This window comes from Betaproteobacteria bacterium, assembly GCA_016720925.1.
Classification (GTDB): domain Bacteria; phylum Pseudomonadota; class Gammaproteobacteria; order Burkholderiales; family Usitatibacteraceae; genus UKL13-2.
The window spans coordinates 57,672-115,342 of record JADKJR010000012.1; the positions used below are offsets into that span (position 1 = coordinate 57,672).

49 protein-coding genes, 1 tRNA gene and 1 pseudogene (2 of these 51 cut by a window edge) are annotated in these 57,671 nt (G+C 56.7%); 23 read left to right on the plus strand and 28 right to left on the minus strand.

The window, feature by feature from the left end; translation table 11 throughout:
• The 5 genes from IPP88_16180 to IPP88_16200 form a co-directional block, all read right to left on the minus strand.
• A protein-coding gene (locus tag IPP88_16180; GenBank protein MBL0124187.1) for an alpha/beta hydrolase crosses the window boundary here: on the minus strand, window positions 1-747 show its 5' portion. Its footprint begins 153 nt before the window's first position; the window shows 747 of its 900 coding nt (coding positions 1-747); its start codon is at window positions 745-747; its stop codon lies off the left edge, out of view.
• Window positions 748-842: 95 nt separating this feature from the next.
• Complete coding sequence (locus IPP88_16185) at window positions 843-1,526, minus strand: TetR/AcrR family transcriptional regulator (protein MBL0124188.1); 684 nt, start codon at window positions 1,524-1,526, stop codon at window positions 843-845.
• Between the two features lie 164 nt (window positions 1,527-1,690).
• Complete coding sequence (locus tag IPP88_16190) at window positions 1,691-2,923, minus strand: EAL domain-containing protein (protein MBL0124189.1); 1,233 nt, start codon at window positions 2,921-2,923, stop codon at window positions 1,691-1,693.
• Window positions 2,924-3,021: 98 nt separating this feature from the next.
• Complete coding sequence (locus IPP88_16195) at window positions 3,022-4,248, minus strand: HD-GYP domain-containing protein (GenBank protein MBL0124190.1); 1,227 nt, start codon at window positions 4,246-4,248, stop codon at window positions 3,022-3,024.
• On the minus strand, window positions 4,232-4,639 hold the full coding sequence (locus IPP88_16200) for a DUF3391 domain-containing protein (GenBank protein ID MBL0124191.1): 408 nt from the start codon (window positions 4,637-4,639) through the stop codon (window positions 4,232-4,234). The genes IPP88_16195 and IPP88_16200 overlap by 17 nt, the downstream gene beginning before the upstream one ends.
• 258 nt (window positions 4,640-4,897) lie before the next feature.
• On the opposite strand from IPP88_16200, the gene tgt reads away from it, so the two are divergent.
• From tgt to IPP88_16225, 5 genes and pseudogenes are all read left to right on the plus strand, one after another.
• Window positions 4,898-6,010, plus strand: a complete 1,113-nt coding sequence (tgt, locus tag IPP88_16205) for a tRNA guanosine(34) transglycosylase Tgt (GenBank protein MBL0124192.1) — start codon at window positions 4,898-4,900, stop codon at window positions 6,008-6,010.
• A gap of 127 nt (window positions 6,011-6,137) precedes the next feature.
• Entirely contained in the window at window positions 6,138-6,464 is a 327-nt protein-coding gene (gene yajC, locus IPP88_16210; GenBank protein ID MBL0124193.1) for a preprotein translocase subunit YajC, read from the plus strand.
• Between the two features lie 101 nt (window positions 6,465-6,565).
• A complete protein-coding gene (gene secD, locus IPP88_16215; GenBank protein ID MBL0124194.1) occupies window positions 6,566-8,434 on the plus strand; it encodes a protein translocase subunit SecD in 1,869 nt (622 codons plus the stop codon).
• A 41-nt stretch (window positions 8,435-8,475) separates the two neighbouring features.
• Complete coding sequence (secF, locus tag IPP88_16220; GenBank protein ID MBL0124195.1) at window positions 8,476-9,468, plus strand: protein translocase subunit SecF; 993 nt, start codon at window positions 8,476-8,478, stop codon at window positions 9,466-9,468.
• Between the two features lie 57 nt (window positions 9,469-9,525).
• Window positions 9,526-10,192: pseudogene (locus IPP88_16225) on the plus strand (DedA family protein).
• On the opposite strand, the gene IPP88_16230 reads toward IPP88_16225, so the two are convergent.
• On the minus strand, window positions 10,143-10,538 hold the full coding sequence (locus tag IPP88_16230; protein ID MBL0124196.1) for a DUF2069 domain-containing protein: 396 nt from the start codon (window positions 10,536-10,538) through the stop codon (window positions 10,143-10,145). The pseudogene IPP88_16225 and the gene IPP88_16230 sit on opposite strands and share 50 nt — an antisense overlap.
• Before the next feature lie 2 nt (window positions 10,539-10,540).
• A complete protein-coding gene (gene wrbA, locus IPP88_16235; protein ID MBL0124197.1) occupies window positions 10,541-11,134 on the minus strand; it encodes an NAD(P)H:quinone oxidoreductase in 594 nt (197 codons plus the stop codon).
• 204 nt (window positions 11,135-11,338) lie between these two features.
• On the opposite strand from wrbA, the gene IPP88_16240 reads away from it, so the two are divergent.
• Window positions 11,339-12,469: a YihY family inner membrane protein gene (locus IPP88_16240; GenBank protein MBL0124198.1), complete on the plus strand. Its 1,131-nt coding sequence runs from the start codon at window positions 11,339-11,341 to the stop codon at window positions 12,467-12,469.
• On the opposite strand, the gene IPP88_16245 is transcribed toward IPP88_16240, so the two are convergent.
• Both IPP88_16245 and IPP88_16250 read right to left on the minus strand, forming a co-directional pair.
• Window positions 12,451-13,719 (minus strand): hypothetical protein, encoded by a 1,269-nt coding sequence (locus tag IPP88_16245; protein ID MBL0124199.1) that lies wholly within the window; start codon window positions 13,717-13,719, stop codon window positions 12,451-12,453. The two genes, IPP88_16240 and IPP88_16245, sit on opposite strands and share 19 nt — an antisense overlap.
• Before the next feature lie 13 nt (window positions 13,720-13,732).
• A complete protein-coding gene (locus IPP88_16250; GenBank protein ID MBL0124200.1) occupies window positions 13,733-14,029 on the minus strand; it encodes a hypothetical protein in 297 nt (98 codons plus the stop codon).
• A gap of 97 nt (window positions 14,030-14,126) precedes the next feature.
• On the opposite strand from IPP88_16250, the gene IPP88_16255 reads away from it, so the two are divergent.
• On the plus strand, window positions 14,127-14,606 hold the full coding sequence (locus tag IPP88_16255) for a TlpA family protein disulfide reductase (GenBank protein ID MBL0124201.1): 480 nt from the start codon (window positions 14,127-14,129) through the stop codon (window positions 14,604-14,606).
• A gap of 96 nt (window positions 14,607-14,702) precedes the next feature.
• On the opposite strand, the gene IPP88_16260 is transcribed toward IPP88_16255, so the two are convergent.
• Window positions 14,703-16,457 carry a proline--tRNA ligase gene (locus tag IPP88_16260; protein MBL0124202.1) on the minus strand — a complete coding sequence of 585 codons (1,755 nt, stop codon included), beginning with the start codon at window positions 16,455-16,457 and terminating at the stop codon, window positions 14,703-14,705.
• A gap of 136 nt (window positions 16,458-16,593) precedes the next feature.
• Between IPP88_16260 and IPP88_16265 the strand changes: the two genes are divergently transcribed.
• Entirely contained in the window at window positions 16,594-17,196 is a 603-nt protein-coding gene (locus IPP88_16265; GenBank protein MBL0124203.1) for an RNA pyrophosphohydrolase, read from the plus strand.
• A gap of 23 nt (window positions 17,197-17,219) precedes the next feature.
• Here IPP88_16265 and IPP88_16270 read toward each other — a convergent pair whose 3' ends face one another.
• The 4 genes from IPP88_16270 to rplU all read right to left on the minus strand — a co-directional run bounded on the left by IPP88_16270 (window position 17,220) and on the right by rplU (window position 20,091).
• Window positions 17,220-18,326 carry a glutamate 5-kinase gene (locus IPP88_16270; GenBank protein MBL0124204.1) on the minus strand — a complete coding sequence of 369 codons (1,107 nt, stop codon included), beginning with the start codon at window positions 18,324-18,326 and terminating at the stop codon, window positions 17,220-17,222.
• Between the two features lie 5 nt (window positions 18,327-18,331).
• Window positions 18,332-19,381, minus strand: a complete 1,050-nt coding sequence (gene obgE, locus IPP88_16275) for a GTPase ObgE (GenBank protein ID MBL0124205.1) — start codon at window positions 19,379-19,381, stop codon at window positions 18,332-18,334.
• 114 nt (window positions 19,382-19,495) lie between these two features.
• The gene (gene rpmA, locus IPP88_16280) at window positions 19,496-19,753 is read right to left on the minus strand and encodes a 50S ribosomal protein L27 (protein ID MBL0124206.1); all 258 of its coding nucleotides are present in this window, start codon (window positions 19,751-19,753) and stop codon (window positions 19,496-19,498) included.
• A gap of 23 nt (window positions 19,754-19,776) precedes the next feature.
• Window positions 19,777-20,091, minus strand: a complete 315-nt coding sequence (rplU, locus tag IPP88_16285) for a 50S ribosomal protein L21 (GenBank protein MBL0124207.1) — start codon at window positions 20,089-20,091, stop codon at window positions 19,777-19,779.
• Window positions 20,092-20,249: 158 nt separating this feature from the next.
• Here rplU and IPP88_16290 point away from each other — a divergent pair, with 158 nt between their 5' ends.
• The 4 genes from IPP88_16290 (at window position 20,250) to IPP88_16305 (ending at window position 25,013) form a co-directional block, all read left to right on the plus strand.
• Window positions 20,250-21,239 (plus strand): polyprenyl synthetase family protein, encoded by a 990-nt coding sequence (locus IPP88_16290; GenBank protein MBL0124208.1) that lies wholly within the window; start codon window positions 20,250-20,252, stop codon window positions 21,237-21,239.
• 15 nt (window positions 21,240-21,254) lie between these two features.
• Window positions 21,255-21,331 (plus strand) — tRNA-Pro (locus tag IPP88_16295).
• A gap of 611 nt (window positions 21,332-21,942) precedes the next feature.
• Window positions 21,943-23,571 (plus strand): sensor histidine kinase, encoded by a 1,629-nt coding sequence (locus IPP88_16300; protein ID MBL0124209.1) that lies wholly within the window; start codon window positions 21,943-21,945, stop codon window positions 23,569-23,571.
• Window positions 23,568-25,013 carry a sigma-54-dependent Fis family transcriptional regulator gene (locus IPP88_16305; protein MBL0124210.1) on the plus strand — a complete coding sequence of 482 codons (1,446 nt, stop codon included), beginning with the start codon at window positions 23,568-23,570 and terminating at the stop codon, window positions 25,011-25,013. The genes IPP88_16300 and IPP88_16305 overlap by 4 nt, the downstream gene beginning before the upstream one ends.
• A 172-nt stretch (window positions 25,014-25,185) precedes the next feature.
• Here IPP88_16305 and IPP88_16310 read toward each other — a convergent pair whose 3' ends face one another.
• A complete protein-coding gene (locus IPP88_16310) occupies window positions 25,186-27,312 on the minus strand; it encodes a hypothetical protein (GenBank protein MBL0124211.1) in 2,127 nt (708 codons plus the stop codon).
• A gap of 107 nt (window positions 27,313-27,419) precedes the next feature.
• Here IPP88_16310 and IPP88_16315 point away from each other — a divergent pair, with 107 nt between their 5' ends.
• The 6 genes from IPP88_16315 to IPP88_16340 all read left to right on the plus strand — a co-directional run bounded on the left by IPP88_16315 (window position 27,420) and on the right by IPP88_16340 (window position 34,740).
• The gene (locus IPP88_16315) at window positions 27,420-27,611 is read left to right on the plus strand and encodes a hypothetical protein (GenBank protein ID MBL0124212.1); all 192 of its coding nucleotides are present in this window, start codon (window positions 27,420-27,422) and stop codon (window positions 27,609-27,611) included.
• 309 nt (window positions 27,612-27,920) lie between these two features.
• The gene (gene hutH / locus IPP88_16320) at window positions 27,921-29,459 is read left to right on the plus strand and encodes a histidine ammonia-lyase (GenBank protein ID MBL0124213.1); all 1,539 of its coding nucleotides are present in this window, start codon (window positions 27,921-27,923) and stop codon (window positions 29,457-29,459) included.
• 2 nt (window positions 29,460-29,461) lie between these two features.
• Window positions 29,462-30,835, plus strand: a complete 1,374-nt coding sequence (locus tag IPP88_16325; protein ID MBL0124214.1) for a formimidoylglutamate deiminase — start codon at window positions 29,462-29,464, stop codon at window positions 30,833-30,835.
• 7 nt (window positions 30,836-30,842) lie between these two features.
• Window positions 30,843-32,066, plus strand: a complete 1,224-nt coding sequence (locus IPP88_16330) for an imidazolonepropionase (protein MBL0124215.1) — start codon at window positions 30,843-30,845, stop codon at window positions 32,064-32,066.
• Window positions 32,059-32,874: an N-formylglutamate deformylase gene (hutG, locus tag IPP88_16335; GenBank protein MBL0124216.1), complete on the plus strand. Its 816-nt coding sequence runs from the start codon at window positions 32,059-32,061 to the stop codon at window positions 32,872-32,874. Before IPP88_16330 ends, hutG begins: the two co-directional genes overlap by 8 nt.
• A 12-nt stretch (window positions 32,875-32,886) precedes the next feature.
• A complete protein-coding gene (locus tag IPP88_16340; GenBank protein MBL0124217.1) occupies window positions 32,887-34,740 on the plus strand; it encodes a type II/IV secretion system protein in 1,854 nt (617 codons plus the stop codon).
• Between the two features lie 88 nt (window positions 34,741-34,828).
• Here IPP88_16340 and folA read toward each other — a convergent pair whose 3' ends face one another.
• From folA to IPP88_16380, 8 genes are all read right to left on the minus strand, one after another.
• Window positions 34,829-35,326: a type 3 dihydrofolate reductase gene (gene folA, locus IPP88_16345; GenBank protein ID MBL0124218.1), complete on the minus strand. Its 498-nt coding sequence runs from the start codon at window positions 35,324-35,326 to the stop codon at window positions 34,829-34,831.
• The gene (locus IPP88_16350; GenBank protein MBL0124219.1) at window positions 35,326-36,153 is read right to left on the minus strand and encodes a thymidylate synthase; all 828 of its coding nucleotides are present in this window, start codon (window positions 36,151-36,153) and stop codon (window positions 35,326-35,328) included. Before IPP88_16350 ends, folA begins: the two co-directional genes overlap by 1 nt.
• A gap of 328 nt (window positions 36,154-36,481) precedes the next feature.
• The gene (locus tag IPP88_16355) at window positions 36,482-37,468 is read right to left on the minus strand and encodes a DHH family phosphoesterase (GenBank protein MBL0124220.1); all 987 of its coding nucleotides are present in this window, start codon (window positions 37,466-37,468) and stop codon (window positions 36,482-36,484) included.
• Between the two features lie 212 nt (window positions 37,469-37,680).
• Entirely contained in the window at window positions 37,681-38,931 is a 1,251-nt protein-coding gene (locus tag IPP88_16360; GenBank protein ID MBL0124221.1) for a hypothetical protein, read from the minus strand.
• 61 nt (window positions 38,932-38,992) lie between these two features.
• Complete coding sequence (locus IPP88_16365) at window positions 38,993-39,424, minus strand: biopolymer transporter ExbD (GenBank protein ID MBL0124222.1); 432 nt, start codon at window positions 39,422-39,424, stop codon at window positions 38,993-38,995.
• Between the two features lie 30 nt (window positions 39,425-39,454).
• On the minus strand, window positions 39,455-39,892 hold the full coding sequence (locus IPP88_16370) for a biopolymer transporter ExbD (protein ID MBL0124223.1): 438 nt from the start codon (window positions 39,890-39,892) through the stop codon (window positions 39,455-39,457).
• Between the two features lie 39 nt (window positions 39,893-39,931).
• Window positions 39,932-40,804, minus strand: coding sequence for a MotA/TolQ/ExbB proton channel family protein (locus IPP88_16375; protein MBL0124224.1), 873 nt, complete (start codon window positions 40,802-40,804; stop codon window positions 39,932-39,934).
• Between the two features lie 100 nt (window positions 40,805-40,904).
• Entirely contained in the window at window positions 40,905-41,540 is a 636-nt protein-coding gene (locus IPP88_16380; protein ID MBL0124225.1) for a TonB family protein, read from the minus strand.
• 542 nt (window positions 41,541-42,082) lie between these two features.
• On the opposite strand from IPP88_16380, the gene IPP88_16385 reads away from it, so the two are divergent.
• Window positions 42,083-43,378, plus strand: a complete 1,296-nt coding sequence (locus tag IPP88_16385; GenBank protein MBL0124226.1) for an aspartyl/asparaginyl beta-hydroxylase domain-containing protein — start codon at window positions 42,083-42,085, stop codon at window positions 43,376-43,378.
• Between the two features lie 225 nt (window positions 43,379-43,603).
• Here the strand turns inward: IPP88_16385 and IPP88_16390 are convergent, their stop codons facing one another.
• The 5 genes from IPP88_16390 to IPP88_16410 all read right to left on the minus strand — a co-directional run bounded on the left by IPP88_16390 (window position 43,604) and on the right by IPP88_16410 (window position 52,100).
• On the minus strand, window positions 43,604-46,540 hold the full coding sequence (locus IPP88_16390; GenBank protein MBL0124227.1) for a TonB-dependent receptor: 2,937 nt from the start codon (window positions 46,538-46,540) through the stop codon (window positions 43,604-43,606).
• Window positions 46,541-47,224: 684 nt separating this feature from the next.
• The gene (locus IPP88_16395) at window positions 47,225-47,497 is read right to left on the minus strand and encodes a prolyl oligopeptidase family serine peptidase (protein MBL0124228.1); all 273 of its coding nucleotides are present in this window, start codon (window positions 47,495-47,497) and stop codon (window positions 47,225-47,227) included.
• Window positions 47,406-48,131, minus strand: coding sequence for a S9 family peptidase (locus tag IPP88_16400; protein MBL0124229.1), 726 nt, complete (start codon window positions 48,129-48,131; stop codon window positions 47,406-47,408). The genes IPP88_16395 and IPP88_16400 overlap by 92 nt, the downstream gene beginning before the upstream one ends.
• A 150-nt stretch (window positions 48,132-48,281) precedes the next feature.
• Entirely contained in the window at window positions 48,282-49,229 is a 948-nt protein-coding gene (locus IPP88_16405; GenBank protein MBL0124230.1) for a hypothetical protein, read from the minus strand.
• A gap of 228 nt (window positions 49,230-49,457) precedes the next feature.
• Entirely contained in the window at window positions 49,458-52,100 is a 2,643-nt protein-coding gene (locus IPP88_16410; GenBank protein ID MBL0124231.1) for a TonB-dependent receptor, read from the minus strand.
• Window positions 52,101-52,641: 541 nt separating this feature from the next.
• On the opposite strand from IPP88_16410, the gene rimP reads away from it, so the two are divergent.
• From rimP to rbfA, 4 genes are all read left to right on the plus strand, one after another.
• Entirely contained in the window at window positions 52,642-53,175 is a 534-nt protein-coding gene (rimP, locus tag IPP88_16415) for a ribosome maturation factor RimP (GenBank protein MBL0124232.1), read from the plus strand.
• A 67-nt stretch (window positions 53,176-53,242) separates the two neighbouring features.
• Window positions 53,243-54,742 (plus strand): transcription termination/antitermination protein NusA, encoded by a 1,500-nt coding sequence (gene nusA / locus IPP88_16420; GenBank protein MBL0124233.1) that lies wholly within the window; start codon window positions 53,243-53,245, stop codon window positions 54,740-54,742.
• An 82-nt stretch (window positions 54,743-54,824) separates the two neighbouring features.
• A complete protein-coding gene (gene infB, locus IPP88_16425) occupies window positions 54,825-57,509 on the plus strand; it encodes a translation initiation factor IF-2 (GenBank protein MBL0124234.1) in 2,685 nt (894 codons plus the stop codon).
• Between the two features lie 11 nt (window positions 57,510-57,520).
• Window positions 57,521-57,671 carry the 5' end (the start) of a 30S ribosome-binding factor RbfA gene (gene rbfA / locus IPP88_16430; GenBank protein MBL0124235.1) on the plus strand. The gene runs 221 nt beyond the window's last position, so the window shows 151 of its 372 coding nt (coding positions 1-151); the start codon lies at window positions 57,521-57,523; the stop codon falls past the right edge of the window.

Sequence of the window (57,671 nt, forward strand, 5' to 3'; positions counted from 1 at the left end):
AAAAGTGCGTTTGAAGCGGGCATCGGGCCATGCGCGGGCGACGGCGAGTCCGCTTTCGATACGAACATCGCGATCGTGCTGGTCGTGAATAATCAGCGCCTTTGCCTTTATCGACGCGGCGGCACGAGGCATTTCAAACTCAGACCATGCCATGCCGATTTTCTGCTCAAGACGCCATTGCATGGCCGCGCGAATACGTTCGGATAGTCCCAGCGTTCGCGCAAAGAATCGCGAATAGCGAATGAGAGAAGCCGGCGGCGCGATCTGCACCACGCGGATATTTTGCAAATGTGTGAGGTCATGCCTGAGTGCGATGCCGATTCCGGCGCAGCCGAGCGAGTGCCCGACGAATCCGGCGATGGTCACGCCCTGTTTTTCGAGATACGTGACTGCTGCCACAACACCCTTGGCGAAATAGGTGATGGGCGCTTCCCTGCCGTCAGAATAGCCATGGCTGACATGATCAAACAGCAACACTTGATATCCGGCACTTGTCAATGCGGGCACGAATTCGCGGAACTGGGCGCCGCGCCCACCCGAGCCATGGCTGGCGACAATTGCCGGATGCGCCGCGTCGCCATAACGCCATGCCGCAAGCTTGCCTATTGGTGTGGCTATGCTGGCGCGAATGCCATGCGTCAGCGTCTGCAATTCGGGTGGGGTGTGCCGAATGCGTGGCGGCGTGATGAACCATTGTGTTGCTCTTCGTGCGGTCCAGGCGGGCGCAATGACCGCAGCCAGTGACATGCCAGCACGGGTAAAAAATTGCGATAAATTAAGACGAACGATCGTGCTATTAAATGGTATTGAAAGTGCATGAGCCATGTTGAACTCCTTGATCTTTACTGGCGGGTGGAAGAGGCTGCGTTGGGTTGGCTGCCGGGCGCTTGGAGAGGTGTTAGCTTTGTTGACACCAGCGCTGATGCAAATAGGCGATCGAATGCTTTTTTGGCGCGCGCATTTGCTTGATCGTCGCGGAACAGATTGCGTGAGCGGTAACAGGAAGCGATGACGCCAAAAAACTCGAAGGCCATTTGTTCAGGATCGGTATCGGCGGCAAATTCACCGGTGTCGATCGTCATCTGAATGGACTTCACGAGGCTCTCTTGCATGTGTTGCATGTGTTGCACCAGGGCGTCGCGTACGGCGCCCGGCTTGTCGTCGAATTCGGTAATGGCGGTCATCATTGGGCAGCCGGCCAGATCGCAACGCGCCGTCCAGGTTAGCCAGTTATCACACATTGCGGTCAGCCGTTGCAGGCCGCGCGGTGCACTCAACGCGGGCAGTGTTGTCACTTCGTTGAAGCGTCGAATGGCTTCATCGAGCGTGGCAATCTGCAGTTCTTCCTTCGATCCGAAATGCGCGAATAGTCCGCTCTTCGACATGCCGGTTTTTTCGGCCAACGAGCCGATTGTGATGGCTTCAAAGCCCTCGGCGCTCGCATGCTTGAGCGCCGCTTTCAGGATCGCAGTTCGGGTTTCCTCACCCTTTGAAGGGCGGACCGGGAAATTTGTTGCGGAATTCATACCCAAATAATAGAACGATCGTTCGTTTTATGTCAACGACTTCATGAGAGTTTCACCGCAGGCAGAAACCCTAGCAAGGACGAGCTTTGCAGGCTATTTTCTGCTGGTAAGCCGCGCCAGTGCTAGAGTTCGTCGATCCACGGACAATCGAATGCGGCGATGACCTAACGCCGCTGCTTCAGCCATTCGAGCAACTTCAGCGAAGAAAGGGCCGGACTCATGAGGTAACCTTGGGCAACATCGCAACCCATTTTCTTCAGATCTTTGAATGTCGCCTCGTCCTCGACTCCCTCGGCGACGACCGAGAGCTCGAAGTTATGCGCGAGATCGATCACGGAGCGCACGATTTGCTGATCGCCTTTGGATTCGCGCATGTGCTGTACGAACGATTTATCAATCTTGATTTCGTCGAGCGGGAACTTCTTCACGTACGAAAGTGAAGAATAGCCGGTCCCGAAATCGTCCACCGACAAGCGCACGCCCAATTGCTTGAGACGTTTCATTACGGCGAGTGATTGTTCGGCATCGTCAATGGTCGCGCTTTCCGTGATTTCAAGCGTAACTTTTGACGGGTCCGATCCCCACGTACCAATGGTCTGCGAGATGATGTCCGGCAGGTCGGAGTCGATCAACGTGACCGTCGATAGATTGATGGCGACCCCAAGATCCACCCCGAGATGTTTCCATTCCGACTGGTGACGCAATACCGTGCCCAACACCCAGGTGGTGAGGCCGCCGATCATGCGATTGGCTTCGGCAACACGGATGATGGTAGGGGGCGAAATTGGCCCACGATCGGGCAATGTCCAGCGCAGCAAGCCTTCAACCGAATGGCAAACACCGGTTTTGATGTTGACCTTCGGTTGATAGTGCACTTCCAACTGATTGGTTCGAATAGCCTCGCGTAACGGCTCTTCAAGGCCGAGGTAGGCATCGGTATCACGCCGGTCCTCGCGCTGAAACACATGCTGCGCGACATCGCGGGTGCGGGCGATGCGTTTGGCAATATCAGCGTGCACGACCAGCTCTTCCGCATCCTCGGCGTGGTCGGGAAAATACGCAATGCCAACGACCGGCCTGACGCTGGTTGGCAAGCCATCGAAATCAAACGGTGACTCGAGCACCTGCTGCAATTTTCCTGCCGCCAGCCAGGCTTGCGCGCCGGTTTTGATGTTGGGCAGGATCACGCACAATTTTTCGTCCGACAGTTGAACGAATCGATCCGCCGGTCGAAGCGCATCGGGCAGGCGCTTCAACGCCTGCCGCATGATTTCACTCGTCGGCACACCAAACAGCGCGTCGAGCCGGTCACCACGGGCGAGCGACACGATCAGCACGGCAACCGTGCGCTGCGAAATGCGCGCGTGGTCAATGGCGTTGGCAAGGGTGGATCGCAAACTGCCTCGGGGTAGTTCCCGGTTGATTGCGTCGCGGGTGACCGGTATTGATGTAGAAGATCGAGATGATGGCGGGAAGCCTTGCGAAGTCATGGCATTCAGGCCAGATAGAATTCGCTGGGGTCGAGCCCGTATGAATTGCTCGGCAGCCCTCTGCGGATGTATGCAGGATTCTCGGAAACATCGTAGAGCAGATCGCGCATGCCGGGATGCTTGCAGTGCGTCTTGTCGGCCTCGGCAACCACCAGTACTTTCGGACGCAGCCGCTTCAGTTTGCTGTGCGTCACGACAACCGCGACTTCACCGGTGGAAAGTTCCACCAGGCTGCCCACGGGGAACACGCCGATCGACTGGATGAACTGCTCGACCATGTCCGCATGGAACTGCGTGCCGCTCCAGTTGGAGAGCATTTGCAGGGCCTCGTGGGGCGAAATGGCTTCGGAATAGGGGCGGTGTTTGGTGACCGCCGCGTAGGTATCGGCAATGGCGCTCATGCGGCCAAAAATGCTGATCGCGTCACCCGGCAAGTTCTTCGGATAACCCGTGCCGTTCATGCGTTCGTGATGTTGCGCGATCCCTTCCAGCACGTCGGGATGGAGATTGGGGGTCTGACTGAGGATCTCGAGACCCAGGTCAACGTGGTCCTTGATCAACTCGAACTCATCTGAACTGAGTCGCGCATCTTTGTCGAGGATCTCCTTCGGCAGTTTGATTTTGCCAATATCCAGCAGCAATCCCAACATTCCCAAATGTGAAAGCTGATCCTTTGGATAACCCAAGTGCCGCCCGAAGGCAACCAGGTTGACCGCCACCGACAGGCCGTGGTCATAGACCGTCAAATCCTTTTCGCGCATACGCGCCACCCACATCAACGCATCGGGGTTGCGCACCATGCTTTCGACCATGTCGTTGACGACCTCTTCGACCGTCTCGATTTGCAGACCGCCGCCGGCACGAATGTCCTCGACCACCCGCTGCAATAGCTGTGTGCTACGTTCAAATGCGACGGTCGCGCGGCCAATCTCTTCCTCGACCGGCTGCGAGTCCTCATAAATGGTAAGTTGTACCGATTCCGGGATGAATGCGGCACGCACGTGAACCGGCTGTTCAGGGACGAATTCCGGCACGTCATCGTCGGCCATCTCGTCCGGGTTTTTCGAAAACAATCCGGACACACCCTCACGCAGTTTCCCCCATAGGCCGCGCACGCTCGGGCCAGGTTCGGCACTCTCACCCCCGGCGCCGCGCCGTGACGGGGCGGCAGGCTCCAACTGGTGCCGGAACGAGGAATTGCCTGCATTGTTGCGGCTATCCTTGATCGGCATGGCGAATTCCCGGGAACTGGCCTGGCCAGCATCGGGTTTGAGCGGTTTTGCCGGCAGTGGCGCGCCCGCGGGCGGGCGCCCCGGCAACCGTTGACTTTCCGGAAGTCACGGTTGTTACGGGCGTTGTTGTTCGATTGACAGATACGCGCGGATCGGAGCCGAGGTCGCGGCGCGGAATCGGCACTTTCTTGACAGGGGCGCTATATTCAGGACCCACTGAGCGTTGCGGATCAATCAATACCCACTTGCAAAGATCGCGCAATTGCCGAATCTGTCCTTCGTCTTCAATCAGGAATCCCTGCAAGAGGAATGGCGTGTCGATCCACGGGCGGTCCAGATCGGCAATGAACATGCCGAGCTTGATATCTGGTGCATTCACCTTTTGAGTCATGGGTGCGCTGGCTACAATAACAATGAGTTGGTAAACAGTGGGAAAACAGTTGGAAAACGGTAACAAGACTGCGGTGCAACAGTTTACGTCGATACATGTGCCGGCGGGACCATCCAGGCGAAAGTTTATTTGGATTGAACGGATCCGGCAAAGTTGCGAAAAAGTGATCAGATTTTCTTGCGGTTTGGCAATTGCAAGGAATCCGATTATCCTCGCGCATCCGTTATTTGCAAAATTGCCTCGAAAGTACTTTTCACAGTGAATTTTATACTGCTTGCGACCAGTGGCGGCGCCCGTCGCGGAAGACTCACGCTCGCCCACGGCGTCGTCGAAACGCCGGTCTTCATGCCGGTTGGCACCTATGGTTCGGTAAAGGGCATGAGCCCAGCCGAATTGACGGAAATCGGTGCGCAAATCGTGCTGGGTAATACCTTTCATTTGTGGCTGCGCCCGGGAACGGATGTCATCAGCAAGTATCAAGGGCTGCACAAGTTCATGGCCTGGAACAAGCCGATCCTGACTGATTCCGGCGGATTTCAGGTTTGGAGCCTGGGAGAGTTGCGAAAGATTTCCGAGCAGGGTGTTGCGTTTCAGTCACCGGTGAATGGGGACAAGTGCTTCCTGTCGCCGGAAGTATCGATGCAGATTCAACGAGCGCTGAACTCGGACATTGTCATGATCTTCGATGAATGCACCGCCCACCCGGCCACGCCGGAGGAGGCGGCGGCGTCGATGCGATTGTCGCTGCGATGGGCGCAACGCTGCAAGGACGAATTTGTGCGCCTCGAAAATCCAAACGCGTTGTTCGGCATTGTGCAAGGCGGTATGTACGAGACCTTGCGCGATGAATCGCTCGCGGAATTGCGGGACGTCGGTTTTGACGGATATGCCATCGGTGGCTTGTCGGTGGGGGAACCGAAGGAAGATATGCGCCGCGTGCTGGCACATACGGCGCCGCAGTTGCCGGTCGACAAGCCTCGCTACCTGATGGGCGTCGGCACGCCGGAGGATCTGGTGGAATCGGTTGCCGAAGGCGTGGACATGTTTGATTGCGTCATGCCGACCCGCAACGCCCGAAATGGCTGGTTGTTTACCCGGTTGGGCGACATCAAGATACGCAACGCCCGTTACAAGGACGATACTCGTCCGCTTGACGAGGCCTGCAATTGCTACACGTGCCGGAATTTCAGCCGCGGGTATCTGCATCACCTGCAGCGCATCAATGAAATGCTTGGTGCGCGACTGAATACCATTCATAACCTGCATTACTATCAGGAATTGATGCGGGAAATGCGCGATGCCATCGAGAGTGATTGCTTCGCGGAATTCGCCAAGCGCTTTCATGCCGACAGGCAGAGTGGCCCCGCATGAACTGATATAATTTCAAGTTAACTTTTTGAGTTGGCGGCACAGTGACCGTTTTCAAGGATCTTGAAAGCGTATTCAATCGTCTCCAGCTTGATTTATCTCGAATTATTCCTGTTTTCGGAGACCTTTCATGATCAGTAACGCCTACGCTCAAGCTGCATCACCCGCCACGCAGGGTGATCCGCTACCGAGCATTTTTATCATCATCGGCATGTTTGTGCTGATGTATTTCCTGATGATTCGCCCGCAGCAAAAGAAGGCCAAGGAACACAAGCTCATGGTTGATGGACTTCAGAAGGGCGACGAAGTGATTGCAATGGGCATCATCGGCAAGATCACCAAAATCAGCGATGGCTACATTGGCCTGGAAGTATCGGCCAACAATGTGCTGAACATTCAGAAGCAGGCAGTGACGACGTTGCTGCCAAAAGGAACATATAACGACATCACAAAGTGACGCGATGATCGGCAAAGCCGATAACCGGGTCATCCTGAGCTGGCCGCGGCGCAGGATCTCGTCGCCGTGTAGCAACATCCGCAGAAGTTCTTGAGGTTCAAATGAACAAATATCCTGTCTGGAAGTACATCGTTATCTCGGTCGCCCTGGTGGTTGCCTTTCTCTACGCATTGCCGAACTTCTACGCTACGGTACCAGCGGTTCAGGTCGCCGGGCTTCGAGCGGTAAAAGCTGACGCCACCACCTTGAAGGCGGTCGAGGCGGCACTAAAAGAGTCGAATATCGAGGCGACCAGTTTGCAACTCGACGGCGAGGTACTGAAAGTCAAGTTCAAGGACTCAGGCACGCAGTTGCAGGCACGCGAAGCCATCCAGAAAAAAGTCGGCTCGAGCTATGTGGTCGCACTCAATCTCATGTCCAATTCGCCCGTGTGGCTTTCCGCCATCAACGCGCTGCCGATGTACCTGGGGCTTGATTTGCAGGGTGGTGTCCATTTCCTTATGCAGGTAGATATGAAGGCGGCGGTCGACAAGGCGGTTGACCGTTACACCGGCGATATCAGGACCCTGCTTCGCGACAAGAAAGTGTTCTACGGCGGCATCGCCCGTGAAGGCGAGCGGGTGGTGGTTCGCTTCAAGGAAAAGGCAGAATTATTGCGTGGCCAAAAGGAAATCAATACGCAGTTACCAGAATTGCAACTTCGCGAAACCGAGGTTGGTGGCGAATTTGTGCTGACGGCACTGATGAAGCCGGAAACGCTGAAAGCGCTGCAGGACACCGCACTACAGCAAAATATTACGGCCTTGCGCAAACGGGTCAATGAACTTGGCGTCTCGGAACCAATTGTTCAGCAGCAGGGCGCGGATCGCATACTCGTCCAGCTGGCGGGAGTACAGGACCCGGGGCGCGCGAAAGATGTTATCGGACGTACCGCAACACTGGAATTGCGGCTTGTCGCCGAAGATCAGATGAGCGGCGGCACGTTTGAACGTTTCCGCACCGAGCCGGCACCGTTCAACACCGAAAAAATGATTGGCGCGCAGGGCGAAATTGTTCTGGTGAAGAAGCAGCTCGTCATCACCGGCGACAAGGTAACCGACGCGCAGCCCGGCTTCGATCAGCAGACCAGTCGCCCGGTGGTAAATGTGCGGCTGGATGCTGCCGGCGGGCGCGTCATGCTGCAAACGACCCGCGAAAACGTTGGCAAGCGCATGGCAATGATCTTGATCGAAAAGGGAAAACCAGAAGTGCTGACATGGCCGGTGATCAATGGTGAATTCGGCCCGCAATTCCAGATTACCGGCGGCTTCACCACGCCGGAAGCCAAGAATCTGGCGTTGCTGCTGCGCGCGGGTGCGCTGGCCGCGCCGATGGAAATCATCGAGGAGCGTACCATCGGGCCCAGCTTGGGCGCGGACAACATCGAGAAAGGCAAGAACTCGCTCCTGCTCGGTTTTGCGCTGATTACAGTCTTCATGATCGTGTACTACATGTTGTTCGGCGTCGTGTCGGTAACGGCGCTGGCGTGTAACCTGTTCTTTCTGGTTGCATTGTTGTCGATGCTGCAGGCAACACTGACGCTACCAGGTATTGCCGCCATCGCGCTGGCACTCGGCATGGCGATCGATGCAAACGTGCTGATCAACGAACGTATCCGCGAGGAGCTTCGCAACGGCATGTCACCGCAAATGGCGATTCAGGCGGGATACGATCGTGCCTTGGATACCATTATCGATTCGAACATCACCACCTTGATTGTCGGGTTCGCGCTGCTAATCTGGGGTTCCGGCCCGGTGAGGGGTTTTGCCGTGGTGCACTGTCTTGGCATTCTCACATCGATGTTTAGTGCGGTGATGGTTTCGCGCGGGCTGGTGAACCTTATCTACGGGGGCAAAAAGAAAGTGGCAAAACTGTCAATTGGCAATGTGGTCTGGCATAAAGATGCCGGCCAGTCGCCCGCCAAAGCGTAGTTCAATCCTGCGTGGATAACCCGGAATAGATAGGAAGCAACATGGAGTTTTTCAGAATCAAGAAATCGATCCCGTTCATGCGCCACGCGCTGGTGTTCAACGCGATCTCGTTTATCACCTTCCTGCTGGCGGTGCTTTTTCTGGCCACCAAGGGCCTGCACTATTCCATCGAATTTACCGGCGGTACGGTGATTGAGGCGCCCTTCAAGCAAGCCGCGGATCTTGAGAAAATTCGCACGGACCTGACGCAAAAGGGTTTTCTCGACGTCACCGTGCAGAATTTCGGTTCCGCCAAGGACGTACTGATTCGCCTGCCGTTGCGAACCAGCACCGGCAACCAGAATGAGGCGATGGAGAAGCAGAAGAACACCATTATCGAGACGCTGATCCCGCTAGGTCTGGATTACGACCTGGAATTGGCCAAGACCGATCCCAAGGCGAACAAACTGCGCGTGGAGTTTGTTGGCGGGCAGGTCGGCAAGGAACTGGCGTACGACGGCAGTATCGCGTTGCTGGCGGTATGTATCGGCATCATGGCCTATCTGGCGATCCGGTTTGAGTGGCGGTTTGCGGTTGCCACGATCATTGCCAACTTGCACGATGTGGTCATCATTCTTGGATTCTTTGCGTTCTTTCAATGGGAGTTTTCGTTGCCGGTATTGGCGGCAGTACTTGCCATTCTTGGTTATTCCGTAAACGAGTCGGTTGTGGTATTTGATCGCGCACGTGAAAATTTCCGCAAAATGCGCAAGGCGACTACATCAGAGATTCTCGATGCGGCAATTACCGGAACGATTTCCCGCACCATCATCACCCACGGGCTCACGCAGCTAATGGTCCTGGCGATGCTCTTTGTCGGCGGACAAAGCCTGCATTACTTCGCGTTGGCCCTGACAATCGGTATTTGCTTCGGTATTTATTCTTCGGTGCTTGTCGCCTGCCCTATCGCCAAGTACCTAGGCGTTTCGCGCGAGGATTTTGTGAAGCCGGTAAAGAAGGAAGGCGAACCCGAAGTGATTTCGGCGCAACCATAGAAAACCTTAACGAGCTTTAACGCCAAACCGAACGCCGAAGTTATTGAAGGGCCAAGTATGGAATGGCTGCTGTCAGCGATCGATGTGGTATTGCACCTTAGCCGCTACCTCGCCGAATGGACCGTGCTTTACGGGCCGTGGATCTACGGCATTCTGTTTTTGGTCATCTTTGCAGAAACCGGATTTGTAGTCACGCCGTTTCTGCCGGGCGACTCACTCCTGTTTATTGCGGGGTCGTTGGCAGCGCTGGGCAGCATGAATGTTCATCTGCTGGTGCTGCTCTTGTTCAGCGCAGCCGCGCTGAGCAATATCGTTAACTATGAAGTAGGGCGCATCCTCGGCATGAAGTTCTTTGCCGACGAGAAATCGCGCTGGCTTAATCCGCATTACATCGAGCGTACCCATGCGTTTTTCGAGCGCTGGGGCGGGCTGGCGGTGGTGCTGGCGCGCTTTGTGCCATTTTTTGCGAACCTATGTGCCGTTTGTGGCCGGTTTGGGTGCGATGTCGCGCGTGACATATGTCAGTTATACGTTGATCGGCGCGGCGCTTTGGGTAGGTTCGCTAACCTACCTGGGCTATTTTTTCGGCAACATTCCGTGGGTCAAGTCAAACCAGGGGCTATTGGTAATCGCGATCGTGATTGTCAGCGTGCTGCCGGTAATCGCTGGCTTGGTCAAGGCGCGGCTGACTTCCGCGCCGGCGAAATCACGCTCGGTGCGGTGAGATTCGCATACGCAATTGCCGCAAAGTAGAACGCACATGAAAGTGCAATTTCGATGCTTGCCAGTGTCGATGAAGGTGGCTTGTCCGACCAAGCACGCACCACGCCTTCGATGAAGTACAGCAGGATAAGCATTGAAGACCACTGAAAGGTGTAGCGCTTGCCGCGTAGTATGCCGAACAGTGGCAACAACAATGGCAACACCTTCAGCATCAGCCATGAACCACTTGGCCTGATGGGCGCCAGAAAGGTTTCCCACGTGATGCACAAGGCGATCAGCGCAATGAGTGTGATAATCGCGATGCCATGGCAAAGCCTAGCCATGGATGGGTTCGCCTGCATTGGCATGCCTATGCCGCCAATTTCAATGCGGTGACGGCGAGCCTTTTTCCCAGCGCAAAGGCTATGCCCTTTTCTGCCTCCGAAACCGGTTGATCATTGCCGTCACCGGCGACATGGCTGGCGCCGTACGGCGTGCCACCTTCTTGCGTGCTGGTAAGCAGGGGTTCGGTAAACGGCACCCCGACCAACACCATGCCATGGTGCAACAGAGGCAGCATCATCGACAGCAAAGTCGACTCGTTTCCGCCATGCTGCGTGGCGCTGGCCGTGAACACCGAGGCAGGTTTACCGGCGAGTGTGCCGCGCATCCATTCGCCCGCTGTTCCGTCCAGAAAATATTTCATTGGTGCAGCCATGTTGCCGAAACGGGTCGGCGAGCCAAGCGCCAGACCAATGCACTCGGCAAGATCGGTAGCAGTAACGTAGGGCGAGCCTTCAGGCGGCACCTCCGGCTCCGTGAGCTTCGTGACCGGTGCGACCTTTGGTACGGTGCGAATCCGCGCCGACATACCGGCGACGCTTTCAACCCCACGTGCAATGTGGCGCGCCAGTTCACGCACTGAGCCCGAGTGTGAGTAGTAGAGAATCAGAATATCAGCCATGTTCGTGGAAACCTCCGCGAGTAAGAGTAAATTCGGCTGTCAGCAGAATGGCAGGCAAATGCGAAAAAGTTGAGGCAGCTGGCCTCCATGCTTGATATCGTGGTTGACCGGTGATTTCAAGATCGTAACCCGCAGGATTGTTCGACATCGACTGCTGCCGGTATTATACGAATCGCGAACTGGCCTCAATGGAAAAATCTCAGGATGAAGTTTCTCGATCAGTTGTGGGCTTACATTCGCTTTGTGGCGAATCGCTTCGTGAAGGATCGCTGCCTGATGGTGGCGGGAAGTCTTACCTATACATCTTTGTTGGCGATTGTGCCAACGTTTACAGTCACGCTTGTTCTGACTTCGCATGTCGCCGTCATTCGGAATCTTATTTTGCAGGTGAAGACCTTCGCATTGGAGAATCTGTTGCCTGATGTCGGCGCGAGAGCGGTAACGGTTTACATGGAGCAGTTCTCGCAGAACGCCGCAAAGCTGACAATCATCGGTCTGGTGATCATCGTGGCTACGGCGGTGGCATTGATGTTCACGATCGACACGGAGTTCAATTACATCTGGCGCGCAAGGCGCCGCCGCACGTGGTGGAAACGACTGGCCGCATATCTTGCTGTACTTGCCGTCGGGCCCCTGTTGATCGGCGCAAGCCTGACGCTCACATCCTATTTCGTGCATTGGTCGCGAAAACTGGGTGGCGTTCTGCCGTCCCTTGATGACTGGCTGCTGCAGTTGATTCCATTCCTGCTTTCCACGCTCGCGCTGGCAATCGCATACTGCGTCATGCCGGCGCGCCATGTGCCGATACGGCATGCAGTCGCCGGCGGCGTTATTGCGGGCCTGCTGTTTGAGATCGTCAAGCATTTGTTTGTCGTGTACATCATGCGCGTGGCCACCTATAGCGTCGTGTACGGTGCGTTCGCGAGTGTGCCGATCTTTCTCCTTTGGCTATTTTGTTGCTGGATAGTAGTACTGATTGGCGCCGAATTGACGGCGACATTTTCGTATTTCGGACATGTCAATGCGAAGGCGATACAACCAGACCCGAGCGTGCAATCCTGCGTCGATGCGGGCAGGCTGCTCGATGCGCTGGCAGAGAGCGAGGCAGGGCAGGGCTTGGCGGCGTTACGCGCCAGGGCGCCCATGCCAATCGATGTCGCCGAGGACCTGCTGCGCGCCATGTGCGATGCAAGTTTGGTGGAGGTTGACAAGCGCGGCCGCTACCGACTTGTTCATCCGCGCGAGTCGATTCGGGACGACGATGCGCGGCGCGCGATTCTGAATCTGTGTCAAGCCCGTGACAATGTCGCGGCGGCTCAGGAAGCCTGGAACTGAAACATTTCGAACCGGCTGGTACGTTCTATCAGGGTGGTCGCCCGCACGCGGACCAGCTTGCCTTGGGCATCAAGCTCGAATTCTCGCAGGTCGGAAAATGTTTCGGCGGTGGTGAGTACGGTGTCACTTTGCGCGTCCGGCATCAGCGGGAATAGCATTAATGCGGGCGCTGGCTTTCCGGAGGATCCAATGGTCGGTTCGATCGTGATGCTGATCGCCGATGGCGCAACGAGCTCAACGCCGAACTCAAGCGCGTCACCTTCAAGCAGGGTGAGCCAGCGAACGATGCCAATATTCCACGTGCGCCCGCCCATAAAACGTACGCCGATCACTTCGCCAACCGTGATGCTGACGTTGCCGACCGATTCGCGATGCATACGCAAGCCATTGGCGCTTTGATTCAACACGTGCCATCGCTCGATCCCGATCGATTGCGACGTCGAATCCTGAGGAATTTTCAATAGTGGGATCGTATCCCCGTCGCGGATCGCCTGCGCGTCGGCTTCCGGATCCTCATGCGAGGCAAGATCGGTGAAGTGGCAGATTGCCTTGATGCCGCTGCACAGCGCCACAGCCGAATCAGCGGGATTGCGACGGAATTGCCGCTTCGGTGGGTCGCCCCACAAACGAATCAGGCGCATGGTGAGGTCGGTCAGGTCATGCGTGGCGCGGCTTTTTGCGGAGGACGCGCCGGCTCCGGATTGGGCGCGATGGCGCTGCTGGATTTTTTCCACCAGCCGGCTCGGGTCAACCACGCGTAACACTTGACCCGCGGGAGGCCGTCCACCCTGAATCAGAACCTTTGGCGCTTGGTCGCTATCCAGCGCAACCACAAACAGGCGTAGTGGATTGAGTCCTTCCGCATCGGTCCGCATATCCATCAGGCCGCGATTCTGCTTCAGGATGTCGAGAACACGATCCAATTCCTGATGCATCAGCCGATACGGGTCAGTGAGCGAGGTCATCATCACATCGACATAGATGTCGAAAATCGTCGATGTCGATTCCGCGTCGGCTGTTTCGCTTAGCAACCCTTGCTCATCGGCATGGAAGTAAAGCGAGTGCATTTCTTGCCAGGCACCGACCGGCACGGGGCAATACGTCTTGTAGCTTTGCAGCATTAATTCGCGGAGGTAGTACATGGCCCTGAACAACGGCAAGGGCAGAATTTTCCTGGCGTTGAAAAAAAGTGACTTCCCGGATTTTTCCGACACCATCATCTTGTAGGCATAACCGCACTGCACCAGCAATTGGCTGGCGAGGTCAAAAGCCTCCCTTTGCTTCGGGTGGCAACGGCAGGCTGCTGGAGGAATAGACGGCCTCCAGTTCATCCAGCAGCACGGCGATGGTTGGACGGTAGATCTCCAGAAGTGCGACGCGATCCTCGCACGGCATCTTGGCGTGGTTGAGTGCCTCAAGGTTTTCGGTCAATGCGCGTGTCGACTCAATCATCTTGGTTAGAGGAAGCGACTCAACCCACGCCTTGGCCTTTTTGGGATTGACATCCACGTCGCTGGGCAAATTGCGAATCGTGGTAGGTACGGTAAGACTTAGCGCCATGAATTCCCCAGGAATTGTTGCGTTTTTTCACCACATGTGTGTCGTTACCGCAGCCGAATCGAGAATGCTATGATGATTTTTTGGCCATCACAAAGTCATGACCGTGCATATTCCAGCACTTTACCGCGTTGCCTTGAAACTTGCTTTGGTTATGCTGTGCGCCGTAGCGCTCACTGCGCGCGGTTTTGAACTCAAGGACACCGCAGGTGTTCCGCAGCGCCTCGCTGATTTGAAAGGCAAGTGGGTGGTGGTGAACTTCTGGGCAACATGGTGCGCGCCATGTGTGAAAGAAATACCCGAAATCGCAGTGTTTGCCAAAGAACAGGGAGACCGGACGCGAGTTCTGGGCATCGCCCTGGATTGGGACGACGAAAAACAGGTGACGGCCTTTGCACGCAAGATTGGTCACACCTACCCGCTGGTGTTGGGAACGGATGCGAGTGAAAGGGCATTTGGCCGAATGAAGGGCCTGCCGACAACGATTGTCTACGATCCCAATGGACAGGTGGCCTACCGAAAGACCGGGACGGTCACGCGGGAACTGCTTTCGCGAATCGTCAAGGGCGAGAAGATCTAACTCGCGAAAAATAGAAAACTCCAGCACTGGTGAGGCTCTCAAGGCTTTTTTCTCTCAATCGCCGCGCCAGTGCTTGAGTTTCAATGTTTCGTCGAGTCAGCGGATCGCGAGCTTCTCCATGAGGAGGGACACGACGTTGGTCAATGGCACGACAGTGGCTTTGTCGTGGCGCCGATGCTGGTATTCGACGTTTCCTTCCTTCAAACCGCGATCACCAATTGTCACGCGATGCGGGACGCCAATCAGCTCCCAATCCGCGAACATCACACCTGGCCGTTCACCGCGATCGTCGAGCACCACATCGACGCCTGAAGCAACCAGCTCTGCATAAAGTTGCTCGGTGGCTGATTTCACCGCTTCATTGCGGTCGTATCCCAACGGACAAATCACTACCGTGAATGGCGCAATCGCATCCGGCCAGATGATGCCTTTTTCATCGTGATTCTGCTCGATCGCCGCACCCAGAAGTCGTGTCACGCCGATGCCATAGCAACCCATTTCCATCAGTTGCGGCTTGCCGTTTTCGTCGAGGAAAGTGGCCTTCATCGGCCCGGAGTAGACAGTGCCCAGATAAAACACGTGGCCGACTTCGATGCCGCGCTGAATGGCGAGTATTCCTTGACCGTCCGGCGACGGATTGCCCGCCACAACGTTGCGTATATCGGCAATTTGCTCCGCCGTGGGCGCGGGCAAATCGCGACCCCAGTTGATGCCCGTGAAATGGAAGTCTTCTTCGTTGGCGCCGGAGACAAAATCGCTCATGTTGGCAACCGTGCGGTCAACCACCAAGCGGACTGGTTTTTTCAAACCAATCGGGCCGAGGTAGCCGGGCTTACAGCCAAAGTGCTCGACGATTTCGCCCTCTGTCGCGAAGCGAAAGCCTTTGTCGAGACCGGATACTTTGCTTGCCTTGATTTCGTTCAGCTCGTGGTCGCCGCGCAGCAGTAGCAGCCAAACATCTGCGGGGATCGGAATGCCTTTGTCGTCGATCTTGTCACAGGCCAGGACAATCGATTTCACCGTCTGCGCCAAGGGCAGTTTGAGAAACTCGGCGACATCTTCGCATTTGGCCTTGCCCGGTGTCGGCACCTTTGCCATTGACTGCGTTGGCGCTGCCCGCGAAGTAATCAAGGGCAGGGCTTCGGCCAGTTCGATGTTTGCGGCGTAATCGGACTGCGGACAATAGGCAATCGCGTCCTCACCGGTATCGGCAATGACCTGGAACTCGTGCGAACGTGAGCCGCCGATTGCGCCAGTGTCGGCCTTGACCGCCCGGAAAGTCAGCCCCATGCGCGTAAAGATGCGCTGGTAGGCAGCGTACATCGTGTCGTAGCTATTGCCAGCGCTTGCGGCGTCGCGATCGAACGAGTATGCGTCCTTCATGGTGAATTCGCGCCCACGCATCACGCCGAAACGCGGACGGCGCTCGTCGCGAAATTTTGTCTGGATATGATAAAAATTGACCGGTAGCTGGCGATAACTCTTGATCTCATTGCGCGCGATGTCGGTTATCGCTTCTTCCGAGGTCGGCTGCACGATGAAATCGCGCCCGTGGCGGTCTTTGACGCGCATCAACTCGGGGCCGTATTTTTGCCAGCGATTGGTTTCCATCCACAGCTCAGCGGGTTGAATGACAGGCATCAGCAATTCCACCGCGCCCGCGGCATTCATTTCCTCACGGATGATGTTTTCGATCTTTCGGATCGATCGAAGGCCCATTGGCATGTAGGTATAGATGCCGGCGGCGAGCTTCTTGATCATGCCGGCACGCAACATCAATTGCTGCGATGCCACATCGGCATCTGCCGGGGCTTCACGCAAGGTCGAAAGGAAGAAATTTGATAAGCGCATGATTTATTGTGACTTTTCAAGTATATGCTGACCAGCAAAAGCTGTCATTTTACACGCCGGTGGAACTCTTGACCCTGTTCACCTCTCTCAAATTGTGAAAGAATCGCCTTAACTATAGATTTGAAAGGGCACGGCCATGATTGACCGAGATGGTTATCGCCCGAACGTCGCTATCGTGCTTTGCAATGCAAAGAACGAGGTGTTTTGGGGAAAGCGCATCAAGGAGCACGCGTGGCAGTTTCCGCAAGGTGGCATCAAGATGGGGGAAAGCCCGGAAGACGCCATGTTTCGGGAACTGGAGGAAGAAACCGGATTGCGTCGTGAGCACGTCAGAATTCTGGGCCGAACCAGAAGCTGGCTTCACTACAGTGTGCCGACACACTGGGTGAAACGTGAGTGGCGCGGAACATACAAGGGCCAGAAGCAAATCTGGTACCTGCTGAAACTGGTCGGGCGTGATCATGATATCCGCCTGCGCGCGAGTTCACATCCGGAGTTTGACGCTTGGCGGTGGCACGATTACTGGGTACCGCTCGACAACGTAATTGAATTCAAACGCGATGTGTATAAAGAGGCGCTGCATCAGCTGGTGCGCTACCTTGAGCCTCTGCCGCGCCATGGCACACAGTCCATGCGACATACCCGGCACCGCCCAAACGAGACCGAAATTCATGTCGAGTCTGTTTCCCTGTCGGTGGAAATATTGCACCGTAGTTCGCACGCAGCGGAGTCTGACTAGATCGCGCTACCGAACGGCGGCGGCTAAAGCAGCACCAGGTTGTCGCGGTGAATCAATTCCGGCTCGGCGATATAGCCGAGCAACGTTTCGATTTCTGATGTCGGCTTGCGCACGAGTTTCTGCGCTTCGGCAGAGGAATAATTCACCAGCCCACGTGCGATTTCGCGCCTTGCGGTATCCAGGCAACTGACGACCTCGCCGCGTTCAAAGACCCCTTCAACTGCGGTGACGCCGATGGGTAACAAGCTCTTTCCACTTTGTAACAGCGCCCGCCCGGCCCCAGCATCGAGATGCAATTTGCCGCTGGTTTTGACATGCCCGGCAAGCCAAGTTTTCCTTGCCTGTAGACCGCTTGTCTCCGAAAACAGGCGCGTGCCGATGCGTTCTCCCTGCTGCAAGCGCAGCAACACATCTAGCTCTCGTCCGTAGGCGATGATAGTGTGGCTACCCGACAGTGCGGCTTTCTTGGCCGCAAGAACTTTGGTCAGCATCCCGCCACGACCCAGCAAGGACCCGCTTCCACCCGCCATCGCTTCCAATGAGGCGTCGGTCGCTTTTGCCTCGTGCAGCAGCCGAGCGTTCGGTTCACGGCGCGGATCCGCTGTATAAAGCCCCTGCTGATCGGTAAGAATCACCAGATGATCGGCGTCGATGAGGTTCGCCACCAGCGCTGCCAGCGTGTCGTTGTCGCCAAACTTGATTTCATCGGTGACGACAGTGTCGTTTTCATTGATGACCGGTACCACATGCAGCGATAGCAAAGTGGTGAGCGTCGAGCGTGCATTCAGGTAACGCTTGCGGTCGGCCAGGTCATCGTGAGTCAGCAGGATCTGGGCTGTGGCGACACCATGTTGGCGAAACGCAGACTCGTATACCTGCACCAGTCCCATTTGTCCGACCGCGGCAGCGGCCTGCAGCTGATTAACCTCATGTGGACGCGCTTTCCAGCCGAGGCGTTGCATACCTTCGGCGATAGCCCCGGACGACACCAGCACGACTTCCACGCCGCGCGCGCGCAAGGTCGTAATCTGTGAGACCCATTGCTTGATCAATTCGTGGTCGACGCCCACGCCGTTGTTCGTGATGAGCGTCGAGCCGATCTTGACAACAATGCGTTTGGCGTCACGCATGATTTTCAGATATCGGTGGCGGGCGGCTCAACGGCCGTTGCCGCACGTGTTGCGTCCAGATGATCCATGATGGCGAAAGTCAGCTCCTTGCAGCCATCAGCCTTCATGGCGGAAATGGAAAAGGTCGGACCCTTCCACTTCAGTCCTTTGATGATCGCCTTGACGCGCTCTTCCGCCTCGGCCGGCTCGAGCAGGTCAATCTTGTTGAATACCAGCCAACGCGGCTTTTCGTAGAGAGACTGATCGTATTTTTTCAGTTCGCCTGTGAGCGCTTTGATCTCTTTGACCGGCTCGACAGCGGGGTCGAACGGGGCAATATCAACGAGATGCAACAGGAGATGCGTGCGTTGCAAGTGTTTGAGGAACTGATGACCCAAGCCGGCGCCTTCGGCAGCACCTTCGATCAGTCCGGGAACGTCGGCGATCACGAAACTGCGATTGTCGCTGACCCGAACGACACCAAGATTTGGGTGCAGCGTCGTGAATGGATAGTCCGCCACCTTTGGCCTTGCGGCTGAGACGGAACGAATGAATGTCGATTTTCCAGCGTTCGGCATACCCAACAAGCCGACGTCGGCCAGCACCTTCAGTTCGAAATGAATGTCCTTCGACTCACCCGCTTCACCCGGTGTGAACTTGCGTGGCGCGCGATTGGTCGAGCTTTTGAAATGCAGATTGCCCATCCCGCCGCGGCCGCCTTGGGCAACCAGTACCTGTTCGCCGTCGTGGGTCAAGTCGGCGATCGGGCGATCCGCCGTCAAATCCTTGATGATCGTGCCCACGGGCACCCGCAGGAACACGTCGTCCGCGCCGCGCCCGGTGCAACCCGCGCCGCGCCCGCCGTCGCCGTGTTTGGCGCGGAAGATGCGCGCAAACCGGTAGTCGACAAGTGTATTGATATCTTTGTCGGCAACCACATAAATGTTCCCGCCTCGGCCGCCGTCGCCACCATCCGGACCGCCCTTGGGGATGTGTTTCTCGCGGCGCATGGAAGCAGAGCCGTTTCCGCCTTTACCGGCGTGGACTTCGATGCGTGCTTCGTCAATAAATTTCATGGATTTTCTTGTGGCGTTTCGACCGCATGCCCGAAAGGCGCGGCACAAATTCGTCGTGCAAACAAAGGGCCCCGAAGATTGCTCTTCGGGGCCCTTAGCGTGAGGCCTTTACGCTTATACCGCCTGAATGATGACGGTACGTACCTTCTTGGCGCCTTTGACCGCAAACTGGACCTTGCCATCCTTGAGTGCGAACAGGGTGTGATCCTTGCCCATGCCAACGTTATCGCCGGCGTGAAACTGGGTGCCGCGCTGACGAACGATGATGGAACCAGCCGGGATCAATTCGCCGCCAAACGCCTTTACGCCAAGGCGTTTTGACTCCGAGTCGCGACCGTTGCGTGAACTGCCGCCTGCTTTTTTATGTGCCATGAGTTATCTCCTTTTAGCCGGGCTCAATTGCCAACGATTTCGCCGATTTGAATCTCGGTGAAATTTTGACGATGGCCTTGATGCTTCTGGTAATGCTTGCGACGGCGCATTTTGAAAATAGTCACTTTGTCGTGACGACCCTGGGAGACGACGGTAGCGTTGACAAGCGCGCCGGCCACGAGAGGTTTGCCGATGGTCACGGCATCGCCGTTACCCACCATCAACACCTGATCGAGCACGATTTGCGAGCCCACGTCTGCCGGTATCTGTTCTACTTTAATTTTTTCGCCAGCTTGGACGCGATACTGCTTCCCGCCGGTTTTTATGACCGCATACATGGTTGAACTCCAAAAATTATCGAATGATTTCCGTCGAGATCCGACAGAACCCGCTATGATACGGGCTTTTCCGGCGCCAGTCAAACCCGCTCGGCAAGAATTTTCTTGTTGAAACATGGGTTTACTTCGCCTTCCGGCATGAGCTACCCAGTGTTCCAATGAATTCGTCACCCAATTCAATCAGCCTCGATAAAATTCGCGCGGTAATAGCCGAAGACCTGACTTCGGTTGACGGCGTAATACGTGAGCGCCTTGCCTCACAAGTCGTCCTGATCAACCAGATTTCCCATTACATTGTTGGATCCGGCGGCAAACGGCTTCGACCGGCGCTGGTGGTCATAGCCGGCAATCATTTTGGCGCGGCGCGGGCACATTGTCATGACCTGGCGGCGATTATCGAATTCATCCACACGGCCACGTTGTTGCATGACGACGTAGTGGACGAATCTGACCTTCGCCGCGGTCGCAAGACAGCCAACTCGCAGTTTGGGAATGCGGCTGCCGTCCTCGTCGGTGATTTCCTGTATTCACGGGCTTTCCAGATGATGGTGGCGATCGGCTCAGTCAGAGTGATGGAAGTCCTGGCGGAAGCGACTAACGTCATCGCCGAGGGCGAAGTTTTGCAGCTATTGAACATCCATGATCCGGAAACCGACGAGGAAAAGTACCTGCGCGTGGTCCGCTACAAAACGGCGAAGCTGTTTGAAGCTGCCTGCCGTGTCGGCGCGATACTTGGCAATGCTTCCACGGAAGACGAAGCGGCCATTGCCAGTTACGGCATGCATTTGGGAACGGCATTCCAGTTGATAGACGACGTGCTCGACTATTCGGGAGAGATAGGGGAGACCGGCAAAAACATCGGAGACGATCTGGCCGAAGGCAAGCCTACCCTGCCACTGATTTACGCATTGAAGCATGGCAGCGAATTGGAGCGGGCGGCGATCCGTCGCGCCATCGAACATGGGGGGCGCGAGGAAATGTCTGTCGTGGCGTCTGCCATTCAATCGACCGGCGCGCTGATGTATACGCGTGAGCAAGCGCAGCGTGAGGCGCGTGCGGCGGAAGTGGCCATTGCCCACCTGACGGATTCCGTTTATCGGGACGCTCTGCTACAATTATGCGTCTTCGCGGTTCAACGAAAGTACTGAACATTCAGCAACAAACGGGGTGTAGCTTAGCCTGGTAGAGCGCTACGTTCGGGACGTAGAGGCCGGAGGTTCGAATCCTCTCACCCCGACCATATTTGGTTCATGAAAAACCGGCAAATGCCGGTTTTTTATTTCCCGTCAGCGATGCGCATTTGTGCTTTCCCTACGGCGGTTTTTCCGAGGGGCAAGGCCATGTACCGCCACTTCAAGCTTGCCTGGCGTGCGTCGAAATGGAAACCGGCGCTTCTGGGTTGCATCGCAATGGCTCGATCAGGGTCGTGCGCCTGGTTATTTTCCGGAACGTGGCGCACTGAATCGTGTCATCCGACATCACCTCTTCATGCGGTGAAATAGCCCGGACTGCGTTACGATTGCATCGTTACCGTCACATTTGGGGCCGAGCCTTAGAAAATTATGGGAAAGATACTGTTTTTCTTAGTGGTTGCGGCCGTGGGCTGGCTGCTCCTAAAGGGCCTGCTGAAAAAGCCGGGTAACGACGGGAAGCAGGACGGGCCACCAAACCAATCCGAGCAAATGGTGAGGTGCGATCTGTGCGGAGTGTTCATGCCGGAATCCGACAGTGCGCAACTGGATGGCAAGCGAACCTGCCGGACGCCACAACGATGCATGCACCGCCAGTCCGCGTGAAAATTGGCGGCATTGTCGTCGCATGCTGAATAGCAGCGAGCACCCCGCCCCGACCATGTCTGACGGAGGTGGCGCGTCCGCCGGCGCACCTCGATCAGTAGATTCCGTATGGAGTTCGCTCACCACTTTTTGTGTGTACCGGGTGGTGATCGCAGTCATCCTGATGGTCTCTGTTTGGGGCTTCCAGCGCTATCAGTTGTGGATCGCTGCCTCACCCGCTCTGGCGCTGTGGTCGCTTGGACTCTATTTGCCGGCGGCTGTCGGCTTGCTGGGACTAGCCCGCCTTCGATTGCCCCGCGCCGCGCTGCATCTGACGGCGCAGGTCGTTATTGACGTCGTCAGCATGACACTGCTGATGCATGCCACGGGTGGCGTCAAGAGCGGGATTGGATTGTTGCTGCTGGTGACGCTTGCCGCCTCGGGATTGGTGGCGCGCGGGCGAATCGCGTATTTTCATGCGGCGATCGCCGCGTTGGCGATATTGCTGGAGCAATCGTGGCAATTCTTGTCGCTGGACTCCGCGGCAGCCGATTTTTTGCAAACCGGACTGCTGGCGGGCAGCTATTTCCTGATTGCCGGCCTGGGTTATACACTTGCCAAATATGCGCGCGGGGCAGAACTGATCGCCGAAGAGCGAAGTGTGGACCTTGCCAATCTCGCCCAAATCAACGAGCTCGTGATACGGGACATGCAGGATGGATTCGTCGTGGTGGATGAAAAGGGCTTGATTCGCCAACACAATCGCCAAAGTGAAGCCGTGATTGGCGGTCTGAAATACTCAGGCAGCCGGACTCTGGCCGAAGCCTCGCCAGCACTTGCAAACCTGCTGGAGGAGTGGCGGCGCGACCCGGAACGCATTTTTTCCATGATGCGCGATCAGAAAACGCAAAAGGACTATCAGGTTCGTTTTGTCGCGATCGGCAATGCCTTGCCCGCGCCGACCGTCGTTTTCATTGAGGACGCGAGTCGCATCCGCGCCCAGGCACAACAGATGAAACTGGTCGCGCTGGGAAGGTTAACGGCAAGTATCGCGCATGAAATCCGCAATCCTCTTTCCAGCATCAATCATGCGGCCGAATTACTGCATGAAGACAGTGAGCAAAGCAGCCGCCGCAAGGAGGATTTACGTTTGCTGGCGATCATTCGCGACAATGCCCACCGGCTGGATCGCATGGTTGAGGAAGTGCTTTATCTCAATCGCCGCGATCGTGCCCATCCGAAGCCCATCGATGCACGCATCTATCTTGACCAATTTGTTCATGACTTCTGCGCCAACGAAAAGCTCGAACCCGACGTCATTGACCTGACCATCCATACGCAAGTGCATCCGGTATTCGATCGCAGCCACCTTGATCAGGTGTTGTGGAATCTGGTGCGAAATGCGGTTCACCATGGCAGCGGCCGGACGGGAAGCACAAAGATCTCGCTACGGCCGGGCACGCTGCCCGATACATTGGTGCTCGATGTTGTTGACGACGGGCCGGGCGTGTCCAGCGAAGCGTTGCAACATTTGTTCGAACCATTTTTTACCACCGATAGCCGGGGTACGGGGTTGGGGCTGTATATTGCCAGGGAACTGGCCGACGTCAATGGTGCAAGGCTAGAATGCATCGTTGCGGAAAGACCGCCAAATTCGGGCGCATGTTTTCGCCTGATCATGACCGGGAGCAATTTAGCCAAATGACGACCAAACACGTCCTGATCGTTGATGACGAGGCCGACATCCGCGAACTGCTGGTGCTCACGCTGATGCGCATGGGTATCGAGGCGGAGGCAGCCCGAGACTGCAAGGAGGCCTATGCACGCCTGAAGGAACGGCCTTTTGATCTGTGCCTGACAGACATGCGCTTGCCAGACGGTGACGGCCTTGGCGTGCTCGCGCATATTGCCGAGAACTATGGCAATACGCCGGTCGCGGTCATCACCGCCTATGGCAGCACGGACAACGCCGTGTCCGCGCTGAAGGCGGGTGCCTTTGACTATATTTCTAAGCCCATTCAGCTCAAGCAACTACGCGAGGTCATCACCTCCGCATTGAATTTGCCGAAGGCGGTTTCGGATCGCGGCGATCGTAGCCGCCGCAATACAGCCAGCGAGAGACGTTCGACCACCGGTGCAATGGCTTCTGATACCGCATTACCCGCCAGCGGTAGCGGTATTCCGGCACCCGGATCTGGCCCGCGTCTGCTCGGTGAGTCGGCGCCGATTCAGCGCGCCCGCGACATGATTGCCAAGCTTGCGCGCAGTCAGGCGCCGGTCTACATCGCCGGCGAATCCGGTACCGGCAAGGAAGTGGCCGCACGTCTGATCCATTCCGGCTCCGCGCGCCGCGATGCGGCGTTCGTTGCCGTCAATTGTGGCGCCATTCCCGAGAACTTGATGGAGAGTGAGTTCTTTGGTTATCGAAAGGGCGCATTCACCGGAGCGGACGCGGACAAGGATGGTTTCCTGCACGCGGCCGACGGCGGCACCCTGTTTCTTGACGAGGTCGGCGACTTGCCACTGGCGATGCAGGTCAAACTGCTGCGTGTGATTCAGGAAAAAAAGGTCCGCAAGGTCGGCGACACGGCTGAACTGCCAGTGGATTTTCGGATCATCTCGGCCACGCACAAAAACCTTGCGGAGAAAGTGGCGGCGGGAGAATTTCGGCAGGACCTGTTCTATCGGCTAAACGTCATTGAACTCAAGATGCCCAGCCTGCGCGAAATTCCGGAAGACATTCCCTTGCTGGTCAAACTCGTGCTTGAGCGCATCGCGCAGCAATCGGGCGTCGCATTGCCCGAACTCGGTGAAGATGCAATGCGTGCGCTGAAAGGCTACGACTATCCCGGCAACGTTCGCGAACTTGAAAACATTCTCGAGCGCTCGATGGCGCTTTGCGATGGCAAGCTGATTCGTGAAAGCGATCTGTACCTGACCGAGGAATCGTCAACGCCGGGAAGTGCGGCATCGGTGCAGGCGGGTGAGCGCACGTTGCCCTTGCATGAATACCTCGACCAGATCGAGCGCGAACAAATACTGAAGGCGCTGGAATTGACGCGCTTTAACAAAACTGCGGCGGCGAAGGTGCTGGGCATTACTTTTCGCAGCCTTCGCTATCGACTGGATCGGCTGGGAATTGAGTGATGGGGTGCGTGGAGCCGCCTGTGAAGGCGGAAAACTCCAAGTCTGGCGCGCCTTGCGGACGTAAAATGGCTGTAAAAGCGCGCCAGTGCTTGTGTTTTTGTTTCTTGTATTGCGGTCTGCCGACTTCCCCGTAGCCGGACATTTCAACAAGCGACCTTGTTCCTTGAGAACTCTATTGCGGGCCACTATTTGCTGGTCGTCCGGCGGATTTGGGGTCCATCTGCTGCATGCGTTCTGCCTTGGTCTTTGGTCCAAGCTTCCAGCCCAGACGCTCGGCGGTTGCCTGGTGGATTCTACCTTCAGCGGTCAGGGTTCCATTTTCGATAAGCAGTGTTCGGGTCGGATTATTTTTTGGCAAGGCCAGCCATTCTTCATATTCCTGCTGGCTCATTTCCTTGGTTGGCTGCACATGAGTGTTTTCCCGGATCACCTCATGTTTTTCGTATCCACGCCTGAGGCCGTTAACCAGGTAATCGAAGCGAGCGTTGCTTCTTCCCGACTGAGTTTCCTGAACGATGATGCGGCTGGGCGTTTTTTCTGGAACAAAAAGGCCGTTGGATTCATCCAGAGCGGTAATCTGCACCGTTAAACCCTGTTCCGCGGCAACCAGAACAAAATGCGCCGGCAGATTGATTTCTGCCCTGCCATCTTTCAGTTGACCGCTGCCGCGCACATAAACGCCGTTTTCGCCGCCTTCAAGTGAGACGTAGACGATTTCTTTGGACGGGTCTGTTGGGTGAGGTTGGATGAAGCTCTTTGATGTGGCTGAAAGGGTGCCAGCTATATGGACATTGCCAACAAAATAGCCGGCGTAGGCATTTGTTCCAGATGCATTGCCATAAACCCCTCTCCCATAGTTTCCTGATGATGAGAAGAAGCCGCCGTAATGTATAGCGTCGCTCAAGTCTGACGCATGCCCAAGCACGCCTATACCTTCGTTTCCAGTCGCTCTACCAGATACACCATTTCCACTAGAGCCAGACGAAATTCCATGTACGCCATCTCCATTGGAACCGGTAGAAGCGCCTTCAACACCAGTACTAGAAGCGAGAAAATATCCTCCCATGAAACCTCCCTCACCGTAGACACCAATACCAGTGCTTCCTGAAGCCTTACCTCTGACACCATTTCCAGCATTGCCCGTCGCTTCCCCATGCACACCTTCCCCAGTATTCCCTTTCGCCAGAAAATAGCCGCCGTAGTTTTTGGAATCCGCCGTATTTGTGGCATCGCCATACACGCCCGTTCCATAAATACCGGAGGCCGTACTATAGACACCCCTGCCGTGGTCACCCAAGCCCTCGCCATAGATACCTGTTCCATAGTCGCCGGCAGCGGAACCGCTCAACCCTCTGCCCGTAGTATTGGGGTTCGTTGCCGCAATCGTGCCCGTGCTAGGGAGATTCGCATTTAGTGCCAAAGGCAACGCTATCTTGGCTGCTGTGACTGCGGAATCTGCTAACGCCGAGGTTCCCACTGCGCCTGCACCGATCTTTGCTGAAGTGATGGCCGCCGTGGCAATCTGCGTGCTACCTATCGCACCGGCACTAATCTTGGCTGCATTGACGGCACCATCAGCGATCTGGGAACTGCCAACGGCGCCATTGGCAAGCTTGGCTGCGGTGATCGCGCCATCGGCAATCTGGGCGTTGACAATCGCACCGGACGCTATTTTGGTTGCGGTGACGGCGCCGTCGGCGATATGCGTGCTGCCGACCGCGCCGGTACTGATTTTTGCCGAATTGATCGATCCGTCGGCAATCTGCGTACCACCGACGGCTCCATCGGCAATATCCCTGAAAGTAATGCCCTGATCCTGGATCTTTGCGCTGGTGATAGCCCCATCGGCAATAGACGCAGTCTGGATGGATCCAGCAGCCACGGAATTGGCGGCCTCCGCCCTGAAAGCATAGGGCGCGCTGAGCAGCTTCTGGCGTGGGGTCATTTCCGCGTCCGCGCCGACCTTGATGCCGAGATAGTAGTCAACCGCAAAATTCAGTGGTGGCAGTGCCGTGCCCACATTCAATTCGGTAGTGAAGAACCCTTCACTGACACTGACAGCCTGAGTGGAACTCCATAGGGCAGCCCCGCCGGATGCCGTGGGGTAGAGAGAGAAAACGACACTTACATTTGCCGCGACGCCGCTGCCGACGGGAACCTTGTTTGAATCAGTCAAATAGCCCTGATAGTTGATGGCAGTGGGAATGGCGGCAACCGGCGAAGAGGTGCAAAGCACCAAAGCGAGAAACAGCGCCGGAACAGATATGGAAGAACGAAGAGCACATGAGATTTTTGACATGGATCTTGCCTCATATATGTGATGGACCTTTATATTTATAGACCCTTGGTGGAAGAGTCTGTTGACTGCCGTCAAACCCCTTTCATGTTTGAAACGCGGCAATTCGATTGTGCGTACGACGCCACACGACGATTGCCGGTTGCTCGGCGAGGCAGCGGTCGAGTGCCGCGAACGTACAGGGCGATGTTCACGGCGCCGCGGATGAAGCGCTGTTCGCGGAAATCAGTTGCACGACCAGTCACACGTTCGCGTTGGGCAGCAAGTGTGTTCAGGCGCTGTTTGAAGTTGCGCCGGGATAAAGGTGGTGTAACGGTGGTGTAAAGATGGTGCGCGCGATGGCGGGACAGTTGCATCTGCGTAGGCTGACGATGGTTAGCAAAAAACGATATGACGCAGGTGCATTATCTCCGCAAGCTAGGAATGAAACTCCAAGCCTGGCGCGCCTTTCGGGCGTTTTTTGGCCAAAAAGGCGCGCCAGCGCTTGAGTTTTGTACGAAGAATCCAATATTGGCGCTTGACGAAACCTTCCGATCGCGCCCAAAGGCCCGGCCCGCACGTATTCACGCAATTCGCTGCGCTCTACCCGTGGTTTACAGGATAATTCATCAATGAAAAATACATTTCGCATTGTTCCCGGAAAGCTCACGTTGGCGTGGTTGCGCCAGGCTCGCGACGGCCACCATCGATTTGAGCTTGAAGATGCGGCGTGGGGTGACATTCGCGCGGGTGCCGCAACCGTCGAGCGCATCGTGGCCAGGGGCAAACCCGCTTACGGCATCAACACCGGCTTCGGCAAACTGGCCAACACCCACATACCGACCGATCAACTGGAAGCGCTCCAGCGCAATCTCGTCCTCTCGCACAGCGCGGGTGTGGGCGAGCCGCTGCCGGACCGGGTGGTCAGGCTCATCCTCATTCTCAAAATTGCCAGCCTCGCCCGCGGGCGTTCGGGTGTGCGGCCCCTCATCATTGAGTCACTGCTGAGACTGCTCAATGCGGACGTCTATCCAATAATTCCCACCAAAGGTTCAGTGGGTGCGTCAGGCGATCTGGCGCCCCTCGCACATATGTCCGCCTTGCTGCTCGGACTGGGCGAAGCGCGGGTGGGAGGCAAGCGCCTGCCGGCCAACGATGCACTGATCGCGGCGGGCCTTTCGCCGATTACACTCGCACCGAAAGAAGGCCTGGCGCTGTTGAATGGTACGCAGGTCTCCACCGCGCTCGCCATTCACGGCCTGTTCCAGATTGAAAATGTGTTTGCCGCGGCCATGGTGGCCGGGGCGATGAGTGTTGATGCCGCCATGGGCAGCGACACGCCATTCGACGCGCGTATTCACGAATTGCGCGGCCAGCCGGGGCAAATTCTCACCGCAGCCATCTATCGGTTGCTGCTCGAAGGTAGCGGCATCCGCGATTCACATCTGGTGGGCGACGACAAGGTGCAGGATCCGTATTCGCTGCGCTGTCAGCCGCAGGTGATGGGGGCGTGCCACGACGTGATGCGCAATGCCGCACGCACGCTGGAGATCGAAGCCAACGGCGTCACCGATAATCCTTTGGTGTTTCCGGATTCCGGCGAGGTTTTGTCCGGCGGAAACTTTCATGCCGAGCCGGTGGCGATCGCGGCCGACACGCTGGCGATTGCGGTGGCGGAGATCGGTGCGCTGTCCGAACGGCGCATGGCACTGCTGGTTGATCCGGGCTTGTCCGGGTTGCCGCCGTTCCTGGTGAAAGAGAGCGGATTGAATTCCGGCTACATGATGGCGCAGGTCACTGCGGCCGCGCTGGCGAGCGAGAACAAGTCGCTGGCGCATCCGGCATCAGTCGATTCGCTGCCGACGTCGGCCAATCAGGAAGACCATGTCAGCATGGCAACGTTTGCCGCACGCCGCTTGGGCGAGATGGCGGAGAATTCAACCGGCGTGGTGGCAATTGAATTGCTGGCCGCAGTGCAGGGTATCGATCTGCGATTGCCGTTGAAGACGTCACCGGTGCTGCAACGCGCGCATGCGAAAGTGCGCGACAAGGTACCGTTCTACGATCACGACCGGCTGTTGGCGCCGGATATCGAAGCGGCATCGACGCTGATACGCCACGGTGTTTTCAACGAGATGGTTGAAGGCCTTTTCAGTTCGGCCGGCGCATGACCATCACCAGCCTGTTCGCCGCTGATGCGTTGCTGCCTGAGGGTTGGCGGAAGGATGTGCGGATCGAGATCGAAGATGGCTTTATCCAGTCGGTGACCAGCAGCGCGTCCTCAACTGGCGCAGAACGAGTGAGCGGCGCATTGATACCGGGAATGAGCAATGTCCATTCGCATGCTTTCCAGCGTGCCATGGCGGGCCTTACCGAGCGTTCCGGACCCGGCGGCGACAATTTCTGGGCGTGGCGCGATTTGATGTATCGGTTTCTGGAACGCATCACGCCGGAAGACAACGAGGCCATCGCCACCCAGTTGTACATCGAAATGCTGAAGTCCGGGTACACCAGCGTCGCCGAGTTTCACTATCTGCATCACGATGAACATGGTCACGCCTACGCGGATTCGGCGGAAATGTCGCGGCGAATCCTGTGGGCGGCAAATAGCGCGCACATCGGGCTGACAATGCTGCCGGTCTTCTATGCGCATGCCACATTCGGCGGCGTGGCGCCCAATGCCGGGCAGAAGCGATTTGTGCAGGACATCGATGCATTCAATGTCCTGGTCGACAAGCTCAGTGGATTTCAGACTGGCAGCGACCTGTTGAGGCGCGTTGGGATTGCGCCGCATTCGCTGCGAGCAGTGACGCCGCAACAACTGAATCTCATCGTCGCCCACCTCGATTCGGTCGATGCTGCCGCGCCGATTCATATCCATGCGGCGGAACAATTGAAGGAAGTGAACGATTGCCTGGCGTGGAGCCACAAGCGCCCTGTCGCCTGGTTGCTTGACAACATGCCGCTTAGTGATCGATGGTGCCTGGTACATGCCACGCATCTTGATGATGACGAGACCTTCCGGCTGGCAAAGAGTGGTGCCGTCGCCGGGCTGTGCCCGACCACCGAAGCGAATCTGGGCGATGGTATTTTCAACGCGCCGGATTATTTCCTGGAGAGTGGCTACTGGGCGATAGGCGGCGACAGCAATGTTGGCGTGGACCCTTTCCGCGAACTTGCCGTGATCGAATACGCGCAACGATTGAAAAGCGCACGCCGCAATATTTTGAATACACCGGGACTGGCTTCTATTGGTGGTGGCTTGTACCGGCAGGCGTTGGTGGGCGGCGCGAAAGCGCTCGGCCAGCGGGTCGGGGCAATTGCCGCACGATGCTTTGCTGATCTGGTGGTGATGAATGGCGATGATGCGGCGCTGGTCGAGCACGAAGGGGATGCATTGCTGGACGCTGCCATTTTCGGTCCATCGCGACAGCCGGTACGCGATGTGATGGTGGGTGGCGCGTGGGTGGTGCGCGAGGGGCGGCATCTGCAAGAACAGCCGGCAATGTCTCGATACCGGGCGACGCTCAGGCGGCTATTAAATTGATTTTCTGATGCCCGCCAACACTGTCTCCCGTCTCTGGACCAATGCCCGCATTGCCACCATGCAAGGTAGCGACCTGGGCCTGATCGAACACGCGGGGATTGCCGCGAGAGGCGAAACGATTTACTGGGTGGGGCCAATGGACGCCTTGCCGCCCGGCATGAAACCCGACGAGCAACACAACTGTGCCGGCGCATTGATCACGCCGGGCTTGATCGATTGCCACACGCATCTGGTTTTTGCCGGCAACCGCGCTCACGAGTTTGAGATGCGCCTCAATGGCGCGAGTTACGAAGACATTGCACGGGCAGGTGGCGGCATCTTTTCCACTGTGCGACGCACGCGTGAAGCGGACGAAGCGGAACTGCTGAGGCAAAGTGAGCCGCGCATTCACGCAATGATGAATGAGGGCGTGACGACGATCGAAATAAAGTCGGGTTACGGACTCAATATCGAGACGGAACTGAAAATGCTGCGCGTGGCGCGGCGCCTGGGCGAGAGACATGCGGTCACGGTAAAGACCACGTTTCTCGGCGCACACGTGGTACCGCCGGAGTTTGACGGGCGCGCGAATGCGTATGTCGATTGGATATGCGACGAGATGCTGCCCGCCATCGTCGCGGAGGGCCTTGCTGATGCGGTCGATGCCTTCTGCGAAAACATCGGTTTTACGCAGGCACAAACCCGGAGAATCCTCGACGCCGCGCGCAGGCGCAATTTGCCGGTGAAACTGCATGCCGAGCAATTGTCAAATCAGCACGGTGCGTCGCTCGGGGCGGAATTTGGCGCGTTGTCGGCGGACCACCTTGAGTACCTTGATGAACGCGGGGTCAAGGCGATGTCGGACAATGACACTGTCGCCGTGCTGTTGCCGGGCGCATTTTATTTCCTGCGCGAGACACAGTTGCCGCCAATTGCAGCATTGCGCGCGCACCGGGTTCCGATCGCAATCGCGAGCGACCTCAATCCCGGTACGTCGCCGATTGTTTCCTTGCTCGCCAACATGCATCTGGCAGCGACCTTGTTTCGACTGACACCGGGCGAAGTGCTGCGTGGCGTCACAGTCAATGCATCAAAGGCGTTGGGACTTCAAAAGGATCGAGGTGCCTTGGCGGCAGGGTTGCGCGCGGACTTTTGCGTGTGGAATATCAGCGAACCCGCCGAGCTTTGCTACTGGATGGGCGGCATCAGGCCAAGGCAAGTAATCGTCGGTGGAAAGGCGCGCGATGGCTGATTTGTGGAAGCTGATTCGCGGCGATAGTCCCGTCATTGTCAATGTGCCGCATGCGGGAATAGAGCTGCCGGCCGAGTGGTCAACACGCATCACTGACGCGGCGCGGCGTATGCCGGATACCGATTGGCACGTTGAAAAACTTTATCGATTTGCACCCTTGGTCGAGGCAACACTGATGTGGGCGACATATTCGCGCATCGTCGTTGATCTCAATCGCGATCCCTCCGGCGTCGCGCTTTATCCCGGCGCCTCCAATACCGAAGTCTGTCCGGCCAGCACCTTTCACGATGAACCCATTTACCGGGAGGGCATGGCGCCCGGTACGACCGAGATCGCCGAGCGGGTCGCGCAATACTGGCAACCGTATCACGTGCAGCTTTCCGCTGAAATCGAGCGCATCAAGGCGAGACATGGATACTGCATTCTGCTGGACGCGCATTCCATTGTCAGCGAGGCACCGCGTTTCTTTTCGGGACGCCTGCCGGATTTGAATCTGGGTACCGCTGACGGGTCAAGTTGCGATCCTGCGCTTGCCGACGCAGCCTTTGCGGTATTGACCGGCGCGCGCGGATTCACGGCGGTACATAATGGGCGCTTCAAGGGCGGCTATATCACCCGGCACCATGGCCGGCCCGTCGAAGGTATGCATGCACTGCAATTGGAGATGGCGCAATCGTGTTACATGGATGAAAATCATCCTGCCGAATACCACCCGGATCGCGCCGCGCCGCTATTGAATGTTTTGCAAATGCTGATACAAACGTTGCTCGCATGGCGTCCAGAGCTTGGCGAACCGCCCAAAAAATAGGAACATTGCGCAATGGCCTCTCCGTCAACATCCTCAACACCTTCAGCGCCCGCCAAGTCGGCCATTGCTGTCCCGGTACTGGTACCGGTTCGTCGCAACCGTACGGAGCGTCGCATTACTGTTCCGGAACTGATGACCGCGCTGCTGGAGGATGCTTTCATTTCTCAGGACGACCACGACCGCGTACTCAAGGCGTGGCGTACCTCGGGGTCGGACTCGCACCCGCTGACCGTGCTGGCGGACGCGAAAATAAAATCGCTGAAGCCGCCGCACCGGGCGCTGGACATCGAGAAGCTCACCGAGTGGGTGGCCGGGCGAGTCGAGATGACATACTTCCATATCGATCCCCTCAAGATCGACATGCGAGCCGTTACCGAAGTGATGTCCTCGGACTATGCCTCCAAACGTAATATTCTGCCGGTGGAAGCGCGCGGCCGCGACGTGGTCATCGCCACCTGTGAGCCTTACCTGACGGCCTGGCAGCGCGAACTGGGCGACATGCTGAAGTACAACATCCAGGTGGTGCTGGCGAGTCCGCTGGATATCAGCCGCTACGTGGGTGAGTTCTACAATTTGTCGCGCTCGGTGAAGCGTGCCGAAAAGTCTGATAACGGCATGCCGAAGGTCAACGATTTCGAGCAACTTGTTGAGCTCGGCAAGGCGGGCCGTGCGCTCGATGCCAATGACCACCACATCGTCACGCTGGTGGACTGGCTGTGGCAATACGCGTTCGATCAACGCGCCTCCGATATTCATCTTGAGCCGCGCCGCGATTCTGCGACGGTGCGCTTCCGCATTGATGGCGTGCTGCATCAGGTCTATCAGGTGCCCGCCACCGTGGCCAACGCGATGACGTCGCGTATCAAGATCCTGGGTCGCATGGACGTGGTGGAAAAGCGCCGCCCGCAGGATGGCCGCATCAAGACGCGCATGCCCGATGGCGAGGAAATCGAATTGCGCTTGTCCACGTTGCCTACCGCATTTGGCGAAAAACTGGTGATGCGTATTTTCGATCCCGATGTGCTGGTGCGGGATTTTTCCGAGCTGTGTTTTTCGACCGAGGATTACGAAAAGTGGCAGGCGCTAATCGCCAATCCAGGCGGTATTGTGCTGGTCACAGGTCCTACCGGTTCCGGCAAGACCACCACGCTGTATTCGACGCTGAAACAACTGGCGACACCCGAAGTCAATGTCTGCACGATTGAAGACCCGATCGAGATGATTGAACCGAGCCTGAACCAGATTCAGGTGCAGCCACAGCTCGATTTCGGGTTTGCCGAAGGCGTACGCGCGTTGATGCGTCAGGATCCGGACATCATCATGGTCGGCGAAATTCGCGATCTGGAGACCGCGGAAATGGCGATCCAGTCGGCGTTGACGGGCCATCTCGTGCTTTCGACATTGCATACCAACGATGCGCCCACGGTCGTCACGCGCTTGCTTGATCTCGGCGTTCCGGCATATCTCCTGAACTCGACGCTTCTCGGCGTCATGGCGCAGCGGCTGGTGCGCACGCTTTGCCCGCATTGCAAGGAAAAAGTCCCGTTCGATAATCCCGAAAAAATCAAGATATGGCACGACACCGTGTCACCGTGGAAAGGCGATCCACCCAAGGACATTTACAAACCGGTCGGTTGCCTGGAATGCCGCAATACCGGTTATATGGGCCGCATCGGTATTTATGAAATCCTGCTCATGACGCCTGAGATCAAGCGTCTCATCGTTGCCGATGCCGACCTTGCGGCGATCACGGCCGAGGCATATAAGTCGGGCATGAAGCCGCTCAGGTTGTCAGGCGCAATGAAAGTGGCGCAGGGCATTACGACACTGGAAGAGGTATTGAAAGTGGCGCCGCCGCCGACTTGAGGCGGGCACGTGCAACAAATTGGCAAACACAAGGACTGGCGGGGCTGTTGGCGGCAAAATGCCCGAAAAGGCCCGTCAGTGCTAGAGTTTAGTGTCCTGACCTGACACGGTCCAGAATCACCCATTCCATTGCGTAGGCATTTTTTTCGTCTGACGCGCGATGCTCGCGCCAGCACTCTTGCCATGCGCCAGATTCCAGCACCGGGAAATAGGTGTCACCTTCAGTGGTTACATCGACCTCGGTGATATAGAGACGATCCGCGACAGGCAGTGCTTCGTTATATAGGGTTGCTCCGCCGATGACAAATACTTGTTCGGCTGATGTGCAACTTGCCAGCGCGGCGTCGAGGGAGCTGAAAACGTCACAGCCTTCTGCACGCCATTCCTTGTTGCGGCTCACGACGATATTGCGTCGTCCGGGTAGCGGTTTTCCGATAGATTCAAAGGTCTTGCGGCCCATGATGATGGGATGCCCGAGGGTGTGCTTCTTGAACCACGCAAAATCGGCGGGAAGGTGCCACGGCATCTTGTTGTTGATGCCAATTGCGCGATTCTTCGCCATCGCGACAATAAGATTGACCCTCATCAGACGGCGATCGGCGCTTTAATGCCGGGATGCGGGTCGTAATTTTCCAGCGAGAAGTCTTCAAACCGGAAGGCGAATAAATCCATTACCGCCGGGTTCAATCGCATCGTCGGCATAGGCCTTGGCGTACGTGACAGCTGTTCGTGGGTTTGATCGAGATGATTGAGGTAAAGATGCGCGTCGCCCAGCGTGTGAACAAAGTCTCCTGGTTTCAGGCCGCAGACCTGCGCGATCATCATCATTAGCAGCGCGTATGAAGCGATATTGAATGGCACGCCCAGGAAGATATCCGCGCTACGCTGATAGAGTTGACACGAGAGCCTGCCGTCGGCGACGTAGAACTGAAAGAAAGCGTGGCAGGGTGCCAGTGCCATCTTCGGAATGTCGGCAACGTTCCAGGCGGAGACGATCATGCGCCGCGAATCAGGATTGGTCGTGATCTGTTTGAGCACGTCGCTGATCTGGTCGATGTGTGTGCCGTCGGGGGCCGGCCACGAGCGCCACTGGTAGCCGTAAACGGGGCCGAGATTGCCTTGTACATCTGCCCACTCGTCCCAGATCGTTACGCCGTTTTCTTTCAGATAGCGGGTATTGGTCTCACCTTTCAGGAACCACAGCAGTTCATGGATGATGGAGCGAAGGTGCAGTTTCTTTGTGGTCAGGAGCGGAAAACCAGCCGAAAGATCGAAGCGCATTTGATAGCCGAAAACGGAACGTGTGCCCGTGCCCGTGCGATCGGATTTTTCCGTGCCGTGTTCGAGCACATGGCGCATCAACGACAGGTAGGCGGCATCGGCGGAATTGAAAACGGATGAGGCGGACGTCATCGGCTGGCTGGCAAGTGGTTGGTCGGTGTCGTTGCATTTTACCGAATTGCGCGGGATGCTCTGGATTCCCATATAAGAGGCGTGCGATTCAAACTGATGTGAAAATGTGAAATGCTTTGCTTCCCCCTTTGGAAAAAGGGGGATCGAGGGGGATTTTAGGTCGTCGCCAACCCGGGTAACTGGAAATTTTCGAGCACCGCAAATCCCTCCCTGCCACCCTTGGAAAAGGGAGGAGCCAAAATCCACATCACTTTGAATCGCACCCAAATAAGAGTGCTTGCCAATGCGGGTGCGTGCCGCCAGGACCTTGTTCCGGATGCCTGTGCCCTCAACGGTAAGTTTCTTCCAGTTCAGCAAGCAACGCCGCCAGTTGATCGAGCGGAAACAACTCGATTCCCGCCGCGATCGCGCGACCGCCACCGTTGGCAAACCGGGTGGCCACTTTCCCGGCATCCCTGGGCTTCGAGGCGGGCGCACGAATACTGACCGTCGCCGTGCCGCGGACATTTGTGGTGAGGACCGCATGCGCTCGATCCGGGAAGGCATGCACAAGGTGGTTGGCAAACGCGCCACTGACTCTGCGCGCCCAGGACTCGTTGGGCATCAGGAAAATGGAGGCAACATCGCTTGCGCCGAATGCATTGACGGCGAGCGCCTTTGCCATGTCACTCTCATAGCCGGTTTTCAGGCGGGAAAGCACATCTTCATGCTCAATGAAATCAAACGGGCTCGCGTAAGGCGCAAGCAGGACAGCAAGCGTTGCGGGCGGGTAGTGCAGGTCTTCGACGGATTCTCCATAGGCGTTGTAGTTAATGCATTCACCAAGCAGCCGGAGCTGCGCTTCCTGCGCCGGCAGAAGGTTGGCATCCCGCGACAACCGTCGTGCGACCGCGGACAGGTTGTCACCGAAGGCGGCTGCGATCGCCCAGAGCCGGTGCGCGCCGTTGCAATGCCGATCAACCAGCAAACTGGTACAAGTGTCCGGCCTCTCGTCGATGCAAGCGGTCAAATGCGGATGCGGCCGCAGGCAGCTCGCGCGATGATGATCGAAATAAGTGATCCGCGCGCCGGTCGCGAGTAACGCGTCAACCGCGATCGCGTTGCGGTCATAGGAGATGTCGAATACCTGTATGTTGTCCTCGCATTGCACGGACTGCGTTTTCACGACGTGTCCCAGCAAAGCAATGTCGCGTTTGACGCCGCTGATCAGCGTCGCCTGTTCAAGTGCGACAGGATAAGTCAGGCGAAATTGATGGCGTGCGAGTAGCCCGTCGGCATCGCCGTTGAATACATCGATCGTGTTCTTATGGGGCATTGGATTGATGCGCTACCCGAGGCAGCCAATTCCTGAAGCTTAGAGTTTCCCAGTCCGCATCTGGCAATGCGGCGGCGGTTTTGGCCATTGCAGGCAGGATTGAATTGCGTGCGACCCAACGTGCGTTTACTGCTGTCGGGCGGGTACCTGATCGACACGGGAAGCGGGGTTCATTCGCTCCGCCGACAAGCGCGGAGCGATGCGCTCACCGATCAGGTTTTGCCGTTTTTCTGCGTGAAGATAATCCACAGGCGCGCGAGGTCAGCAACGCCGTCTGTGCCTTGTACAGTTTTCAGCGTCTGAATACCCTTGGCCTTTTGGCCTAGCTGAATCTGCGCGAGTCCCAGATGAAGCTTGGCATCTTCGGGTCGGCGCAGGCCGCCTTTCTTGATTCCCGCTTCCATCAAACTGATGCCCCTGGCTGCCTGGCCAGTTGCAACAAGCTTTTCTCCGAGAACAACCAGGCTATTGCCGTCCTTTGCCGCGCTTGCGTCGGTTTCATCCTGCGCGCTAATCGCTGTTTTCTGTGCCTCGGCAATTTTCTTGTTGGCCAGGTCACGCAAGCGCTTGTGGCGATCGGCTTCAGCGCCCTTGCCGAGCGCACCATTGGCGAAGCCATCATCGATGGCCTTCTTGCCTTCCACGGCGTTGCCGGCTTGAATGGCGAGCTGCGCCATTTCCATGTAATCGGTGGTGGAAGCCAGGTTGCCGGTGGCGAGCTGCAGGCGATAGACATCCAGCGCCAGACGATCCGAAAATCCCGGCTTCTTCTGCACGCCGGAAATAACGTTTGCCCACAGACTCTTCTTCGGATAATAGTTGAGCAGCTTCTCGATCGTCGCCGCGTAGCCGGAATTGTTCTTCTGCCGCAGATAGCTATTGGCCAGCAATTGCAGCTTTTCCTCGGACGGCGTGCGACCTGCCTTCTCATCGGCCTCGACATCGTTCAGCGATTCCTTGGCCGACGCGGCGAAATCGCCGCTCTGGAAATACGACTGAATCATCAAGGTGCGGACCTGGCCGCCGGTACCGCCTTCCTTGAAGTAACGCGTGCCCCATTTGACGGCGGACGCAAAGTCCCTTGAATTGTAGTAATTGGTGGCGAGCGCTTCAATGATCTTGAGTTGATCGGCCTGGGGAGCTTTGCCCGAAGCAACCACCGCTTCATAGGCCTTGATGGCGGTATCGCCCTCCTTCGCCCCGGTGGCGGCCGAGGCACGCATGCGCTCGACCATGTAGGTTTCATACGGCGTCTTGGCCGATACCGCGTCGGCTTCGCGCACTTTCGCCAGCGCATCCCTGAATTTGTTGGCCTTCATCAAATCCTGTGCCGCCTGCAACGGTGTGCCGACTTCGGGGCGCACCTTTTCCTGTGCATAACCATTCGGGATGACGGCCGCGAGAAGGCCAGCCAGAACAGCGGCGCGTACGATCGCTCGCAGGATCAGATTGGATCGATTCATGGATATTTGCTCCGGGGAAAAATGCGAAACGCGGCCTCAGCCGCGTTTCACCAAATCAGAATTACTTGACGAACTGTTCGTTACCGACAATACCGAGCTTGGTGATACCCAACCGCTGTGCGGAGGCCATTACCATGGCGACATCCTTGTATTGCGCCAGCTTGTTGGGCCGCAGGTGCACCTCCGGTTGAACCGATTCGGAGGCGGCCGATAACAGGCGTGTTTCGAGCGCGTTGCGGTCTGAAATGATTTCGCCGTTCCACATGACCGTGCCGTCAAAGTCGACGTCGATCTGTACCACAATCGGCTGGACCAGCGGCGGCGGCGGATTGCCCACTGGCATGTTCAGCTTGACCGCATGCGTCTGGATCGGAATGGTGATGATCAACATGATGATCAGGACCAGCATCACGTCGATCAACGGCGTGGTGTTCATCTCGATCATGACTTCCGGTTCCTTGGAGCCGTCGCCCGAGCCTACGCTCATGCTCATGACTGTTTCCTTTCAAAATGCTGGTTCATCCTAGCCTCCCACCACGAAATTGGGCGGCGGTTCGGTGATAAACCCGATCTTCATGATGCTGGCGCGCTGGCAGGTATAGACGACCTTGCCGATCGACTCGTAGCGCGCGTCCAGGTCACCGCGAATGTGCACTTCCGGCTGCGGCACGACCACCGCGACCACCTTGAGCCGATCAAACAGGGCGTCGGTATCCGGCACCAATTGCTGGTTCCAGAAGATGTCACCATCCTTGTTGACCGAGATCAGGATGTTCTCCGGCTTGGTCTGCGTCGGCAGATTGCGCTCTTTCGGCAGTTCCACGGCGACGTTCTGGATGATCGCCGGAATGGTGATCAGGAAGATGATCAGCAACACCAGCATCACGTCGACCAGCGGCGTGGTGTTGATGGCGGAGATGACTTCATCTTCGCCGCTGTCCGACCCTACGTTCATTCCCATAATGGGTTCCTCATGCTCGGGTTACGGGGTGCCGTCGAATTATTTCTTTTTGCCGCCACCGCTCATGAGCACGGAATGCAGGTCGGCACTGAAGGCGCGCACTTTTTCCATGGAGACCTTGTTGCGGCGAATCAGCCAGTTATACGACAACACTGCCGGTACCGCCACGGCCAGACCGAAGGCGGTCATGATCAGCGCTTCACCGACCGGACCGGCCACCTTGTCAATGGAGGCTTGACCGGCGATACCGATGGCGGTCAGCGCGTGGTAGATGCCCCACACGGTACCGAACAGACCGACGAACGGGGCAGTCGAGCCAACGGTTGCCAGGAAGGCCAAGCCGTCCTGCAGGCGATTGTTGACGTTATCGGTGGAACGTTGGATGGACATCGTCACCCACTCGTTCAGGTCGACACCGGCCATCAGTCCGCTGTGGTGGTCGCTGGCTTTCAGGCCGCTTTCGGCGATGAAACGGAAGGCGCTGGCTTCACCAAGCGTGGCAACACCCTGCTGAAGCGATCCGGCGGCCCAGAATTCGTCGCCGGCGCCCTTTGCGTCTTTCATCAGTTTGAACTGTTCAAACAACTTGACGATGAGGATGTACCAACTGCCCATCGACATGATGCCAAGGATGATCAGCGTCGCCTTGGTAACGAAGTCGCCGTCTCTCCACATGGCTTCCAGTCCGTAGGGATTGGTGACCATTTCCTTGGCAACCGTCGGGGCGGCAACCGGTGCGGACTTGGCGGCCTCTGCTGCCGGTGCGGCATCCGCGGCGGGTTTGGCAGGATCCGCAGCAGGCGCCTGCGCGAACGACTGAGTGGACTGCAGGGATACGATGGCTGCGGCGAACGGGGTCGCGGCCATCACGACGGCGACCAGCAGCGCGGGGATACGGTTGATTAAATTCATGTTGCCTCCACTAAAAAGTTTATTGACTTGATTTTATGCTGACAAGCTTGGTGTCCCGCCTGCGGTTGCCAGCCGGTGGGACACGCATTCCAATATTGGTTCAGTCCGTTAACTTGAATGAGAACGGTACTTGCACCCGCACTTCTCTTCCCTGGCCGTTGCACTTGAACTGGCGCACGGCGTTCACCGAGACGCTGTTGAAAACGCGATTGCTTGAAGACTTGACGTCGACGTCCTTGATTTCGCCGTTGATCGCGACGGTGAATTCCACCAGTACATCACCCTGAATGCCGTCTTTGCGGGCGGCGGGTGGGTATTTGATCTCAGTGCGAATCAATTGCGAGTTCGGGCAGGCCACCCCTACGCTCGGCGGCGCAGGCGGCGCGGCCACGACGGCGGCCGGCTTCGGTGGCGCGTAGACGGGGGGCGCCACTGCGGTGCGATTGGAGATCACCGGCGCCTGAATGGCGGGCGCGGAAATCTGTACCTCCGGCGGCGGCACGAAGGTCGGCATGACTTGCACCATCTTGGGCGGCGGCGGCGGCGGGGTGTCGGGAGGCGGCGGTTTCTTGACCTCTTCGATGATCTTGGTTTCCAGCGGCGCCTTGATCACTTCGATGGCCTTGCGAGCCAGCCCTGTCATCAGGGCGTAAACGACGAGCACATGCATAATGATTACCACCGTTATGCCGGTAACATGCTTGCCAGGCTGGCGCTGTTGTTGCGCGTAATCCATTGATTCCCCTCCGTTGGTCACTCGCTTCTTGGGCGAGAGTTAGGGCTGCTAAAAAACAACGCGAATTCTATCCTTTTATTCGGAGAAACGCATCATGGGTATTGAATTTGACACAATCCAGCGTTAGCCGCCAGCCATTTTGCCACGTGTCCGCAGTTTGAACATTGGCTGGCATGACATACCTGCATTGCAGGCGCGGCGCATAGATGCTGGGAATGTGGCTGTGACAATACTCAATGAATTGTGCCGCACATTACAATTATGCATCACCAAAGCGAATCCATGAGCGATCTGCGAAATCTTAAATGCGAGGCCACAAAATTGACATGACAATTTCCATGCAGATTATTCCCGCCCATGCGGGCGCAGTCGTCCGCGCGGATGTTCGCCTGGACGATGGCAGGCTTCGAGCGGTGCTGCATTGAATTCGCGGGTCGCACACGCGATTTCGGTCGTGGAGCGTCGCGCGCGTTCGAAATTACGTATTGTTTGCAATCGAGCATGCAAGGTACCCCCACAAATCCAAGAAATGGAATCAGCCCATGCAAGAAGATCCGGTCGATAAACGTGCGGTAGCCGCACTCGAAGCTGAAGCGGTAGGGCGCATGCGCGCTGGCCGGGAGCGTGAGGCAGTCGATTCCTGGGGGCGCCTGCTTCAACACGATCCCAATCATCTGCGTGCCCTGACTGCGCTCGGTCAACATTCGTTTCGAAAGGGGGAGTGGCAGCCCGCTCGCGTGGCATTCCAGCGTGTTGTCGACGTAAGCGGCGCCGATCCGCAACAGTGGGTGAATCTGGCGCTGGTGTGCCAGCGCATGGGAGATGAGCCCGGCGAAGAAAACGCTGTTCAGGGCGCGCTTGCCTGCGAACCCAACGACCTGCTCGCGCTCATCATGCGGGCAAATCTTTTCGAGCGCCAAGGCAAGATGCACAAAGCTGCTCGCGCGTACGGTACCGCCGCGATCGTGGCACCAGCAATGGATAACTTGCATCCGGACCTCAAGCCCGCGCTCGCACATGCGATTGAATACAGGGAAAAATATGATCGTGAATTTGCTGCATTCATGGACCAGTACTTGAATGGTCACTATCAGGCGAGGGCGGGCGAAAATCTGAAAAGATTTCGCGATTCGGTCGACATCATGCTGGGTCGCAAGCGCCGCTATGATTCGCAGTCAGCGATTTATCACTATCCGCAGCTGGCCCCCATCGACTTTTTTGAGCGCGCCGATTTTCCGTGGCTCGATGCATTCGAGGCGGCCACCGACGACATCCGCCAAGAGTTCATGGGGGTACTCGGTTCGGAACAAGGATTCGAGCCCTACATCAGTTATCCCAATGATGTGCCGGTCAATCAGTGGGCGGAACTGAATAATTCACCGCAATGGAGTGCGTTCCACCTATTTAAAATGGGGCGAAAGGTCGAGGCAAACGCCGCAAAATGTCCCGTAACGATGAGCCTTCTCGCGTCCGCGCCGGCACCTGATCAACCCGGGCGCACGCCGGCCGCGATGTTTTCGCTTCTCAAGCCGCACACAAAAATCCCCCCGCACGTGGGCGTGTCAAACGTTCGCGTGGTCACGCATTTGCCACTGATCATCCCGGAGAGCTGTGGATTTCGCGTCGGCAACGAAACCCGCGAATGGGTGCCCGGCAAAGCCTGGGTATTCGACGATACGATCAATCACGAGGCGTGGAACGATAGCGACAAATTGCGGGTTGTATTGATTTTCGATATCTGGCACCCACACCTTACGCCGCCGGAACGAGCAATGATCACGGCGATGACAGATGGCATCAACGCCTTTTCCAAAGAGGAGGGCGGCTTCGATCTTTAGCGAGCGATATCTTCTCGTCCGCGTTTAATTTGCGACGTAATCCACGGGACGCGATCACGCTACGCTTGAGCCGAACGCAAAGAACGCCATTTGGCGCGGTGTTTGAGGCAAAAGACCGCTGAGAGCCGCGCCGGTGCTGGGTTTCTTAATTGAACATGGATTTGCGGGCAAAAAAAACGGCGAGCCTGAGCTCGCCGTTTAAGTTGAAACTACCTTCGTGCCAGATTAGAACTTGGCGTTCAGGTTAAGGAATACACGGCGTCCCAGCGCGTCGTACACTTGCGGAAAGGTATTGCCGTTGCCGAAGATGCTCGGGCCGGACACGGTGGTGATCGGCGGATCCTTGTCGAACAGGTTGTTGATACCGGCGCGCAAGGTGATCTGCTTCGTGACTGCGTAGGAACCGGCGAGGTCGAAGTAGTTGCGCGAGCCCAGTGTTTTTTCCACTGACTGTACCGGGCCTGACAGCTTCGGGTTCGAGCTGCTGGTGTCAACATCGACCGAGCCGAAGAAGCGCCACGTCAGGGCCAAGTCCCAGTTCCACGGGGTGGTCCAGGTGGCGCGGGTCTTGTTTCTCCACTCCGGGTTCGGCACGCCGCAGTTGTTGCCATACAGGCCAACGCAGTCATAGTTACCCAGCCCTTTGATTTCCTCGGTTTCTGCCTTGAGGAGGTAAGTCGCCACGGTGTTCACGTTCAGGCTACCGAGATTAGGCAGTTTGTGGGTGTAGTTGAACCCAAGGTCGATACCCGTTGCGCGTGAGCCACCGATGTTCTGGTTGGTGCCGACGATCCTTGCGGTGTCGAGCAGCCACAAGGTGCCCAGGCGGTCACGCGTGATCAAGCTGCAAAAGAGCGGGTTGCCGGTTGCAATACACTGCGCCAGCGAGGTGACCGGATTGATGATGCTGATCGTGTCTTCCACCTTGATGTCAAAGTAGTCGACTGTTGCGCTCAGGTTGGACATCGGCGTAAACACCACGCCAAGCGTATTACTCTTGGCTTTTTCAGGGTTCAGGTTAGGGTTGCCACCTTGCAAGAAGTTGTACTGACCGGCCGGACTATCCTGAATGTTGCCGTATTGCGCGGCGGTCACACCGGTGCGTGCGCATTGCGCCAGTGTTGCCGCCGGGGCGGATCCGGCGCAAGGATCGGAGTCGTTGTCGTACAGATTCAAGCCTTGCGCCTGGTACAACTCGATCAGGTTGGCGGCACGAACGGCCTTCTGGTAGCTGGCGCGCAATCTGACTTGCTTGGTCGGTGACCACTCAACACCAAACCCGTAGGTATTGGTCTTGACGCCGGTGGTGTAGTCGGAATTGCGGTAGCTGGCGTTTGCGCTGAGCAATTCGGCAAACGACGCACCCTCAAGGATTGGCACGCGTACTTCGGCGTAAATATCCTTCACGGTGAACTTGCCGTTCAGTCCCGGTGTCGGGCCACCTGAACCAGACAGGCTGCCTGTTTGGGTCAGGGAATCGGTCTGCAGATCCAGTTTTTCCGTGCGGCGCTCAATACCGACGGCGACGGCTACACCGTTCTTGGAGGTTGGCAACTTGATGCCATACGTGCCCAGATCGGAAGAAATGCTGCCGCCCTGAACCATCTGTTCGGTGCCGCCGGTACGAATACCGGGCGCCTGCAGATAATTCAACTGTGCCGATGTGATCTTGCCCAGTTGCCATGGGTTGTACGGCACGCAACTCGTATCGGCGCCGGTCGTCGCGACGCGGCAAGTTGCCACGCCGTTGACGTTTACCACATCCAGCGCGTTGTCGATACGGGCGTTTTCGAAGTAGTTTTTCTCGGTTTGCTGGTAAATAACCTTCGCGGTTTGCATGAAGGCGTCATATGACCAGTTGCCGACATCACCCTTGACGCCCACCACGGTACGGAATGACGTATTGCGGAACTCGGACTGGCGTCCGCCACCTTCGACGTTACGACGTTGAACCACTACGTCGGTCGTGTCACCCGCCTGATTGAGACCCAATGCGGTTTTCCAGGAAGAAGAGAGCAGGGGATTGTCAAACGCGATTGTAGCGATCGAGCCGAAAACGCCACCAGGTGCAATCTGCGCGATGCTGCGGTAGTCGGTAAAGGCAAATTCGGAATAAAGCTTGACGTCAGGCAGGAAATCATAATTGGCCGACGCGTTGGCGTTATAGCGCTCCGAAGGGCGTTGAAAGTGGTTGGCCGGGCCGAAGTTGTACTGGTCCAGCGCATTCGAGAAAATACGCGCCGTGCCATTGGAGTCACCGTTCGTATACACCTTGCCGGTGGTCAGGTTGGTGATGCGGGTGGTCGCGTTCGTGCCCGAACCGCCGCAGCTGAAAACTGAACCGGAAGCGGCCAGCGAGCAGGCGCTGAAATCACGTTCCGACTGCAGGAGCGCCTGTTCTTTCTTGTAGCCGAAGTACACGGTCGCATTGCCTTTGCCGTTGCCGAAGTTGCCGCCCATGAGGACGTTGGCGTCAAAAATCCGCCCATCGTCGCTCTTGTCGCCTGGCACGGCGAATTCTTTCGGGTTGGTCGCGGCACGGCCACGGACAATATCCGCCACACCGGCTGCATTCTGCTGCTGGTGGTTGTAGAAACCGTGATTGACGTCGAACTGCACGCCTTCGAACTTGTCGTTCATGATGAAGTTCACCACGCCCGCAACCGCATCCGAACCGTATACCGCGCCGGCGCCGCCAGTCAGGATCTCCACGCGCTTGATCAGCGGCGAAGGAATCTGGTTCAAGTCAGCCGAGGCCGAATTCGCGCTACCGTAGGGCAGGCGACGGCCATTGACGAGTACCAGGGTACGGGAAGCACCGAGGCCGCGCAGGTTGACGGTGGCCGTACCGGTCGCGCCGTTGGCGACGTTGGCGCCCTGGGCCGCGAATACTTGCGGCAGGTTGTTCAGGAAGCTCTCAGCCGAACGCACACCGTCGACCTTGATGGTCACGGCATCGACCACGGTAACCGGGCTCGCGCCTTCAAGGTTTGGCGGCGGGATACGCGTGCCGGTAACTTCAATTTTTTCCGCCTTTTGTTCGACGGGTGCAGCTTGCTGCGCGTAAACAGAATGCGCGGCCATCAGCGACAGTGCGAGGCCGGTGGCAATAACGCTTTGCTTGCGCGCAAACGTTGAGACCGGGCGCTTATTTTTACTCATATATGATGCCTCCTAGTTGAAGTGGTGTAACTCAGGCAAACCATTCAAACGATTTCGGGTAATACGAAAACACACGAAATAACTTCGTGCCGTACGGTTGCTTAAGTAGTGGTTCGGGAAGCCGCCAACCGCTGTTGCCGAGTGAGACATGTCGACATCGGATGGGAACCAAATGAAACAATAGCTTTCCAGTGGACGAAGAATAGCGGCAGTCGCCCTTGAAATCCAACATCGCGTGCCAATTAGTTCGCCAATGTTGCAATTGTGCAACAGCTTGAAACGGTATTGAAAAATGCAGATGCGGTCGAATCGGCGTCGTCCGCACTTTTTGGTAGCGCTTCCGGCGTGTTGTATGCGGTAACTCGATGCCGGTTAAGCGCGAAGTCAGCGGGAAACTTCTAATAACTCCCCGTTCGTGCTGAGGTATCGAAGCACACCCAATGCAAGCCATTGATTCCTTTATGTCAGAATGCCCTTCGATACCTCAGGGCGAACGGAAATAGGGTTAATAGAAGTACCCAGCGGAAAAACTCAAGCACTGGCGCGCTTTCCAGGCCGATATCGGCTGGAAAGCCGCGCCGGTGCTTGACTTTCAACCGCCACCACTCCATCGCATTGCCAAATCGCGTCGTTGGTCGAAAAAATCCCCGCACGCGGCGGGGATTTTTTCCTTCTCAATCGCGTTTACTGACCAAACTGGTCTTTCAGGAAGGCGAATATCTGTTTGTAAAGATCGACGTTGTTTTCGAGTTTTCCGTAGCCGTGCCCTTCATCCTCCTTGAGTACATATCCCTTGACGGGATTGCCGGCGCGCTCAAGTTCATTCTTCATGCGGGAAATCTGCCCGAGTGGTACACGGATGTCATCAATACCGGCGTACATGAATACCGGGCGCTTGATCTTGGACGCGTTGGAAGACGGGGGAAATATCGCGCACCGTCTTTGAATCGAAGTCATTTTCTCCCAGGATTCCCTTCCAGAACGTTACCGCGGCTTCGCTCGATGCCGTGTCACCCTCCTGAGTGGTCAACTGGTACTTGAAGTCGGTCACTGCCAATCCGGCAATTGCGCATTTCCATTTCTCGTTGGAGCGCACCAATGCCTGAAGAGCCGCATAGCCGCCATAGCTCGCGCCGGACATGCACACCTTGTCCGCCTGCACGAATCCCTGAGCGATGCCCCACTGCAATGCATCCTCGTGATCGTCGGACATTTGCCGCCCAACCGAACCAAAGCCGGCGTAGTAGATCTTCGAACCGAAGCCGGGGGTGATGCGGAAGTTTGGCACGATGACCGCATAGCCGCGCGAGGCGAATAGCTGTCCTTCGTTATATCCAAATCCGCTGCCCCAGCGATCCGCGCGCACAGACGGGCCGCCATGGATATGCACGACAGTCGGCAGCTTGGTGCCAGGTTTGTAGTCCTTCGGCAGGAAGTAGTAGCCGTCAATCTCAAATCCATCGCGCGTCTTGAAGCGGAATGGCCGCTGCTCGACCAGCTTGCCATCGAGCCACGGTTTTGCGGCGCCAATCTCTTCGAGCGTTTTCTTCTTCCTCGTAGAAGTACCAGCGCGTCGGCCTCGTATCGGAATACGACGAGACGATCAGGCGTTTGCCATCGGGGGTGCGGCTGAAACGATTGATGCGACCGGGCAACGTGCGATCCAGCAAAACCTGAATCGACGCATACTTTTCGTCGGTCCAGGTGATCTCCGGCTTGTCCGCCGATACGGAATATCCGATCACTTTTTCGGTTTCCTGATGGAGAACCGGTCCGCCCGCGTCACCGCCCCCGCATCTGCGCCCATGTCGTAACGCGGATGCTGCGCCAGCAGTTCACCCATCGTCTTGGTATTGGGGTCAAAGCGATAGACGGCCATGGTATCCCGCCCGCCGTTGTACGCAACCTGCAAGGTCTGGTCATTGGCATCAAAGGCCAGCGGAATCATCACCGGCCCCTTGTTCGCTTCCGAGCGTGACAGTTCGTACCAGGGTGAATTCTCATCCTTGCGGTAGTAGACGACGGCAGTCAATTTGTCCTTGATGCCTGCAATAACCACACGCGGGACGAGTTTGCTGTCCATCAGCCACTCGGACGTCAAATCCGACGGTCGCCCTTGGGTGAGAATCGTGTATTTGCCGGTCTTGATGTTCAGGCGATAGAGATCCGTTGAGTTGGCCGACGTCATGTTACCGCTTGCAATAATCTCTTCATCATTGCCGGGAATGCGGCGAAAGAAACTCAGGCTGCGATAGACATACTGCCCCTTTGCGCGGGTCGCACGCACTGTATCCGATAGCGCGCGATAGTCCTTGCCATCGCGCCCGATGACGAACAGTCCGCCGCCGTCAAATTGGCCGGCGCCTGTTGGGCTGTTATTCTGGCCCAGGGAATACATGAGGCGGTCATTGCTTATCCAACGGATGCCCTGTACGTCGAAACTATCGTATGTCGTCAGGACAAATGCTTTCCGTGTCGCAAGGTCGATGACCGAGAGGTTCATCCGGCCCTTGTAGGGCATGGTGACGGCCATATATTTGCCGTCGCGCGAAAGAGTCGGGCTACCGAGTTGCGGCTGCTTCCAGATATCTTCAATCGACAGCGTTGCCTGGGCGCTTACAGCAAATGCGGCGCTCGCCATGAAAATAGCGCATAGGAAACGTGCGAGGTTCTTTGTCGCAACTGACATCACAGAGAATTTGTCCAAAATTTTTACCTTTCCTGGAACGATTGACCAAGTGGACGAAGCCGGAATTGTGTCCAGCGCGCCTGAAAAAAAACGCAAATCATACTCGTATTCATTACAGCGGTGACGCGAATATGGCATGCGCGCACGGACTGAAACAGAATATGCCGCCAAAACAGAAAAGGGGCCGAAGCCCCTTTTCTGTTCTGGTACAACAACCGGGTAACGAGATTACTTGAAGCTGTAAGACGCGCCGATGGAAATAAAGCGTCCTTTCAGATCGTACAGCGAAGATGCGTAACGCAGCGTGGCATTGCCGTCATACGGCGGCTCTGCATCGCGCAAATTGTTCACTGCTGCCGTCAAGACCAGATTCTTGAATCCGCCATAGCGCACGAACAAGTCTTGGAAGTCGCTGGAGCCGACGTGAGTTTGTTGAGGTAAAGCGGATGCATACGCTTGATCGTAACCAGCAATATGACGATTGGAGAGGCGGACAGTCCAATTGCCGCGCTCCCACTCAGCGGAAATATTGCCACGATAACGCGGGAGATACGCGAAGTCATTGGAGTCAACCGCCTCGGTCGGATCCTCGCCTTCCGCCAGTACATACTTGTAGCTTTGCATGTAAGAGTAGGCAGCCTTTAGCGTGACTTTGCCGTTCTCTCCGAAATTGAATCGATGGCTCGCGTCTACATCAAATCCACTGGTCTCCGTTGAAGCAAGGTTGACATATTTCGCGGAGATGGACAGGACGGCGTTGTCGGTCGGGCTGCGGACAATCTGGCCTGGATAGCGACCAGGATTGTTCAGGATGAATGTGAAGTCATCCACCGAAACAATGTCTTTTTGCTTGATGCGGTAAAAATCAATTCCAAAGCTGGTGTTCTTCGAAGGTTCCCAGATGGCACCCCAGTTGTAGTTGTCGGAGGTTTCCGGCTTGAGGTTGCCCGCGCCGGTATAAGCTCCGCTGGTGTTGTAACTCGTACGCAACACGGGATCGGAAATGCCAATAAAGAAAATAGCGCTGGATTTGGAGTTTTCAGGCAGGGTTGGTGCGCGGAAACCTTTTGAATATGTTGCACGCACCAACAGTTCAGGTGCGACGGTCCATTTGGCACCGATACCCGGCACAGTCTTACTGCCGAAATCACTGTATTTCTCTTGACGGACCGCAGCCTGGAGTTCCAGATCCCTGAGAAGTTTGCCGTTCAATTCGGCAAATACGGCGGTATTGCGGCGTTCACCGTCGACGGAAACCGAACCTGAGCCGAAAATGGAGCCATTTCGCGATTGCGCGTCCGGGATGTCGATCATCGACTCTTTGCGCGTCTCGGCACCACCCGCGACGCCGATCGGGCCATTCGCGGTTTGCATCAATTCCGACGATGCCTTGAAGTCGAGTGATTGCAGTTTCGATGTTGAGACGCGGGTAGTTGTCGTCATCAATCCTTTCACGACGGCGGCATTGGCCGGGTCATTGCGATTGAAGTAGTTATACGTATTGTTGGTGAGGACGGCGATGGTCGGTGCCGCGCGCAAGACGTTGTAGCCCGTGCGGGTCACTTTATTCTTTGCCGATGCTGCGCCAAGTTCCCAATCCCACGTTCCCATCGTGCCTTTCAGACCGGCAAGGAAACGATTGGTGTCGTTCTTGAGATCTGAATCGCGTCCGCCCACTTCGGTAAACAAGTATTGGAACTGTGCGGCGGTAGGGACGCCATTGAGTTTGTATGCATATGGACTGCTGGCGGGAATCAAGCCCAGTACCTGCGCGGGCAGGCCGGTTGCCGGATTGAGATAGGTATTGGCCGTGCCGATAAACGGCGGCTGGAATTTCTGGAACGACTTGCTGGTGCTGAGGCCAATTTCGGCAAAAGCCTGCATGGTCGGTGTGACGTCCAGCGTACCGCGTGCCAGAACGCCACCGCGCTCGGTGCGAGGATTCAAGCTGTTGAATCGGGCCAGGTTTTCATAGCAACTGGTGCCACGAGTCGTTGTGAACGGATTGACCGCCGTGACAGGAAGTACTCCAATATTTCCTGTACAGCCCGGCATGGCGATCCGGTTGGGATTAGGCGCGGCAGCGGCGGCGCCGAAAGGCACGTAAAGCGCAATACTCGTCAGGGCATAATCCCCGGCAATCTGATTGCGGTAGTCTTTGTTCTTCGAGAAATCGCGATCGCTTTCCAGCAGCAGGTCACGCTTGAAGTAATCGGCGGCCACCAACACATTGTATTTATTGCGACCCAGATCGCCTACACCGGCCGCCAGGCTGGCCCGGTATTCGTTCGCGCCGCCCTGGGTGGACGTACCACCACCGGCGGAAATATCCAAGCCCTGGAAATCTTTACGCAGGATCACGTTGATCACGCCGGCAATGGCATCGGAACCATAAATATGTGATGCGCCCGCTTTCAAGATCTCAATGCGATCGACGGCAGATGACGGAATGGCGTTCACGTCCACAAACGAGTCGCTGATGTTCTGCGCGAAGCCATATGCCGCCATGCGGCGACCATTGATGAGAACGAGGGTGTTTTTTGCGCCAAGGCCACGCAATGAAATACCGCTTGCGCCCGGCGCAAAGCTGTTTACACCGCCCGCTTCGTTGAAGCTGTTGCCCTGGTTGATCGACAATCCGCTCAGCACTTCGGCAATGGTATTCCTGCCGGTCGCCTGGATTTCTTCCCGGGTGATGATCTGTACGGGAGCGACGGTTTCGGTGTCGACCCGCTTGATGTTTGAGCCCGTTACTTCAATCTTTTCGACCTTTTGTGTCGGCGGGGTTTGTGCTTGTGCAAACGCCATCGGCGTCGCGATCAGTGCAGCCAGCAATGCTTGTGGCAGAGCTTTCATTTTGGAATGAGTCAAGTTAGGCCTCGTATTTTTAGGTTGCAGTATTGAGAATTTCGTTATGGACGCGATGCCTTAGTGCACATAGCGTTACAAACCGGGAAAGTTTATCGTCAAGAGGGCACGCTTGCCACAATAATTGGCGAATGTGGCGTTTTTGCAACAACAATGGCACGCTTCGTCGCAATTTGCCGCCAATGCGGGCCGCAAGTGAATCGGACATCTACTGGTACTGGGCTTGCCGTGGTGTGCCTATTCCAAAATCTCGCAAATCCGTCATGTTGGCGCATGCTGGAATCCGGCCTTACGGGATTTTCAAGCCATTTCACTAGACTTGGCCCAGGCATCACCGCGACGACGTGGGTTGAGAAGTTCCCTTCGAAGGTTTGCTGGCGGCGCGAATAAACGCCAATTCAGGTGGCTTCTTTCCATTGGTCGTGTTAAAATTTATGGCTGTAAAGAATTGATTTGCTTGGGCCTCGTGCCCATTTTTTATTTGTATTAGCGATTTCGAGCGCCACGGTATGTGGTTGACACGCAGGTTTCTGGGGGATTGGCGATGTCCGGGAATGTTCAGGCAATCGTCGAGTCGACGGTTGGTAGTCTCGGCTATGAGTTGGTGGATTTTGATCTGAGTGCTCGCGGCTTGTTGCGGGTCTTCATAGACAAAATCGACGGAATCTCAGTCGAAGACTGCGCCAATGTGAGCAATCACTTAAGCCGGGTATTCGCGGTTGAAGGAGTCGATTTCGAACGGTTGGAGGTGTCCTCTCCCGGCTTGGATCGATCGCTCAGGAAGTTGCAGGATTTTCAGCGGTTCGTGGGCTGCAGTGCGAAGGTCAAGCTCAACGCGATGATTGACAGTCGCAAGCGCTTCGAAGGTGTTATTGAGTCGGTGGGCGAGCGCGACATCGCTTTTCGGATCATTGAAGATCCGGCTAAGCCGGCGGGTCCGGGTACCGGCGCGCCGAAGGTTACGGGCAAGGTATTGGCAAAGTCGAAGGGCAAGCGAACGGCAGATCCGGCGAGTGGCAAGTTGATTACCGTTCCGCTTGAAAATGTTGATCGTGCGCGCCTGATTCCGGAATTTTGAAATAATCACAAGTTGCCGTCTTCTTCGTAAAAGAAATAAAGCGAATTGACGCAGGAGTTACAGAAAAATGAGTCGTGAAATTTTGTTGCTGGTGGATGCCCTGGCGCGAGAAAAAAATGTTCCGCGCGAGACGATTTTTGTGGCGCTGGAACTGGCGCTCGCATCCGCCACCAAGAAACGCTTTGAAGACAAATTCCTTCAGGAAGAAGCCGACGTGCGCGTCGAGATTGATCGCCAAACTGGCGAATATCAGGGCTATCGTCAATGGGTGGTGGTCCCCGACGAGGAGCACGAAGAACCTGCACGCCAGATCGCCATTACCGACGCGCCGGAACGCGGCGAAGACCTGCAGCTCGGCGACATCATCGAAGAGCCGCTGGAGGCGGTTGATTTCGGCCGCATTGGTGCTCAGACTGCCAAGCAGGTGATTCTTCAGAAAATTCGGGACGCGGAGCGCGAACAGATTCTCAGTGATTTCCTGGCGCGCGATGAACAACTCGTGACCGGTACCATCAAGCGTATCGAGCGCGGCAGCGTCATTGTCGAATCGGGACGCATTGAAGCCTTGCTGCCACGCGACCAGACCATCCCCAAGGAAAACTTGCGGGTGGGCGACCGGGTGCGTGCGTACCTGCTGAAAGTTGACCGCAATCTGCGTGGCCCGCAGCTGGTGTTGTCGCGCATCTCGCCGGAATTCATCAAGGTCCTGTTCGAGCTGGAAGTGCCGGAAATTGAGGAGGGCTTGCTCGAAATCAAGGCGGCCGCTCGTGACCCAGGCTTGCGCGCCAAGATTGCCGTCAAATCCAACGACCCGCGCATCGATCCGATCGGTACCTGCGTCGGTATGCGCGGTTCGCGCGTGCAGGGCGTAACCGGTGAATTGGCTGGCGAGCGGGTCGACATCATTCTGTGGTCCGCGGATCCGGCACAGTTCGTCATCAACGCACTCGCACCGGCCGAGGTCTCGTCGATTATTGTCGACGAAGAACGCCACAGCATGGACGTGGTCGTGGACGAAGAGCAACTGGCACAGGCGATTGGCCGGCTCGGGCAGAATGTCCGCCTGGCCTCAGAGTTGACCGGTTGGCAGCTGAATATCATGACGGAAACCGACGCCAATCAGAAGCGCGATTCGGAACACGGCGTCATCCAGAAGCTGTTCATCGAAAAGCTCGACGTGGATGCAGAGGTCGCTCAGATCCTGATCGACGAAGGCTTCAGCAATCTCGAAGAAGTTGCCTACGTACCGATGAACGAGATGCTCGAAATCGAGTCTTTCGACGAAGATACCGTGAACGAATTACGCCGGCGTGCACGCGATGCGCTGGTGACTGATGCCATCAAGTCGGAAGAGACGATGGAAACGGCGGCAGACGACCTGCTCGCCATGGACGGCATGGACGAAGAGACTGCGCACGCACTTGCCGCAAAGGGCGTTCGTACGATGGAAAATCTGGCCGATTTGGCGATTGACGAATTGACTGAAATGACCGGCATGGATGCCGAGCGGGCCAAGAAATTGATCATGACTGCGCGCGCCCCATGGTTCGCGGAGCAGACTGCCTGAAGCATGGGGGCGTGGTCAGCCCCGGAGAGCACCAAATAGCACATGGCGCACAGCATTTAACGTATTGCCCAATAGGAATCGAATGGCCCAATCCACCGTTGCTCAATTTGCCAAAGAACTGAAGCTCACAGAAGTTCTGTTGATCGATCAGTTGAAGGCAGCGGGCGTCAGCAAGAAGGCTTCGGATGACACATTGTCCGAAGACGACAAAACACGTCTGTTGACGTATTTGCAGGAAGCGCACGGACACACCGACGAGAAGAAGAAAATCACGCTGGTGCGTAAGCAAACCAGCGAGATCAAGAAATCGGATGCAACCGGCAAGGCGCGCACCATCCAGGTCGAAGTTCGCAAGAAACGCACATTCGTCAAAGTCGACAAGGCAGCCGAGATCGTCGAGCCGGAGAAGCCGGTTGAGACAACGCCGCAGCCGATTCTCAATGAGGGCGAGGTCGCCAAGCGGCGCGCCGAAGAAGAGCGTCAATCAGCGTTGCTTGCAAAACAGGCCGAAGAGAAGGCCAAGGCCCCGCCGAAACGCCGGACCAAGAAAGACGATGAAGCGCCAGCAGTGGTGGAGGCGGCGCCCCTTGCGGATGCCGAGGCTGCACCCAAGAAGACAGTGCGCCGCACGACAAAAGGCGAAGAAACCGCCGACGGCGTCGCGATCAAGGCGGAAGGCGCTGCCGCACCCGCGGGCGCCGCTGTCGAAGTGGTACCCGACAATCGCCCGCGCATCGGCGAGCGTGTTGTGCTCAAAAAAGAGCCCGCGGCAAGCGAAGGCACACTCCACAAGCCAGTATTGAAGCCGGGCGAGAAAGTCGAAAAGAAAGCAGTCAAGAAACCGGTCAAGCCCGCCACCTCGTGGAAAGACGAGATGGCCAAGCGCCGTACCATCAAGACGCGCGGCGATGCCAGCGGCGGTCGCGATGGCTGGCGCGGGCGCAAGGGCAAGGATCGTCATGAGGATGACGACGGCACAACAAACTTTCAGGCGCCAACCGAGCCTGTCGTTCGCGAAGTGCTCGTGCCGGAAACGATTACCGTTGGCGAGCTCGCGCAGAAGATGGCCATCAAGGCAGCCGAAGTCATCAAAATCATGATGAAAATGGGCTCAATGGTGACAATCAATCAAGTGCTCGATCAGGAAACCGCGATGATCCTTGTCGGCGAGCTTGGTCACGTCGCAAAAGCAGCAAAAGCCGACGATCCTGAGGCCTATTTGAGTGAGGCCATTACCCATACCGAAGCCGATATGGAAACACGGCCCCCCGTGGTAACCATCATGGGTCACGTCGACCACGGCAAGACTTCATTGCTGGACACCATTCGCCGTACCCGGGTTGCGTCCGGTGAAGCCGGCGGGATAACGCAACATATTGGCGCATATCACGTGACGACCCCGAAGGGCGTCATTACCTTCCTCGACACGCCGGGCCACGAGGCGTTTACGGCAATGCGTGCACGCGGTTCGCAGATCACCGACCTGGTGATCCTGGTGGTTGCCGCCGACGATGGCGTGATGCCGCAGACCAAGGAAGCGATCGCGCACGCGAAGGCGGCGAACGTGCCGATCATCGTCGCGGTAAACAAGATCGACAAAGCGGATGCCAACCCGGATCGCGTAAAGCAGGAACTTGTTGCCGAAAACGTATTGCCCGAAGAATACGGCGGCGACGTCATGTTTGTGCAGGTATCTGCCAAGACCGGCCTGGGCATCGAGAAATTGCTTGAAGCCATCCTGCTCCAGGCCGAAGTGCTGGAATTGAAAGCGGTCAAAAACGCGCCGGCAAAGGGTGTCGTGATTGAAGCGCGTCTGGATAAAGGTCGCGGGCCGGTCGCAACGATACTTGTGCAGTCCGGTACGCTGAAAAAAGGTGACATGCTTCTGGCAGGCGCGCGCTTCGGTCGCGTTCGCGCGATGCTCGATGAGAATGGCAAAGCAGTTCTCGAGGCCGGTCCATCGATTCCGGTTGAAGTGCAAGGTCTCACGGATGTGCCAGGCGCGGGCGAAGACATGATGGTCTTGAACGATGAGCGCAAGGCGCGCGAAATCGCATTGTTCCGCCAAGGCAAGTTCCGCGATGTGAAACTGGCCAGGCAGCAAATCGGTACACTCGAAAGCGCCTTTGAACAGCTGGGCGAGAGGGCGACGAAGTCGCTGGCCATCATCATCAAGGCGGACGTGCAGGGTTCGTATGAAGGCCTTTCACATGCACTCGCCAAGATGTCGACCGATGAAGTCAAGGTGAACGTGGTGCATGCGGGTGTCGGCGCCATTACGGAATCCGATATCAACCTCGCGCTGGCGTCGAAGGCAATTGTCATCGGTTTCAACGCCCGGGCAGACGCGGCAGCACGCAAGCTGATCGAGACATCCGGTGTTCAGGTTCGCTACTACAACATCATTTATGAAGCCGTCGATGACGTGAAGCTCGCGCTCAGTGGCATGCTCTCGCCTGAAATCAAGGAGAGCATCCTCGGCCTCGTGGAGGTGCGCAACGTATTCAAGATTTCAAATGTGGGCGCGGTTGCAGGTTGTTATGTCCTTGATGGTGTCATCAAACGCGGCTCCAGTGTTCGCCTGCTGCGTGACGGCATTGTCATCCATACCGGTGAACTCGAGTCACTCAAGCGCTTCAAGGACGACGTGAAAGACGTGAAGGCCGGGTTCGAATGCGGCCTGTCGTTGAAGGGCTACGATGATGTCAAGGTCGGCGATCAGGTCGAGGCATTTGAAACAGTCGAGATCGCGCGCAGCCTGGCGTAAGAAAATTCCGCATGTCACAGGAAGCACGCAACCGCAAAATAGCTGATGCCATCCAGCGCGAATTATCTGAATTGATTCGACTGGAAATGCGCGATCCGCGGGTCACGATGGTGACGTTGACCGACGTGGAAGTAACAAGAGATAACGCGCACGCAAAGGTAT

Excerpts from the sequence above, each read along its gene's own strand:
- IPP88_16185 (MBL0124188.1), bottom strand. The coding sequence starts at position 1,526 with ATGAATTCCGCAACAAATTTCCCGGTCCGCCCTTCAAAGGGTGAGGAA.
- IPP88_16195 (MBL0124190.1), bottom strand. The coding sequence starts at position 4,248 with ATGCCGATCAAGGATAGCCGCAACAATGCAGGCAATTCCTCGTTCCGG.
- IPP88_16200 (MBL0124191.1), bottom strand. The coding sequence starts at position 4,639 with ATGACTCAAAAGGTGAATGCACCAGATATCAAGCTCGGCATGTTCATT.
- yajC (MBL0124193.1), top strand. The coding sequence starts at position 6,138 with ATGATCAGTAACGCCTACGCTCAAGCTGCATCACCCGCCACGCAGGGT.
- secD (MBL0124194.1), top strand. The coding sequence starts at position 6,566 with ATGAACAAATATCCTGTCTGGAAGTACATCGTTATCTCGGTCGCCCTG.
- secF (MBL0124195.1), top strand. The coding sequence starts at position 8,476 with ATGGAGTTTTTCAGAATCAAGAAATCGATCCCGTTCATGCGCCACGCG.
- IPP88_16230 (MBL0124196.1), bottom strand. The coding sequence starts at position 10,538 with ATGCCAATGCAGGCGAACCCATCCATGGCTAGGCTTTGCCATGGCATC.
- wrbA (MBL0124197.1), bottom strand. The coding sequence starts at position 11,134 with ATGGCTGATATTCTGATTCTCTACTACTCACACTCGGGCTCAGTGCGT.
- IPP88_16240 (MBL0124198.1), top strand. The coding sequence starts at position 11,339 with ATGAAGTTTCTCGATCAGTTGTGGGCTTACATTCGCTTTGTGGCGAAT.
- IPP88_16250 (MBL0124200.1), bottom strand. The coding sequence starts at position 14,029 with ATGGCGCTAAGTCTTACCGTACCTACCACGATTCGCAATTTGCCCAGC.
- IPP88_16255 (MBL0124201.1), top strand. The coding sequence starts at position 14,127 with ATGACCGTGCATATTCCAGCACTTTACCGCGTTGCCTTGAAACTTGCT.
- IPP88_16260 (MBL0124202.1), bottom strand. The coding sequence starts at position 16,457 with ATGCGCTTATCAAATTTCTTCCTTTCGACCTTGCGTGAAGCCCCGGCA.
- IPP88_16265 (MBL0124203.1), top strand. The coding sequence starts at position 16,594 with ATGATTGACCGAGATGGTTATCGCCCGAACGTCGCTATCGTGCTTTGC.
- IPP88_16270 (MBL0124204.1), bottom strand. The coding sequence starts at position 18,326 with ATGCGTGACGCCAAACGCATTGTTGTCAAGATCGGCTCGACGCTCATC.
- obgE (MBL0124205.1), bottom strand. The coding sequence starts at position 19,381 with ATGAAATTTATTGACGAAGCACGCATCGAAGTCCACGCCGGTAAAGGC.
- rpmA (MBL0124206.1), bottom strand. The coding sequence starts at position 19,753 with ATGGCACATAAAAAAGCAGGCGGCAGTTCACGCAACGGTCGCGACTCG.
- rplU (MBL0124207.1), bottom strand. The coding sequence starts at position 20,091 with ATGTATGCGGTCATAAAAACCGGCGGGAAGCAGTATCGCGTCCAAGCT.
- IPP88_16290 (MBL0124208.1), top strand. The coding sequence starts at position 20,250 with ATGAATTCGTCACCCAATTCAATCAGCCTCGATAAAATTCGCGCGGTA.
- IPP88_16300 (MBL0124209.1), top strand. The coding sequence starts at position 21,943 with ATGTCTGACGGAGGTGGCGCGTCCGCCGGCGCACCTCGATCAGTAGAT.
- IPP88_16305 (MBL0124210.1), top strand. The coding sequence starts at position 23,568 with ATGACGACCAAACACGTCCTGATCGTTGATGACGAGGCCGACATCCGC.
- IPP88_16310 (MBL0124211.1), bottom strand. The coding sequence starts at position 27,312 with ATGTCAAAAATCTCATGTGCTCTTCGTTCTTCCATATCTGTTCCGGCG.
- hutH (MBL0124213.1), top strand. The coding sequence starts at position 27,921 with ATGAAAAATACATTTCGCATTGTTCCCGGAAAGCTCACGTTGGCGTGG.
- IPP88_16330 (MBL0124215.1), top strand. The coding sequence starts at position 30,843 with ATGCCCGCCAACACTGTCTCCCGTCTCTGGACCAATGCCCGCATTGCC.
- hutG (MBL0124216.1), top strand. The coding sequence starts at position 32,059 with ATGGCTGATTTGTGGAAGCTGATTCGCGGCGATAGTCCCGTCATTGTC.
- IPP88_16340 (MBL0124217.1), top strand. The coding sequence starts at position 32,887 with ATGGCCTCTCCGTCAACATCCTCAACACCTTCAGCGCCCGCCAAGTCG.
- folA (MBL0124218.1), bottom strand. The coding sequence starts at position 35,326 with ATGAGGGTCAATCTTATTGTCGCGATGGCGAAGAATCGCGCAATTGGC.
- IPP88_16350 (MBL0124219.1), bottom strand. The coding sequence starts at position 36,153 with ATGACGTCCGCCTCATCCGTTTTCAATTCCGCCGATGCCGCCTACCTG.
- IPP88_16355 (MBL0124220.1), bottom strand. The coding sequence starts at position 37,468 with ATGCCCCATAAGAACACGATCGATGTATTCAACGGCGATGCCGACGGG.
- IPP88_16360 (MBL0124221.1), bottom strand. The coding sequence starts at position 38,931 with ATGAATCGATCCAATCTGATCCTGCGAGCGATCGTACGCGCCGCTGTT.
- IPP88_16365 (MBL0124222.1), bottom strand. The coding sequence starts at position 39,424 with ATGAGCATGAGCGTAGGCTCGGGCGACGGCTCCAAGGAACCGGAAGTC.
- IPP88_16370 (MBL0124223.1), bottom strand. The coding sequence starts at position 39,892 with ATGGGAATGAACGTAGGGTCGGACAGCGGCGAAGATGAAGTCATCTCC.
- IPP88_16375 (MBL0124224.1), bottom strand. The coding sequence starts at position 40,804 with ATGAATTTAATCAACCGTATCCCCGCGCTGCTGGTCGCCGTCGTGATG.
- IPP88_16380 (MBL0124225.1), bottom strand. The coding sequence starts at position 41,540 with ATGGATTACGCGCAACAACAGCGCCAGCCTGGCAAGCATGTTACCGGC.
- IPP88_16385 (MBL0124226.1), top strand. The coding sequence starts at position 42,083 with ATGCAAGAAGATCCGGTCGATAAACGTGCGGTAGCCGCACTCGAAGCT.
- IPP88_16390 (MBL0124227.1), bottom strand. The coding sequence starts at position 46,540 with ATGAGTAAAAATAAGCGCCCGGTCTCAACGTTTGCGCGCAAGCAAAGC.
- IPP88_16395 (MBL0124228.1), bottom strand. The coding sequence starts at position 47,497 with ATGACTTCGATTCAAAGACGGTGCGCGATATTTCCCCCGTCTTCCAAC.
- IPP88_16405 (MBL0124230.1), bottom strand. The coding sequence starts at position 49,229 with ATGTCAGTTGCGACAAAGAACCTCGCACGTTTCCTATGCGCTATTTTC.
- rimP (MBL0124232.1), top strand. The coding sequence starts at position 52,642 with ATGTCCGGGAATGTTCAGGCAATCGTCGAGTCGACGGTTGGTAGTCTC.
- nusA (MBL0124233.1), top strand. The coding sequence starts at position 53,243 with ATGAGTCGTGAAATTTTGTTGCTGGTGGATGCCCTGGCGCGAGAAAAA.
- infB (MBL0124234.1), top strand. The coding sequence starts at position 54,825 with ATGGCCCAATCCACCGTTGCTCAATTTGCCAAAGAACTGAAGCTCACA.